Below are 57671 nucleotides of genomic sequence, written 5' to 3'. Positions count from 1 at the left end.
ATGCAACTTGAGATATTACATATCCATCCCGATAAAACTTAAGTGTAGTGCCATCATACACCATTGCCACGTGATAAGTCTTGTCGAATTCCGGCGGACATACAAACGGTGTCGCAACATACCCGGTCACATTTGTTGTAATTTCACATTGCGCCGGCATTAGCGAGTAATTAACATTCGATGCATCCGTATGCTTTGAAACCAGCTTGCCAAAGGTTATAGTGTTGTCGAATGCGGATACCCTGTTAAAAATGGCTTCAACAGTAAGTTTATTTCCAGTAATATCCAAATCTCCAATGGTAACAAATGAACCCGCGTTAGGGGTTTTTAGCCAATCATTACAGGATTGTGAATAAACCTTTGGGCTTAAAAAAAACAAAGTCAAAAAACAGAAAGAAAAAAATAGTGCTTTCAGCAGTACGTTTTGGTTCATATAACGGATGGCTAAGAATAAGGTGGAAATAGTGGAAAGCGCTAAAATAACCTAAATCTTTATAATCTAATAGCCCGACAGCAACTAAAACTTGGTTTAAACATCCTCTAAAAAAACAACTCCCGAATAAGGCGGGAGTTGAATGACAGACATGTAATTAAAATATTATATCAGTGTTTATTTTCCTTCAAAAAATGCTGGTACGCTTTTGCCAAGCCATCTTTGAGTGAAACTTTGTGCGACCACCCCATTGCATGCAGCCGGGTATTATCCATCAACTTGCGGGGCGTTCCATCCGGCTTTGATGTATCAAATTTGATTTCCCCCTCGTATCCTGTTACCTCTTTTACTATTGATGCCAACTCTTTAATGGAGACTTCCTCCCCGGTACCTGCATTGATGAACAATTTGCCATCATACTTCTCCATCAGGAAAAAACAGGCATCTGCCAGGTCATCCACATACATAAATTCACGCAATGGCGTACCCGTCCCCCATATTTCCACATGATCGGCCTTGTTAATTTTTGCTTCGTGAAACTTACGAAGCATGGCTGGTATAACATGGGAGTTTTGTGGGTGATAATTATCGCCCTGTCCATACAAGTTAGTGGGCATGGCAGAAATAAAATTACAACCGTACTGATCCCTGTAGGCTTCGCAAAGCTTGATACCAGCGATTTTTGCAATCGCATAAGGCTCATTGGTTGGTTCGAGCAAACCTGTCAACAAATACTCTTCATCTAATGGTTGCGGAGCCAGTTTTGGATAAATACAAGAGCTCCCCAGGAACAGTAATTTTTTTACACCATTTGCATAAGAAGCATGGATAATGTTCGATTCTATCATCAGGTTATTATAGAGGAACTCTGCTCTATAAATATTGTTGGCCATGATGCCACCTACTTTCGCCGCGGCGAGAAAAACATAGTCAGGTTTTTCCGATACAAAAAAATCATTTACTGCCTGCTGATTGCAGAGATCCACTTCTGAAGAAGTACGGGTAACGACATTGAAAAAGCCGTCTTGCTGCAATTTTCTTACTATGGCAGAACCCACCATCCCGCGATGACCCGCTACAAAAATTTTACTATTTTTTTCCATTACTCAAATTGCCTTAAAGTGTTATACCCCGAATCTTTTAGAATTACATCCTTACGGAAATTTTCGATATCTGATTCCACCATTTCTTTTGCCAGTTCGCTTAATGTATATTTTGCTGTCCAACCCAGCTTTTGCTTTGCCTTTGTTGGATCGCCTAACAACAGGTCAACTTCGGTCGGCCTGAAATAACGTTTATCAACTTCCACCACTACATCTCCTTTTCGCAAAGGAATATCCGGAAGTGAAACTTCTTTCACGATGCCTTTTTCATTTTCTCCCTCACCTTCAAAATCAACCGCAACTCCTGCATGCGCAAACGCTAATTTTACAAAATCCCTTACAGCTGTTGTCACTCCAGTTGCAATTACAAAATCTTCCGGCTCGTCCTGCTGGAGAATAAGCCACATAGCTTCCACATAATCTTTGGCATGCCCCCAGTCACGCTTTGCATCCAGGTTTCCCAGCCAAAGTTTTTTCTTTAGTCCCAAAACTATTTCAGCCACGCCCCGGGTGATCTTACGTGTTACAAAAGTTTCACCTCTTAATGGACTTTCATGGTTAAACAAAATTCCATTGCAGGCATACATGCCATAGGCCTCCCGATAGTTTACAGTTATCCAATAACCGTACAATTTAGCTACGCCGTATGGAGATCTTGGATAAAAAGGTGTTGTTTCATTTTGAGGAACCGCCTGCACTTTACCATACAATTCAGAAGTTGAAGCCTGGTAGATCCTTGTTTTTTTCGCCAATCCCAAAATTCTCACCGCTTCCAGAATGCGTAAGGTTCCGGCAGCGTCAGTATTTGCAACATATTCCGGTTCATCGAAGCTTACCTGTACGTGGCTCATGGCTCCCAGGTTATAGATTTCATCGGGCTGCACCTGTTGAATGATCCGGATAATATTGGTAGAATCTGTCAGGTCACCGTAATGAAGAACCATTTTCAGGTTGGACTCATGTGGGTCCTGGTAAAGATGATCGACACGCTGGGTATTGATAAGGGATGTACGACGCTTGATCCCGTGAACTTCATAGCCTTTGCTTAAAAGTAGTTCAGCAAGGTAGGCACCATCCTGGCCGGTGATGCCGGTGATAAGGGCTTTTTTCATTCCGCTTTTAATTTCCGCAAATATAAAGTCCGGTTATCACAATTCATAACCCACAACTAACTGGTCGTGTGGCGTAATGGCGGCTAAAAATCGCTGTAGTCCCTGTTTTTTTCTTTCGTCAAGCTCATAGCTTAAATGAATGGTGTAATATTTCCGCAAATCATACAAGTCAAAAGACGTTTCCCTGACGATTTCGTCAATATAGTTTAACCCCATTGCATTCGCTTCATCAAATATCCGGAGGAACGCCTCCGGCAAAGGAGTTTTGCTTACCCAGGCTGCAAATACGAAGGGAAGCCCGGTAATGGCCCGCCACTCGCTGCCAAGATCATAGATAAATGTGGATATTTTACGCTGTTCCAAAGCCCGGTCACCAATAACCAGGCCGGCGGTTGTACCCCTTATCTGCTGCCGATAGCTTTCGTCAATAGCCGGGATTATCTCAGGATGGATGCCCCAGGATTCTTTCATTAACCATTTTAATAATGCTACAGAGGACCGGCTTTGGTAATCCAAATAAACCCTTTCTATTTGCTTCATCGGAACTTCGCTGAAAAGACACACTGAAGCAACTTCGCCTTCAGTGCCTATACAAAATTTACCATTGATATGATAAGAAGGCAATTGAGGAATTGCAGCCACTGGTATCAGGCCCACATCAATTTGATCATCGGAAAGCATTTGAGCCAGCTTCGCCGGATAAGCACCGATCAGGTCAATCATTTTATTGATCGGCGCCTTTTGCAATCCATAGATCAGTGGTTTTGTATTCAGGTAATTTACGATGCCCACCCGAACTTTTCTTTCATCACTTCCATCCAACGGCGTCATGCTAATCTCTTTCATCCGCTATATTCTTTTTTGAGACCGGAGCGAAAGCCGTCCTTATCGGCAGAATCTTGTAAAACGTCATTCTTCATAGTGAAGGAAATAAAGATGCCCGGTTTCACCTGTTTATTTTTTTATTTTTTTTGGCCAGCACTTGTCCCGAACTGGCATCGGGATGGAATCTTGCCTGTCGGCAGACAGGCGCCCTGCAATCATTACATGCTGTTTCAAAAACTTTATAGGGGCGTTTCATTACTCCAATTTGTGTTCTTTATCTTTGCCGCAAAGATATACTAAGTTGTTTCTCGTTTATGGTTTATAATATGGTGCTAAAACCTGCAGGTGTTGTTAACTATAGACCAAAACAAAAAACAAAAAACTTTCTCATGGAACTATCAGCACTAACCGCTATTTCTGCCGTTGACGGCCGCTACAGAAGACAAGTTCAACACCTCGACGAATATTTTTCGGAATATGCATTAATCAAATACCGGATACTGGTTGAAGTAGAATACCTGCTGTTTTTGGAGAGAAAAAAATTTTTCAAATTATCCGGCAAAACCATTAAAAGTCTTACTAAGCTCGCCGAAAGCTTTGGACCCGAAGATGCCCAGGAAATAAAACAAATTGAATACATCACCAATCATGATGTAAAAGCCGTAGAATATTACCTGAAAAATGAATTAGAAAAAACGGACGGCAAATCAGCCAAAGAGTGGATCCATTTTGGATTGACTTCGCAGGATATCAACAACACAGCTATCCCTTTACTGTGGAAACATGCAATAGAATATGAATATCTTCCTGGCTTACTTAACCTGAATACACAACTGAAATTATTGGCAGAACAGTGGAAGGACATCCCGATGCTTGCCCACACACATGGACAACCAGCCAGCCCAACAAAGCTAGGTAAAGAAATAATGGTTTTTGCGGAAAGAATACAGGCACAGATAGAACAATTCATCGCTGTACCTTTTAGTGCGAAATTTGGCGGCGCCACCGGAAATTTTAATGCCCATCATGTCGCTTTCCCAAAAATTGATTGGATAAAACTGGGTAACGAGTTTACCGATCACCTGGGATTAAGCCGCCAGCAATTCACTACACAGATTGAACATTATGATAATCTCGCGGCTCATTTTGATTGTATGAAAAGAGTCAATAATATCCTGATCGATTTTTGCCGGGATATATGGACTTATGTATCGATGGAATACTTCAAACAGAAAACGAAAAAGGGTGAAGTGGGTTCATCCGCCATGCCACATAAAGTAAACCCGATTGACTTTGAAAATGCGGAAGGAAACCTGGGAATGGGAAATGCAATCTTTGAACATCTTTCATCAAAGCTACCTGTATCCAGGTTGCAGAGAGACTTAACCGATTCTACCGTGCTTCGCAATATTGGTGTTCCTTTTGCCCATACCATTATTGCTTTTAAATCCATCGAAAAAGGATTGGAAAAACTGGTCATCAACGATGCTAAGATTCACGAAGATCTTGAAAATAATTGGGCCGTAGTTGCTGAGGCTATACAAACTATCCTGCGAAGAGAAAACTATCCTCAGCCCTATGAGGCTTTGAAGGATTTGACTAGAGGTGCTTCAAAAATTGACCAAAAGACCATTCATCAATTTGTCGATGGGTTAAAGGTCAAAACCGAAGTAAAAAAAGAATTGAAAAAAATTACGCCACATAATTATACGGGTGTTGCTGCAAAATTTTAAGGCCGGAAGTCTTTTTTCAAATAAATAAAGCGGGACAATTTCTTCCCTCCCTCCTCTGTTTCATCAAATGGGGCAAATCCTGCCTTTACCAATACTTTTTGCGAAGCCGTATTGGCGACTTCAGTGACGGCATAAATCTCCTCCAACCCGGTTTTGGAAAATACATAAGCCAGGCCTGCGTGTGTAAGTTCGGTCGCATAGCCTTTTCCCCAATTTGATTTTAACAAAGCATAGCCCAGTTGCATTTTGTCCGTTTTCTCAATAGGGATAAGCGCAAAAGAACCTACAAAATTGCCGGTTTCTTTTTCATTAACGGCCCAACGGCCATATAACGGAAAATCTTCTGCATACTGAAGAACCTCTATTAAAAACTGATCGGCTTCCTCCCTTGTTTTAGCAGGTCTTATATACCGCACGACCTCCTCATCTCCATTTAACAAAAAGAAATCATCAGCATCCGCTTTTGTGTAATGCCGGACAATCAATCTTTCTGTTTCAAATAAGATCATGCGGTTTCTTTATGGATTTCCGAAGTAAAATGAAAAGTAATATCGGGATTGTTATTTATTTCTGTATTCAGGAACCATTCGCTTTGGGCTAAGTAGACCATGTGACCATCCTTATCCTCGGCAATATTAGCCTGCTTGAACCGGGAGAATTCCAATAGCTTTTTCTCGTCAGTTGCAGTGAGCCAGCAAGCTTTATAAAAAGGCAAAGCGTTAAAGACAACCGAAGCGCCATATTCATGCAGCAGGCGGTATTGAATCACCTCGAACTGGAGCTCACCAACACAACCGATGATTTTTTTATTACCACCAAACTGGGTGAACAATTGCGCCACCCCTTCATCGGTAAGCTGCAAAAGTCCTTTTTCCAATTGCTTGGTTTTCATCGGATCTTTATTCACTACCTCTTTAAATATCTCAGGTGAAAAAGAAGGAATTCCTGTAAAATAAAAATCTTCTCCTTCTGTCAGTGTATCACCAATTTTAAAGTTGCCGGTATCAAAAAGCCCAACGACATCACCTGGAAAAGCCTCTTCGATTACATCTTTGCTACGGGCCAAAAACGAATAAGGATTACTAAAACGAACATCTTTATCCAGCCTTACATGATGATAATACTTATTGCGTTCGAAACGACCCGAACAAACCCGCATAAAAGCTATCCTGTCGCGATGTTTGGGGTCGAGGTTGGCATGTATCTTAAAAATAAAACCGCTTAGTTTATCCTCTTCCACACTTAGAAAACGCTTGGTCGTTTCCCGGCTTCTTGGTGTGGGAGCAATCCGGATAAATGTGTTCAGCATTTCGCGGACTCCAAAATTATTGACCGCACTTCCAAAGAAAACCGGCGCCACTTTTCCCGCCAGGTAATCTTCCACCTTTAATTCTCCATGAACTGTGTCTACCAATTCCACATCTTCTCTCAATGTATTTGCATCATTATCGCCAACTGTCTGCTCAAGAATCGGCAAACTCAGGTCCTGGATCTTTAATACATCTTCCTCTGAAGCCTTAGTGTTAGCTGTAAATAAAACCAGGCTTTTATCGTCCAGGTTGTACACTCCTTTAAACTCTTTACCACTGTTAATGGGCCAGGTCATAGGGTGGAGCGATATCTTCAGTTCCTTTTCGATCTCCTCCAACAGGTCAAACCGGTTTTTACCATCCCGGTCCATTTTATTGATAAACACAATTACCGGTGTATCCCTCATGCGGCAAACTTCCATCAACCTCCTGGTTTGTTCTTCTACCCCATTTACGCTATCCACCACCAGGATAACGCTGTCCACAGCGGTCAGTGTACGGTATGTATCTTCCGCAAAGTCTTTGTGACCGGGTGTATCCAGCAGGTTAATCAGGATGCCGTCATACTCAAAGCTCATGACAGAAGTGGCGACGGAGATACCTCTCTGCCGCTCGATCTCCATAAAATCGCTGGTAGCGTGTTTCTTGATCTTATTGCTTTTAACAGCACCCGCCACCTGGATGGCGCCCCCGAATAACAGCAGTTTCTCTGTCAATGTTGTTTTCCCAGCATCCGGGTGACTGATAATCGCAAATGTTCTACGGCGACTTATTTCTGAATGATATTTCATGATTCGGTCCACAGTCCATGGACGACGGTCCACAGCACTCTTTTTAAGGCGGCAAAGTTAAGGTTTGAAAGCCTGACATCCAGAACCGGACAGAGATAGTTTTGCGGGGTAATTCGGGAAAATTATTGTCAAAATATCGCGATGGCTTTTGCTTTATCCAGCAATTTTTCTTTCTGGCCCAGGATATTGCTTTCAAGATCTTTAAGCGTTTGGTATTCATCCCGTGCATCAGGTACAAAATCTTTTCTGAAATGCTTAATTTTTTGATGAAGCATTTCATGATCCTGCCAGTCGCCCAGGTTATTTAAAATCTTTTTTATTTTCTTCACCTGGCCGGCCTCCATCAACATATTTACCGGTGCGATTTCAACCCAATAAAAAATGTCTTTAAAAATTTTACGTATTTGGTGTGTATCCCGGTTGAAGTGATTTACATGCCGCAAAGCCTTTTTAAACTCCTTTTCAATAACGACCTTGAATTGATGCATCAATTCCTCCCTGTCCGCATCTTTAAGATCCTGTTCCAACTGGTAAGTAAGTCCGGTCAATTCATTTTCATCATATTCCAAAACAGCAAGCTGCAACCATTTGCTTTGTTGTAAAAGGGCAATAGCGAGATAGTCGTTAAAAACTTTGTAACAAGTATTGTTTTCTTTTTCAAAATGCCCAAGCAGGTAAAGTCCCATTTCGATATCCCGGTATTTTCCCATTACACTAAATAATTTTTCCGTTCCGTCAAACGCAAGACTGTAGTTATCCTGCCGGGCTATGTTCAACAACTTAAGATAGGATCGCATTTTTTTTACCGCCACCCGCAGGTCATGCACCGCCTCGGTTTGTTTTTGCTTTTTTACCAGTGCAAGATTCTGCTGAAAGACTTGTACTTGTTTTTTCCAGTGACGTAATATAAAAAGACCGGCAGGCATCGCAACCCAAATTTAAGACATGGCACCATGCAATAAATTATCAAATCTTTTCTCTATCGCAAAGCAGCAACAAAATCTTTTAAGAGCTGTATTCTATAAACCAGTTAAACAATAACATGGGAATAAAAAAATATATCACGTTAAAAACCCAGCGTTTTAAAAGTATTCTTACGCATTTTTATTAAAATGATACCGCATCATTCGTTTTGCAAAAATCGGCAGTATACATTTAATCCCATATTTTTTAACCACTTTAAAACAAGCCATGAAAAACAAATTGTTGATTCTTGCAGTAGGAACTATTTTATCTTTTTCCGCCAGTGCACAATCCGAATCAGAACTAAAACCCTTTAAAGTAGACGTCAGCCTGGGTTATGCGATACCCGGAGGTACCGGAGCTAAGGGAGGCGTTTTATTTGCAGTTGAACCAAAGTATGCTGTAATCAGTAATCTCGCTGTTGGTCTTCGAATGGAAGCAGCCGTTATTGCCCGCTTCAGCGGTTACGATGCGGAAGGCAACGTGAACGAAGCAAGTGTAAAAGCAGCAGGCTCTTATTTGCTTACCGGTGATTACTACTTTAGCGACAATTATTCCTTTCGCCCATTTGGCGGAGTAGGTGCCGGTATCTTCTCGTTAGCAAGTGCTGAGATTAACTCAACACAAGAAGGTGTTTCCGCCGGTAGTAAATTTGGAGGAATGATAAGAGGTGGTTTCGAAATGAAACACTTCCGCCTGGGTATTGAGTATAACCTTGTTCCAAAAACTGATGTTATTGGTTACGACAATAACGGTGAACCAGCTACCATGAAGGCTAAAAATGGCTACCTGGGTATTAAAGTCGGCTTTTGTATCGGTGGCGGTCCCCGCTAAAATCAAGAAAGAAAAAAACATAAAAGTTGCCTCCAATAAAGGCAACTTTTTTTATTGCTGTCATCTCTGTTGGAAAGAGTATGAGTGACTATGACCTTAACCATTTAAATAAATTCTGTCATCACTCAAACACTATCCAGTAAATTTGAAGTATGGTCCGCCGCACGATAGAAATTATTGTCAGCAGTTTTAAAATGGCTTTGCTGGAGTTATGGAAAAACAAACTCCGCACCTTTCTTTCCTTGTTTGGCATCACTATCGGAATTTTCTGTATTATCGGCGTATTGGCTACCGTAAACAGCCTGGAACAAAACATCAAAAACGAAGTCAATTCTCTTGGCACCAACACTATCTATATTGATAAGTGGGATTGGACAGCAGGCGACGGACCTAATTTTCCCTGGTGGAGATATGTAAACAGGCCTTCGCCAAAATATGAGGAATTAAACCAGGTAAAAGAAAGAACGGCCAGTGCGAAATATGCCGCTTTTAATATCAGCGCCACCGACAATGTGGAGTATGGGGGCAGTGTACTCTCCAACGTAAACTTGTACGGCGTTACCGAAGAATTTCATGAAATACAACCACTCGATATTAGCTATGGCCGCTATATCACAGAATCTGAATTTGACAGGGGCAATAATATTGTTGTAGCCGGAAATGAAATTGCAGAAAAACTGTTTGGCTCGGCGGAATTGGCCGTGGATAAAACAGTAACGGTGCGTGGCAAAAGGGCCCTGATAGTTGGTGTGATCAAAAAGCAGGGGAAACAAATGATTGGTGGGTGGAATTTTGACCAGAGCGTGGTTATCCCCTACAAGTTTGCCCGCACATTGATGAATGAAGTAAGATCGCAACCAATCATCATGGTGCAGGGGCAGGATAATCTCACCAGTAAGGCGTTAAAAGATGACCTGACAGGCACGATGAGAGCAATCCATAAGCTAAGCCCAACTAAAGAAGATGATTTTGCACTCAATGATATTAATGACATTAGTGAGTCGGTGAGTTCAGCCTTTGTGAGCCTTAATATTGGTGGCTGGGCCATTGCTGCCCTGTCATTGATCGTAGGAATGTTTGGGGTGGCCAATATTATGTTTGTGTCAGTACGTGAAAGAACCAGCCAGATCGGTTTAAAAAAGGCGATCGGCGCTAAAAACCGGGTGATACTAACGGAGTTTTTATTGGAGTCCGCTTTTCTCTGCATCATCGGTGGATTGATTGGGCTTACCCTTGTATTTGTTCTCACCCAGATATTAACCAATGTTCTCGATTTCCCTGTATTTATTTCTACCAACAATATGATACTGGCCATTCTTATTTGTATTGGTGTAGGTATACTGGCAGGATTTATTCCGGCCAGGCAGGCAGCAAGAATGGACCCGGTTGTTGCGATCAGGAGTAAATAAAAACCCTCCAAACCTCTCCGCCAAATGGCGGAAGGCTTTAGCTTACTACGGCAAGTATTGTATTAAATTATCTTTTGCGTAATATCCGGGTATCGCAGCATTCTTTCCTTACCTGATTCCTAAATATTTATTTTTGCCAAATGCTATCTGAAGGAAATTATCAATTTACAGACTCCTACAGCTCGTCCTTTAGGGAGCGGGGTGGGTTAATTCTCGCTATAGAGTCATCCTGTGATGAAACATCAGCAGCCGTTTGCAGGGATGGAAAAATTTTATCCAACATTATTGCTACGCAAAAAATACATGAGCAGTATGGCGGCGTTGTACCTGAACTGGCTAGCCGGGCACATATGCAAAATATAGTTCCTGTAGTAGAAGCAGCGCTAAAAGTTGCTAATCCTTCGGCTACCGTTCAGGATCAACTGCAGGCCGTGGATGCGATTGCATTCACCCAGTCGCCGGGCCTGATAGGTTCATTATTGGTAGGCTCCCAGTTTGCAAAATCGCTTGCGCTGTCGCTGGACAAACCGGTAATAGCCGTGCATCACATGCAGGCACATGTATTAGCTAACCTTATCACCGATCCAAAACCCCGTTTTCCTTTTTTGTGCCTTACGGTCAGCGGAGGTCATACGCAAATCGTTTTGTGTGATTCGCCAACTACAATGAAAGTGATTGGTGAAACCATTGATGACGCCGCGGGAGAAGCCTTTGACAAATCGGCGAAACTGCTGGGGCTCCCCTATCCCGGAGGACCATTGATCGATAAATATGCCAAACAAGGCGACGCCAACCGTTTTAAATTTCCCGAACCCCAAATACCGGGATTAAATTTTAGTTTCAGCGGTCTGAAGACCTCTATTCTATATTTCTTGCAAAATGCAGGAACCAGCCTCGTGTACAAAGAAGAGTTTAAAGCAACGGAACAAGAAAAGCAATTATTTATCGATAATAACCTGGCAGATATCTGCGCCTCCATTCAGCACCGCATTGTTTCTATTCTCCTGAACAAATTAAAGAAGGCTGTCATCACAACCGGCGTCACTGATGTGTGTTTGGCAGGTGGTGTTTCAGCCAATAGCGGTTTAAGGCAGGCATTTGAAGAAATGGGTAAAAAAAATAAGTGGGACACTTTTATTCCTGCTTTTGAATATTGCACCGACAATGCGGCCATGATTGCTATTACCGGCTATTACAAATACCTGGACGGCCAGTTTGCCGATCTTAGTGTCAGTGCAACGGCAAGAGCTGAATGGTAAACCTTTTATATGGAAAAGATACAAACCATTACCCCGGTTCTGCGAATACTTGATGTAGCAAAAGCGAAAGAGTTTTATGTGGATTGGCTTGGCTTTACCATTGATTGGGAACATCGCTTTGGTGAAAATTTTCCATTGTATTTCCAGGTATCAAAACATGGTATTATTATTCATCTGACTGAGCACTATGGCGATTGCATCCCCGGGGCAAGAATAAGAATTCAAATGGACAGTGTCGCTGATTTTCATAAACAGCTAAAAGAATACCGCTACCTCAAACCCGGCATCAATACAACCGAATGGGGAACACGGGAAGTATGCCTGATTGATCCATTTGGCAACCATCTTGTATTCACTGAAACTATAAAAGAATAATTGCCGGATGGCCAATTCTTATTTCCAGTTCAAGCAGTTTTTGGTTCACCAGGACCGTTGCGCTATGAAGGTAACGACAGATGGTTGTTTATTTGGCGCCTGGGTGGCGGAGCAATTGAAGAGTGGAAATAAAGAAGTGAAAAAGCTGCTTGACATTGGCGCGGGCACGGGGTTATTATCATTGATGGTGGCACAGGCAAACTCAGCAATAAAGCTTGACGCCATTGAGATTGATAAAGATGCTTTTGAACAAGCCAAAGAAAATATCGCTAATTCGTCATGGAACAGCCGGATAAGCATCTTTTATGGCGATGCAAAAGAATTTTCATCCCCTTACTTATATGATGTCATTATCAGCAATCCCCCTTTTTATGAGAAGGAACTAAAATCCGAAAACAGCAAGAAGAACAAAGCACATCACGACGAAGGTCTATTGCTGGATGATCTTTTATCGATCATTAAAAAAAATCTAGCACCCGGAGGTGAGTTTTATTTACTGCAGCCCTTTAAAAGAAAGGAAGCTGTTGACATCGCCTTTGCAAAAAATGAATTGGCTATTTCTCACATCACTTTTGTAAGACAATCTACACAACATCATTATTTCCGGATAATGATTTCAGGTAAACATTCAGCAAATAAAGAAGGGCCATCTACCACAACGGAATTAACCATCCGGGATGAAAAGCAGGAATACATGCCTGGGTTTATCCGGCTTCTAAAGGATTATTATCTTCATCTTTAGCAAGCGTAAACACCTAACCGCTTACAATCAACTTTCCTTCGGCATAGTCTTTCAAATACATATATGGCTCTGTCAGTTGTCCGTCTTCCGTCATTGTTGCTCTTTGAATAATGAGAGAACCACCCTTGACGAGATCATCCAGAACATATTTTATTAATTGCTCACCAAAGTAGCGGGAAGCATCCCGCGGCAATTCATTTGGCAAATTGCCTACGGCCATAATATCAATTGAATTGGGTAAATAAGGAGCTGTTTTTTGTAACGTAGTTCTATCGATTCCATAAATAGGATCTTCAATAGTTTGATCGCCTGCATTGATGGGCACAGAGCCATCAGCATCATCGGTAATATCTGCGATTGTCTGAATGATGAAATCGTCCGCTTTCACATCATTTTTTTCAAACAGTCTCGGAACAGTTTTATCCCAATACACACCGTTCATTAAAATATCCGTTTGCGCCGCATAGGGCAAAAATTTACAACGATATTCTTCCGGGTGATCATGAAAATCCTGCCGGTTATATTTTCCTGTTTTCTTATGCTCATACAGGTCAGCTCCTTTTAATTGTGTGTAAACCGGGTAGGCAAACCGCCGGATAAGATAATCTTCAGGCTCAACTTCATGGATACCCATCAGGTTCATAATCTCAAGCAGGCCATGTGCTACCCGGCCTGATCCTGCCACTACGATTTTTACATTTGGCAACTTAAGGCCAAAATAAGTGTGTATTAACTCGCGGAAGCTTCTTTGCTTATACACTCTTTCCAATTTGTACAAACCGGTCCGGTTGCCATAGGCCATAATGCCATTATGAGCTCCTACTACGCCGGCAAAAAAACCAAAGCCGATGATCCGCTGCCCATCATCATGTTCCAGGCACTCGTAATCTACCAGGCGAATGCCTTTGTCTAATATGGCCCGCAACAATTGCTGGTTATATGGCTGTTTCTTTTTGGTATGCGAAAAAAACAAATACGTCTTACCGGGAATGAGCTGGTTGATTGGCACTTCTTTTATGCCTAGCAAAATATCACAATCAGAAAGATCCTCTCTTATTTCGACACCGGCGGAAATATATTCCTTATCAGTAAAACATCTTACGGGAGATGACTGCGCCACAATCTTAACATGTGAAGCATTTTTGTGTATCCATTTGCATTGGGCGGGGGTAAGAGCAACGCGGTTGTCAGCCGGAACTTTTCCTTCCTTAATAAGTCCTATCCTTGTCATAGTCGTACATTTGCAATCGATTTAAGAAGGGCAAATGTAATTTTAAAATTCGGGACAGGCAGAAGTATCATTGCCAGCTTTAAATTCGGGTTTACCGGGATAATTTATTAACTCTCAACCTTCATCCTGTATATGAATTTATTTAGAAAATTGTGGAGCCTGGTTAGAAAGGTACTATTGCCGAAAAAGAGCTGTTGCAGATAAACGTTATTTAAAAAAATATTTGAAATTCACCGCCGGCAATTACCGGGAAAGCCGTAATATTGCAACCCGTTTTGAGCGGAGCTGAAAAAGCCCGGGTGGCGGAATTGGTAGACGCAGCAGACTCAAAATCTGCCGTTCGCAAGGATGTGCTGGTTCGATTCCAGTCCCGGGCACGAAAACCCTGCAAGTTGTTTGCAGGGTTTTTTATTTAAATCTATTCATCCGTAAGCTCAGTACCCTACTATTTCTACTTCCTCCGGAATTATCAGCACTAACTCGCATCCCAGGTCCGATTTAACGGCATGCTTAAAGCCGGGAGGAGTATAGAGATAATCTCCTGCATTTAATTCGGTTTCATTTACCCGGCAAGTTCCGCTTAAGACAAACAATTCTTCGCCACCGGGGTGATTGTGATAAGGATATTTTGCGCCCGGTTCGAATTTCAGCAGAATGCTGGGTGGCCTCTTCTGCTGTTCATCAAAGCGAAGAATCTTCACGTAAATTCCGGTTGTATCTACTCCTTCCTCCACCAGCGGTTGCCATTCGGCAACACTTGTTTTGGTGATATAATCAATAATGGAAGTTTTCATACGTTTATTTGTTATTGTTTTTAGTCATATAGAATCTTGCCTGTCGGCAGACAGGTTCGCTAAATAGTCCCGGTATTTGGTGATCAGCCGCGGCGGATCATGGCTCATTTCATGTTATACCGATTTAGCTGTTGAGAGATTTCTTTTCGCAGGCCTTAGCTGAGTAGATACTCCAATACGATTCCATGCATTGATGGTGATAATTGCCATAATGATCTGTGCAGTCTTTTCTTCACCAAAAAGCGAAATAGCGCTTTCATACACCAGCTCACTGAGTCCCTGTTGATGAATGAGGGTGATTTCTTCAGTCATTTGAAATACCAGTCGCTCTTCTGCCGAAAAAATATCACCCGCCTCCCGCCACGCACCCGCCAGAAAGATCTTTTGGTTCGGCACCCCTGCATTCCTCGCATCCCATGAGTGGGCATCAACACAATAAGAGCAGCCATTAATTTGCGAGGCCCTGATCCTGATAAGTTCCCTGAGTTCGGCATCGATGGAAGAAGCATTTACAAACTGGTCTAAAGCATCCAGCGCATCATAAGCTGCTGGTTGCACGCTGTTAAAATCAATTCTTTTTTTCATCGTTTTTAATTTTCGTTTGATGAATCAAAAGTAGCTTGCAGCCCCAGCCTAAAGAATAGAGAATCGTGGGAAAAGCATGTAAAATCCGGGAAATCGAAATACAATAATGGTGTTAATACAAAATCCTATAACGCAAATTTTTCCTGGTAGGCTTTAGGAGAAATATTCACATGCTTTTTAAAAAAGTTGGAGAAATAAAAAGGGTCATTAAAGCCGAGCTTATAGGCTACCTCCTTAACCGATAAATTTTCATAGGTCAACAGACGTTTGGCTTCGGCTGCAACCAATCCATAGATAACACTTTGAGCCGTTCGGCCGGTGTGCAATTTTGCATGTTCGTTTAGTTTGAGCTCGGTTGTTCCCAGCAGTTTCGCAAACTGTGATACCGGATAGTTATGTTCAAAGTTATCACGAATAGCTTCCAGGAATTTCAGGAATAACGCATCGGGCTTATATATTTCACCACCATGCCTGATCTTAACACGATTTATTTCAACTAATATTAATTTCAGCCGGCTATGCACAGAAACGAGGTATTGGTAAGGTTGCTCAGCTAATTCCTGGTCTATTTGTTTAAGTTCCATTTCAACCACCTCACTGTCTCCCAAAGCTATTACCTCATTCATGGCAAAATGACAAAACAAACTGTTATGAAAAATCAATTCAATATCGTTATCGTCTTTACAGAAAAAATCATATGTAAATTCGAGAACAAATCCCTCTGCTTCAGGCCGGTCTTTGAAATAATGTACCTGACCCGAAGTTATTGTAATTACACTGTTGGCCTCCAGATTAAACTCCTTTTCATCCACCACAATTGCCGCCTTGCCGGAAGCGCACCATATAAGTACATATTTTCGGATTCGCCGCGGCCGGTTTAAATCAACCGCTTTATCAAAGTTTATTATTTCAATCATTATATACCGGAACGTGAATTGAATCTTAAAATTACAGCAGGCAAATGCTGTGCGAAAAAAAATTTTGGTAAGTAAATACTTACCTATACTTTTATGTAAGTATTTACTTACGTATCATAAACTGAAATTATGCCAAGAGATGTTTTCCAGGCCATAGCCGACCCGACGCGAAGAGAGATCATTAGTCTTGTAGCGAAGCAATCGCTCAATCTAAACAGCATAGCTGAAAATTTTGATATGAGCAGACCCGCTATTTCTCAGCATATCAAACTACTGGCGGAATCGGGTCTTATCGTCATCAGGCAGGAAGGAAGGGAACGTTATTGTGATATTCAGCCGGAAAAGCTCGATGAAATCACTACCTGGGCCGAGCAATCTAAAAAACTATGGATTCAACGATTCACTAAACTGGACAGGTTGGTAAAAGATATGCAGAAAAAAAAATCATCTACTACTAAAAAAATTAAACATGGAAAAGGAAAATAAAAATGCTGTCGGTAAAAATGATGTATTAATCCGGTATAGCATAGCTGCACCAAGAGAACTGGTCTTTAAGGCATGGACAGATCCTTCGCTTCTGCCACTTTGGTATGCACCGGATGGCTGCATCGTCGAATTCAAAACACTTGATATCCGCACCGGCGGTGGTTATCATGCCTGCATTTATAATCCCGAATTTGGTGAATGCTGGAGCAAAGGAGTATATAAAGAAATCATCGCACCCGAACGGATCGTTTATTCATCCATCATCGCTGATGAGGAAGGCAACAGCATCTCAGCTATTGCAGCTGAAATGGATCCTGACTGGCCCCAGGAAACATTAGTAACGGTTAGTTTCGCCGAAGAAGATGGCAAGACAATAGTAACATTGCATCAAACTGTCGACACATCACTGGCGAAGAAAACCGGGGCACATCCTAGTTGGTTAAAGATGTTGGGACGTCTCGATCGGCTGGTAGTTTTGCGGGAAAATACTTTTTAGCCAGCTTTTTATTTTACCAACCTGGGCTTTACCTTACCCGGAAATGCGGCATTCCCCTGCAAAGCAGTTACATTTAGTGATGCCACCCGGTAGCTTTCCATTGCGTGAGCAAAATAACCAGGCTTGTTATTTCCCCAATTCACCGAACAGTTGCGCACTATTATAGCATTTGCCTTATCAAAATAAAACCCGGATGTTTTTCCTTTTACAAATCCTTCGACATGAGCAGGCCGGCGGTCATATACGCCTCCGGTTATGGAAGTTGTTTTATCAATAAAAATATCGACGTTGTCAAAAACAATAGTTGAAATCTTATCAGCTGATTCGGCGCTGACATATACCCCGTTTTCGCTGGTGCATTTGATATTGGTAAAATAAATATTCTTTACCTCACCCACCCTGCCTTCCGTTGCACCTTTCGGAAAACGCCAGTTGGCATCTTTATGATTGATCTTTGCCCGGCGATAAGCTGTCACATAGATCGGCTCCGCTTTTCCCCACCATACATCACTGAACAAATGGCCTTCAATGATCATATTGGAAAATATTACATCACTCACCACGCCTTCATCCCTGTTTTGAATACCCACACCCCGGTTGCTTTTTTTGATAATACAATTATTGAATAAGACCTGCCTGATGGTATCCATATTTTCTGAACCAATTTTAATAGCACAGCTTCTTGACGTCATCGTGCAGTTGGTAACTGTTATGTTTTCACAACGCCCAAACTCTTCATATTCCCTGCGGTTCTTCAAACAGATGCAATCATCCCCGCTTTCAATATAGCAATCGCTGACGCGGACGTTTTTGCTATGATCAAGGTCAATGCCATCGCTATTGCGAACCTTTAAGCTATTGAGCAAAGTGATTCCTGAAATCACCACATCGTCACAACCGACCAGGTGAATAGTCCAATAAGCGGAGTTGCCGATCTTCAGATCCCTGATGCGAATATTCTTCCCTCCGATAATCGTTAATACATGCGGACGGGGATCAAGCTCACTAAACGGCTTCAGTTCATAAGAGTCTTCCAACTCAGCGCCCATGAACGAAATACCATTGCCATCGATTTCACCATTACCACTGATAGTGAAATTCTCAACGTTCTCTCCCCCAATCCAAATGGTTCCTTCGCCGGGGTTTTGACGAAATGCACTTTTAGTATAAACCTTCTCATCAGGGTTAGCAAGGATCTTTGCTCCACCTTGTATATGCATTTCAATATTCGACTTGACACTGAACGGACTCGCCATATATACAAATGGAGCAGTAAATAACACCGTTCCACCACCTGCTGCATTGCAGGCATCAATGGTTTTTTGAATAGCCGCTGCATCATCGGTCTGACCATCACCAATAGCACCGTAGTCTTTTACAACAAAAACTTTTTGCCTGTTCTGTTGTGCAATTGCATATACACTGATAAACGAAAGAAAAAAAACGAAATATGTTTTCAATTTAGTCATTAGAATAGTCATTTAGTTAGTTAAACCTGATGCTCTGCTTGCAGATGATGAGCCCCACCGTGTTGGCTGATCTGTTAACCACAACTCCAGTTTACCTCCCTGCATGATCATCGAAAAAGTGATATAATTTCCATTGTACGGTTTTCCATTCCACTTCACCTGCTTAATGTAATAAGCAGTTGATGATGTTTTGTGTGTCCGCAACTCAAAGGTTTTGCGTCCCTGCAATTGTAACCGAACTTTATCAAAAATGGGTGAACACAAGAGATAATTGTTCGATACAGGATCAACAGGATAAAACCCCATGGCAGCAAATACATACCAGGCACTCATCTGTCCGGCATCATCATTACCGCTCAATCCACCCGGTCCATCGCTGTATTCTTCCCGCAAGATTTTTCTTACTTCTTTCTGTGTTTTCCAGGGCGATGCGGTATAGTTATACATGAACGGAACCTGGTGCCCCGGTTCATTGCCATGCCAGTATTCATTTTTTGCAAACAAACTATCCAATGCATTTTCCAACTGCTTTGTGCCTCCCATCAGCCTGGCAAGACCCGGCCCATCATGCGGCACATAAAATGTATATTGCCTTGGCGTGCCTTCAGTGATATACACTTCTCTTTTATCTGCATTAAATGATTCAAACCATTTTCCATTGCTGTACCTGCCACGCATCATATCAACTGAAGGATCAAAAACCTTTTTATAATTAAAGGAACGTTGCTGCAACTTTTTGTAATCATCCGTTTTATTCAATCCTTTGGCAACAATACTTAACGCATAATCATCAAAAGCATATTCCAGCGTGCGGCTTACCTGCTCCTTTTTATGAAAAGCTTCCGGCACACTGTCTTCCATCGGGATAAATCCATATTTTAAATAGGAAGTCAATGCCCTTCGGCCCATTCCGTTTTTATATTCTTCATAAGTTTTTGCTGTTTCAAAAGCATTCTTTCGCATTAATACATAAGCGGCATTCACATCAAAGTTCCGGATGCCTTTGTTGTAAGCAGAAGCGATAAATGCAGTAACATGATCACCAATCATGGCAGCCGTATAACTATTCCAGCAAGGAAAAATTGGCAGCCATCCTCCCTGCTCGCCTTTCAATATCAATGAACGGACAAATTGATTGGTTAAACCGGGATTGACTATTTGGAAAAGCGGCAACTGCGCCCTGTAAATATCCCACATGGAAAAATCATCATAGTAATGACCATCACTCATTTTCTTTAACTCATAGTTACCGGCAAACTTTGGATAAATGCCATCAACATCACTCATTAGCCTCGGATGCTGCATCGCATGATACATAGCTGTGTAAAATATCCGCTTATCCTTTTCAATAGTGGTTTGTACTTGCACCTGGGATAAAGCCGCTTCCCATTCCTGTTTTGATTCAGCCAATACTTTCTCAAAATTTTTTGTTCCTACTTCGGCTTCAAGATTTTTCTTTGCGCCTTCCAAACTGCTGAATGAAGTACCAATGCGGACCCGCAATACTTCACCTTTATTCATTTTAAAACCAGCATACACACCAATATCTTTCTTATTATAAATACTATCGACAGAAAAAATTTCATGGCCACTAAATGCGCCACTACTTACAATGGCTTTCTCCATCTTGATATAAAACCAACCATTAAAGCCAGCCGGTTCTCCCCAACCCTGGTAAATCCGGTGAGCCGGATTGTAACCCCACACTTCTCCCCTCGCTGCATTTACTTTTACAAACCCTTTTGCTTTATCGCTATTGGGCATAATCAGTACGTACAAACTATCATCTTGCTGCATGGTGAACTGCATCATACCACATCGCAATGTTGATGTTATTTCGGTAATAATATTCCCGGCTGTTAATTTGTAATAAGCAGGTGTTGTTATTTCACTATTGGGAGAACAAGGAACGGCATACTCTTTTGCTGTCGTCTTTAATTTACCAACAACAGGCATAATGGTAAAACTGCCATAGTCCTGCGTACAAGAACCGCTGAGCCAATGCGTTCCCCGAAACCCACTCAGCAATGAATCTTTATAGAAATAAGGCGGCTGACACTTTATTTCCGTTTGTCTTGTTTGAGGTGTCCATTGCGTCATTGCGAATGGAAGTGTAACAGCAGGAATGGTGTTGGCATTTTTTTCAGAACCGGCCTCACTGTGTTTTAATGCGGCGGTCGTAGTGGAAGGCGCCGTACCTGATAATGGCTGAACATATTCTAGCAAATTCTGCGCAGAAAGATACTGCCCCAACAAAACAGTCATGATACAGGCTGTTATTTTTTTTATATACCCGGCTGCAGTACTACTATTGATCGGCTGTTGCGTCGCACTCTTCATCGTTCTGTTCACTATTGAGCTTTTTTTAATGCATTTTCAACTTTGTTAATCGCAAGTCGGGGACTTGTAGCATACTACTGCGAAATCGGAGACTTCGCGGAGCGGTTGTTGTTTCAACTAAATACCAGTTTATGATTGAATGGTGTGATACCTGTAAGATACACATGCATGCCTTCAGTTCTTAAACTGCCAAAATGAGTGCTGTACCTTTCTCCTTCGGGATTATTAACCGACCGGTGAACAAGAGAGCCAGGACCAAACCGGATACTATCTTCTCCAAAGCTGTATTCGGCAACATCCTTTTCTTGAAAAAAATTGTTATTATCAGAAGCTACTACACCGGATAAATTTCCACCTTCCTTAAAACAAAGTTCAATGGCTACCGGTACACCTTTCAAACCATCAATGTGAAAATTCAATTCAACAACTCCATCCGTTTCAGTAAATGTGATGGTTGTTTCCAGCGTTTTTACATTGCTGACCGGCCTGTTTTTAAAATCCATTTTGTTCCAGAAACGATCGTCAATACTGGGAGACAGTTTGTAATCACCCTTACTGTTTCTCTTGTCCTTTGGCAGTGGCTGGTAGTAGGGAACTTCCAGTTTTTTATGGAGAATATATTTACTCCCTTCTTTTCTTAATCCATCACTGTAAAAATATCCCATGCTAAAAAAACCGGACGACAATCTCATGTATTTCAAAACAGCATTTCCCTTCCTGTAAGAAAAGAAGTTGGGGCTGTTGGAACGCCCGGATGCTATTATCAAGGGCCAGTCCACTCCGCCAAAAAGCGTAGCGGTTGTATTATCTCTTCGTATCCGCAACAAATGCGAAGTAGTAAACAGCTTTTCATAGTTAACCGGAAGACGATCCGCTGCCGGAAGTTCTTTTTGCAATGAAGAATTTTCCATGAAATAAAATAACGACCTGTCCAGCACCGCCTCGCGGAAATCTTTCATGCCCGCTATCTGTTTGGCTATCGCAGCAAAATGGTTGTTATTATCTCGTATGGCCATATACCTGTACTGCAGGTAAAACAATGAAATATTCCTTGCTGCATACTGATCCTGTCTGCGGGAATCTACACTCACCAGTTCACCATCCGGCTCCATGTAATAATACATCATCTCCAGGTTCTTTCTTACAGGCTCCAGTAACGATGGCTTGTTTAATAAGCGGGCCATGGTAATGAATGCAGTATTCTCTACAGCAGAATAAGTGCCGCTTCTTTCCGGATAGTGCCCATCTTTATCTGTAAAAATTCCTTCACCAAGCCAGTCGTCTATCCTGTCTTTATATTTTTTATCGGGATATAAACTATTTATTTGAGACAACGCGGCACAGATCACCCAGCGGTGATTGGGAGTATGTACACCTCCTTTGCTTAGTGCATCGCCGGCTTTGACAATAATCTTTTTCAGATCGCTGTTGATGGCTGACAATTCCTTTGAATTATCTTTTAGCAAAATATGAGCGGATGCGCAAAGAATTTCCATCAGAAAGGCGGTATCCGGTGGTGATTCAAGGTTGCCTATATTTACGGTGCCATCTTCTGATTGCGACTCCGCTAAAAATCGTATCAGCCAATCAAGCCTGGAAACAATTAGCGGGTCATGATAGTATTTTGAACCCTCAGAGCAGTAAGATGCCGATAACATAGCTATATCATACCCGGTTCTCCGGCTGAATTTCAGATTGCCCGGCTCCAATGATGTCAACAATAGCGCAACTTTTGCATCATTAGCTGTAATAAGATCTTTCATTATATCATCCGCCAACAAACATTCCTTTTCTGCATTTAATAGCGCCTGAACAAAAAGGCTATCTGCTAACGGAGCTAATATCGCCAGTGCTCCTCCCATTTTTAAAAAAGAAATACGTTTCATCCGTATATTTTTTATTGTTTTAGTTTGGTCGGAACTTGTCCCGAACTTGCTTCGGGATGGAACGCCTAATAAACACTCCGTGTGTTTCAAAAATTTTATATGGGCGTTTCATTTTGGTCATTTGCAGGAAAATTAATACTCATCCGGGAACGGCAACTACTCCCGTTACTATTTTTTAAATAAAAATATTGGCCAGATAACGAAAGATATATCAATAGAGAATGATCAGCATGCTGTACCCTGAATATTTTCAATACTAAAAAAATCCCGGGGCTGGAAAACCCCGGGGACTGCTTAATATAAAAACTGCTAAACTAATAGCCTGGATTTTGAACAAGTTTGTTGTTGGTAGCGATGGCTGAAGTGGGTATGGGGAAAAGGCGGCGATAAGTATCGTTATTGGTTTTGAAGCCATAGCTTTCTTCAAATTTTCCAAAGCGGATCATATCATTGCGCCGCCAGCACTCCCAGGTAAATTCACGGGCTCTTTCAGCATACAGATCATCTAAAGTTACGCTTGCCCACTCTGTAGAAGTAGAGCGGTTGCTGCGTACCATATTTACCAGTGAAAGAGCAGTATGGCCATTGGTAGCCGTGCCACCTCTTAAAATGGCTTCTGCCTTCATCAACAGAATATCTGAATAACGGAATACAGGTGCATCATTATTTTGGTTACGGGAAGAAGAATTAGCATCCGGATAAAATTTGATATTACGGATGCCCATATTCCATGCTATTTCATCATTGCCCAGATCTATTGAGACAGGATTCAGTCGTGCCGTAATAACAGAATCAATGTACAGGTGATAGATATAATTATCGTCGGAGCCGGTATAAAACTGGTCATACCCTTTTTTAGTTGTTTTCACCATAAGAGGACTACCATCGGGCCAGTATTGATAGCCTACCAGCCATTGGTTATTCCTGATGTCGTTGGCGTCGGTTGTAAAATAACTATTGTAAAAGCTGGACAATGTAGCACGGGGCCCACTAGGCTTAGCGTTTACCAAACCATTTCCGGAGGTTTCATTCATGGTGATTTGATTGAAAGAATATCCTCCTGGTGTGCTGCCGGAATAGCGATATTTAATTCCCAGGTTGCGGTTCAGGTCGTAACGACCATAAAATAAATAGCCATTGCTGGTGGCAGGATCATAAGGAACGGCAAAAATAAATTCTTTGAATGTTGGCCCATTGGTGGGAGCAAACTGGCTGAGATAGGTGCCCCTTGCTTCCACTGCAAAATTTCCCGAATTAATGACTTCATCACAAGCAGCAATACATTCGTTGTATTTGCTGCTGCCTGCATACACCTCTGCATTCAAATAAAGTTTTGCCAGCAGCGCATTAGCCATCCATTTTGTTACTTTTCCGTAAGTACTACTCCCGGTAGCTGTTTTTAAGTATGGGAGAGCAGCTTTTAATTCAGATTCTACAAAGCTGAAAACCTGCGCCCGGGTGGCATTGGCCTGCACGCCGGGACTCGGATAAACCGTATCCAGGGGCACATTGCCAAACATATCCAAAAGCTCCCAATAAGCATAAGCTCTTAATGTTCTTAATTCAGCGAGGGCTGTGTTTTTGGAATCGCCTTCAGGGGCATTTCTAAAAATATACATGGTTTGGTTGCAAAGGCCTACTAACTTGTAAGCATCGTTCCACACGGTTCCAATCCAACCATGATCCCTCGTCCAGTCGTGCCGGTGCAGTTGAATATATCCCTGACCATCGTACCAGTTGCCGCCGTATACAGGCAAGATGGCTTCATCGGAGCTGATCTCTTGTGCAAACCAGTAGCCGAGTGAATAATGTCCTCTCAAATTGGTATAAATAGTACCAATAACCGACTGGAATTCTGCATCCGTTTTAGGGAATACATCTTCGGTATAAAGAGAATTGGGCGTCACTTCAATTTTGTGGCAGGAGCTCATAAAAATACCGGCTGCTACCACTATTAGAAAATGTTTCAAATACTTATTCATAAAATATTTTTTAATCATTAAAAACCAACTGATACACCAAAAAGGATAGTGCGTGTTTTGGGATAGAAACTGTTATAGTCCACACCCAATGATGAACCGCCCTGGTTTATTTCGGGATCTATGCCCTTATACTTTGTAATTACAAAGAGGTTGTTTACTGTAGTGTAAAACCTCAACTGGCTGATGTATTGGTTTTTTATATTAAAACGATAACCCAAAGTGGCATTGTCAAACCGCAGGTAGGAGCCGTTTTCTACATAGCGGGATGAAAAGTTGTTGTTTTTCGCATCCGTTCTTAAATCATCGGCGGCGTATGGGCTGATGTTGGTCTGACCGGCTGTTACCACATAAGATAGATCGGCGCGGGTGGCATTAAATATCTTATTGCCAAGTACGCCTCTTACAAAGAAATTGAGGTCAAAATTTTGATAACGGAAATTATTGCTCCATCCAAACATCAGTTTGGGATGTGGGCTGCCCAAATAATGATAATCTGTTCTTGTTGCCGGATTTGTGGTCTCTGTTTTATCACCTTTTAAGAACAAAGAGTTGCCCGAAGCATCTTTACCCGTGTACTGAAAAGAATAAAACTGACCCAATGCTCCCCCTACGGCATGCAGTTGCAGGCTGCTGCCGGTAGTTCCGGGGCCATCCAATCGGGTGTAATAGGTTGAATCGGCATTTACCCCATATTTTTCAGGACCTTTTAAATCCAAAATCACATTTTTGTTGCTGGCCAGATTAAAGCCGGTGCTCCAGGTGAAATCTTTCTTGTTAACTGCATTGATGTTTACACTAAACTCTATACCTCGGTTTCTCATTTTACCCACATTCAACCATAAAAATCCGCTGGGGTCAACGGTGTTTGGTACCGAAAACGGATAAATCATGTCAGTGGTGGTTTTTTCGTATAAATCTATAGAACCTGTTATTTTACTTTTTAACAATGCATAGTCCAAACCAAGGTTTTTTGTGGAAGTGACTTCCCATTGCAAGTCAGGGTTGGCGCCTTGGGTGGAACTAAAAGCAGATACAAAAGAGCCATTACTGTAATAAGTACCGGTTTTTCCGTACAGACGCTGCGCATTATATGCACCCAGTCCAAAAGCATTTCCGGTTTCACCGTAGCTCGCCCTTAGTTTTAAATCATTGATAAAATCCAGAGAATTCATAAAATCTTCCTGGGAGATGCGCCAGGCTATGCTCGCTGACGGGAAATAACCCCATTCTTTGTTTTTGCCAAATACCGAACTACCATCCCTTCTCACAGAAGCCTGTATCAGGAATTTTTCTTTGAAATCATAATTTAATCTAAAGAAATCGGAGATAAAATTTGTTTCTTCATATACGGAACCACCAAAGTCCACTGCAAATCCGTTCACGGTTTGATAGTTACCCAAGCCCAAATTGTAATAGGTAGTGTAGTCGTTTATGAAATTAGTCTGACTGGCTTGCAGTCCGTCGTTGGCAGTATTTTTTTGCCAGCTATAGCCCAATACTGCTTTAACATTATGTAATCCAAATTTTTTGTTCCAGGTCAGGAAGGATTCCAATGTTTTAGAGTTGCCTTGAAAATATCCTCTATATGCAAGCCCATTGGAATAAAAATTGCGCAGGTAGCGGCCGCCACCGGGGTCATCGTTGGTATAAAAACTACCGGTACTATAGTTTTGCGCATAATAGCTGTTGTAATATTCGCCATGCAGCCAGGTGCCGCGTTGATAGGCCAGGTTTAAATTATATGTTAACCCAAAAGGCAGTTTAGCCTCTACAGTAAAATTGCCCTGCAGTGAACCATATTTGGTTTCATTAATGGCATTTTTAATAATGGACACAGGGTTGAAATAGCCCGGGTTGTTTGGGTTTTCAAAAAAAGTACCATCGTCGTTATATACCGGCGACATGGGATTGTATTTTACTGCCTGCTGGAATACCATGTTTTGCAACGGTACGTTGGATGACTTGCTATTGCTGCTCATCAGGTTCAGGCCCAGGGTCAGCTTATCGTTCAGGGCATGATGCTCAACACTAAGGCGGCCTATTACCCTTTCCAGATCGCTTTGTAACATGATACCTTCTTTTTTCAGGTAGTTCAGGCTGGCGCTATAAAGACTTTTATCCGTACCACCACCAAAAGAAAGATTGTGATTGTGCGATATCGCCGAGTTTTTCTGTATGGCCTTCATCCAATCGGTATTGGCGCCTTTGTCGTCATTGGCGTTGGGAGTGTAATTATTTTTTTCGGAATAGGCCCTCAGTTGATCCGCATCCATCAAATCCAGGTTGCTGCTAACGTTTTCAAACCCCACATATCCGTTATAAGTAGCCTGTCCATTCCCTTTTTTGCCTTTTTTGGTAGTAACCATTATTACGCCATTGGAGGCTTTGTTTCCATAGATAGCTGTGGCAGATGCATCTTTTAAAATGTCCATTGAGGCGATGTCATCCGGAGCCAGGGCATTGATATCAGCACCTGGTATGCCGTCTATTACATAAAAAGGCCCGGCTGGACTATTAATGGTGGAATGACCACGCAAGATGATAGCGGCGCCTCTATTGGGGTCGCCACTGGCAGTAATGTTCAGGCCGGCTACCTTTCCCTGCAGCAATTGGTTTACATCTCCAATAGCTCCTTTATTCAGATCTTCGGGCTTGATGGTAGTGATGGCACTGCTCAAGGTTCTTTTACTGCTTTTGCCATAGCCTACCACCACTACTTCATCCAATTTTCTTGTATTGGGTTTTAAAACAATCCGGAAAGAACTTTTGCCGCTCAGGTCTAACTGCTGTGCCTCATATCCCACTGAGCTAATTACTAATATACCTGAAAGATTATCTGTTGTCAGCCGAAACTGTCCATTGGCATTGGTTATAGTACCTCCCCTTTGACCCTTTATCACAACAGATACATTCTCCACCGGCAGATCGGTTTCTTCATTGATCACCACCCCGGAAATGGTTGTATCGGCAACAGCCGCGGACTTTTCCACTTCATTATTAAAGGAGGCAATCGCTTTCCCATTTTTCTGATAAATAATAATGCTGTTACCCACCTGCCTGAAGGAAAGATCCGTGTTTTTCAGCAGCAGTTCCAGCGTAGAGCTCACCGATCTTTTGGCTTTTTCAATACTTACTTTGTAACCATCTACCTGTTGCCGTTGGTAAGCAAAAAGATAGTCTGTTAATTTTTCAATTTTCTTAAATGCGGTTGTGAGGCTTTCATTTTTCAGTTCAAGCGTAATAAATGTCTCCTCTATTGACTGGCCCGATGTGTTCTTAGCCAGCAATATCTGTGCGCTGAAAGCAAGAATAGAGATCATTAAAAAGCTGACCCGCATGATCAATACGAAATTTGATTTACTAATAAGAGCACGGCCCGGCACAGTGCCTGAACCGCCAACCCTTGCAATGAATAATTGCATAAATTGCAGTAGTTTAAAATGTATGAATGAAGTTTTAAACGGAGCCCCTCGATTGCTTTCCACGGCTGAGGGGTTTTTTATCACCAATTTTAGAGGTGAAGCTTTGTCAAGTGGAGTTTAAGTTTAGCATATTGGCAATCGTTTTGGTTAGTCAGTTAAGTTTTTAGTAATCGCAATTGTTATTCGCAGCCTTCGCCGCTTATAATCACTTCGTCATTAGGTTGCAGCGTATAATCAGCATCTACTACACCTGTCACTACCGTTAAAACCTGCTCCAGGTTTTCATTATTCAAAAAAGTGGCGCTTATCCGGCAATTTTCCAGTTCTTCTCTGGAAAAGGAAATATTTACATGATACCTGTTGCCTATAAGGACCGCCGCTTCTTCAAGACTTATATCATCCAGCACCAGGTATTGTTTTTTCCAACTCAATGCCTCATCAGCATTTACTCTTTCCAGTCTGAACGAGTTAATCTCTGTATTGACCGCAATACTTTCATTGGGAACAATGACGCCAAATATTTTTTTATTATCCCCAACTTTTACTTTTCCACGGGTCACCGTTACGGTGATCTGCTTTTGCTCCGGGTAGGCTTTTATATTAAATGCCGTTCCCAGCACCGTAGTATTTACTTTTCCCGTATGAACAATAAACGGTCTCTTTGCATCAGGCCTTATATCAAAATAAGCTTCACCGCTCAATGTCACTTCCCTTTTATCTTTGGGAAAATCGGCAGGATAATCAAGTTGACTTCCTTCATTCAACAAGACAGTGCTGCCATCCTGCAGGCGTATATATCTTTTACCGTTTGTTTCGGGAGCAGGTTCCAGGATTTTCTTCTCCGTTTTGGCAATGGGAGATTCCGGGTTATTCCTCGTGGCTACCAGGTTCCATATTGCCAACGTTACTATCACCAGGGCTGCGGCGGCTGCATACCAATGACGATAGCGCCGTACCGGTTTGCTAACGGGAATAAGTTTGGCCGTTTGCTTTTCTGAATTCAGAATACGATATAACAGATCCTGTGCACGGTTTACATCCAAATTAATGGTTGGGTTGTCATGCAACAGGGAATCATCAATACGCTGTTTCAGCAAGTCATCATATTTACCACTCTTGATCATTCGCATCAACTCGTTATATGCTGCTGATGAAGCTTTTCCTGACAAGTATGCCTGCAAAAGCTCAATAAATTTTTCCTTACCATTCATACTGTTCCGGCATTAAGGTTGGGAATGGCTAGCTTAATACCTTTAATAAAGACGATTGAAAAATGAACAGGGAGTAGTGAAGAGCATTTTTTTTTCAGGCAGTACTAATTATCCACTGCATTGCACCGATGATCAATGGCAATAATGGCAAATAATGAAGATGGCTTTCAAGATGCTTCCTGATAGACTGCAACGCCATGGCCATGTGTTTCTTTACCGTATGTTTGGAAAGTTGCATTTTTTCTGCAATCATTTCGTGAGTCAATCCATCCTGTTTAGCAAATTGATAAACCTGCCGCTGTTGAGCAGATAACATACCTATTGCCTGTTGCAGCAATTGCTGGCATTGATGCTGGCGTACCAGGTATTCTGTATCGTCGGCTGAAGATTGTTCCATTACAATGGAAATTTCATCCGCAGCTTCATAAGACATTTTCTTTATGCGGTCGAAGATGAAATTTCTTGCCATAATAAAAAGATAGGCATCCAAATTCTTTACCTCTGCCATCTCTTCTCTTTTATGCCATACCTTTAAAAATACATCCTGCACTATCTCTTCAGCCAATACCGGCGACTTAAGAAATTTAAGAGCTACACCATAAATTGTTCCGCGGTAATGATCAAACAGGCGGGTGAAGGCATATTCGCTGCCAGCGCCTAACTGGCGCAGTAATTCATATTCGTTATATGAGTCAGAATAGTTCAAAATGGCAAAAGCAATAAGTGTCAAGATAACGCTAATCTAAATTGCTAATTTTTTGATCACTTTCCCTCAGAACGCATAAGAATATTTACGAAACCGTTTTCGCTGCCTGTTCGCTAAACAATTTCATCATGAAACAGGCATGATATTTTTTTTCTCACAGGGGAATGATTATTTGCGGGGTTTCATCTTGAAAAAAGAAAGCCAGTTGCCTTTTTTGACAACTGGCATGATTGAAAAATTTCTGGATGAAACTGTTCGATAAGTTTCACTTACCTGTTTACCACTATCAATCAACTATTATCTCCAACCTCCTCCCAGTGATCTGTACAGTTCAACCATCGCAGACAATTGCTGCCTGCGAATAGATGCCAGGTTTAATTCTGCTTGTAATGCGTTGCCCTGAGCCGTGATCACTTCCAGATAATTTGCCATGTCACTTTTAAATAATAGCTGTGCATTGCCAACGGCAAGTCGTAAGGTGTCTACCTGGCCCGAAGCGATCTGTTGTTGCTCTTTTAATTTTTCTACCGATACCAGGGCATCAGCCACCTCACCTGTTGCTGTCAAAACGGATTGCCTGAATTTAATAACGGCCCGTTCTCTTTCCAGTTTGGCAATTTCGTAGTCTGTTTTCAGTTGACGTCTCTTGAAAATCGGCTGAGCTATTGAACCTGCTGCCAAACCAAATAATGAATTAGGAATATTAAACCAGTTGCTTGCCTTAAATGACTCCAGTCCTCCACCGGCAGTAATATTAAGCGCAGGATACATGTTTGCCTTGGCAATGCCAATCCGCGTAGTTGCTATTTGTAACGCTAATTCATCGGATCGCACATCGGGTCGCCGGCTTAACATGGCTATGGGCAGACCTGCAGATAAATTATCGTTCAGGGCAATTTCGTCCAGCAAAGTTTTTCTTGACAGCTTGCCGGGCAATTGTCCTGTTAAGACCTGCAATGCATTTTCCTGTATAGCAATTTGCTCTTCTAATTGTGGAATAAGCAAGGCTGTTGATTGCTTTTGCGACTCAGCTTGCTGCACAGCCAGTGCGTTCACCACGCCAGCATCTTTCAATAACCGGGTTGCAGTTAAAAAAGAATCATTAAGCATTAAATTTTTCCGGCTTATCTCTACCTGCTTATCCAGCATCAACAGATTGAAAAAACCCTGCGCAATGTCGGAGACCAATTGTGTTTGCACCGCTTTGGTTCCTTCATAGCTTTGCAGATATTCTGTTAGTGCTATTTCTTTTTGTCCCCTGATCTTTCCCCAGATATCTGCTTCCCAGGAGAAGTTAACTGCCGCCGAATAATTCTCGACATAACTTTTTCCCAAAAAGCTTTTGAGGCTAATACCATTCAAACTATTGTCTGACGGGCGGCTGATGCTACCGGCAATCCGGAGATCCACTTCGGGCAATTGAAGCGCTTTGGCTTGTTTTACCTGCTGTTGCGCTATGTCGATTCGTTTAATTGCTATCAGCAGATCATGATTGTATTGTATACCTTTTTCAATCAGGGACTGCAGGGTAGTATCGCTGAAAAATTTTTTCCATTCAATATCGGCAACGCTGCTGGTATCAGCATAACTCACCGTGCCAAATTGCTGTGGCAACTCCACTTCAGGCCGCTGGTATTCTTTTCCCAGCCGGCATGCAGATAGTAGGACTACCAGCAGTAAGAGTGTCGAATAGTGCTTAAAATTTATCTTGTGTATCATCTCTAATTTTTTATTTTTTCATGTGTTAACTTTTATTGCTTTTTGGGTCACATGGAATTCACCATAAAAATTTTCATCGCGGTTGAAATAAATTGCTCGAAAATTTTTATGGCTTATTTCATTGCATATTATTCTGCCAGGGCAGGTGGTTCAGGTTGCACGGGTTTGCGACTTACTTTTTCGTGCAGGTATTGAAAGATCACAAACAATACGGGGATAATAAATATTCCGAGTATTACACCGGTAAGCATGCCCCCAACAGCCCCTGTTCCGATAGAACGATTGCCCAATGCTGAACCTCCTTTCGCCCACGTTAACGGCAGCAGTCCCACGATGAAAGCAAATGAAGTCATCAGGATGGGGCGAAGACGTAATTGGGAAGCTTCCAGCGCTGAAGCAATCAACGACATCCCGGCTCTTCGCCTTTGTACTGCATATTCAACGATCAGGATGGCGTTTTTGGCTAACAAGCCCACCAGCATGATCAATCCTATCTGTACGTAGATATTATTTTCAATGCCGGCAAACCCAATAAACGAAAACACTCCCAGCACACCGGTTGGTATCGTTAATATCACAGCCAATGGGAGGATATAACTTTCATATTGTGCAGCCAAGAGGAAGAAAACGAAGATTATACTCAGCATAAAGATAAATGCCGTTTGATTCCCTGTTTTGATCTCTTCTCTTGTTACGCCAGTCCACTCATAAGCATATCCTCTTGGCAATACCTGTTTCGCCGTTTCCTCAATTGCTTTAATGGCGTCACCCGTGCTAAATCCGGGCTTGGGCTGTCCATTAATGGTGACGGCATTAAACAGGTTATTACGGGTTACTGTTTCCGGCCCATATACCCGTTTTAGTGAAACCAGGGTATTGACAGGTACCATTTCTCCGTCATTATTTTTTACATAAATTCCATTTAATGAGGCTGCATCGGCACGATAAGGAATGTCGGCCTGCGCCATTACCCGGTAGTATTTTCCAAAGCGGTTAAAATCGGAAACGAAGCTACTTCCATAATAGATCTGCATCGTCTGCATCAGTTCACCTATTGAAACACCTAACTGCTTTGCTTTTAAATTATCCACTTCGATCATGTATTGCGGGTTACCGGCCGCAAAAGTGGTAAAGGCAAAAGCTATCTCCTTTCGCTGCATCAGCGCACCGATAAAAGCATAGGCTGTATTACCCAATTTGTCCAGGGGCCCATTTGTCCTGTCCTGTAACATAAATTCAAAACCGCTCACATTACCAAAGCCCTGTACCGTAGGAAAATTAAAGAAGAAGGTGTTTGCACCTTTTACCGCACTTACCTTTTGTGTCAGCATACCGGCTATCTGGTCGGGGTTGGTCACAGGCCCTCTTTCATCAATATCTTTTAGCCTGATAAAACCAGCAGCATAAGGTGACGCATTCGAAAAACTGATAAAATTCAACCCGTCTACCACATACAGGTGGTTAGTGGCAGCTTCTTTTTGAATGATGGTGTCTATTGCTTCCGTGGCCTGCCGGGTCCTGTCCAGCGAGCTACCAGGAGGAGTATTCACAGCATATAGCACAAAGCCCTGATCTTCGGTAGGTATAAAACCCGTCGGTGTTTTTTTAACCAGCCAGAAACTGATGCCGGCAATGACGGCTAATCCCGCTAAAGCAATCCACCTATGCCGGATAAGAAATTTCAGACTTTGAATATACTTATTGGTCATCGATTTAAAACCCGTATTAAAGGCATGGAAGAAACGGCCGGCAAATCCTTTTTTACGTGTATGTCCTCCTTCTTCTCCATTGTGTGGATTCTTTAAAAACAGGGCACATAAAGCGGGGCTTAGTGTCAGCGCATTTACAGCCGAAATTAAAATGGCGATCGCCAGTGTAAAGGCGAACTGCCTGTAAAATACCCCTGCTGGGCCCTGCATAAATCCTACCGGTATGAATACCGCCGCCATTACCAACGTGATAGATATGATGGCACCAGATATTTCATTCATCGATTGAATGGTAGCAACTCTTGCAGGAAGTTTTGTTCGTTCCATTTTGGAGTGTACCGCCTCCACCACTACGATCGCATCATCCACCACAATACCGATAGCCAGTACCAAAGCGAATAATGTTAGCAGGTTCAGTGTAAAACCAAATAATTGAAGGAAGAAAAATGTTCCGATAATAGCCACGGGCACAGCGATAGCCGGTATCAGCGTTGAACGAAAATCCTGCAGGAATAAGAACACCATCATAAACACCAGTATAAATGCAATGACCAGTGTTTCTCTTACCTGGTCAATCGACGTATCCAGGAATTCTTTGGAATTGTACATGACGGTCGTCTTAACACCTTTTGGCAGGCTGGCGGAAAATTCATCCAGCAGCCTTTCTACTTCTGTCAATATATCATTGGCATTAGATCCTGCTGTTTGAAGAACACCAAATCCGGATACCGGCTTTCCGTCCATCCTGCTATTGGATGAATAGGTATAAGATCCAAACTCAACTCTTGCCACATCTTTTAACCGGAGTGATGAACCATCAGGATTTGCCTTTATGACAAAATTTTCATAGTCCTCTCCCTGGTTTAATTTTCCTTTATATTTCAAAACATACTCAAATGTTTCAGTGCTGTTTTGCCCCAGCCGTCCCGGAGCTGCTTCCAGGTTTTGATCCCTGATGGCATTAAGTACATCCTGGGGTGAAAGATTGTTGGCAATTAACCTGTCAGGTTTCAGCCAGATACGCATGGAGTAATCCTTCGTACCAAATACCTGCGCCTGTGCTACGCCAGGTACCCGTTGCACCTGGGGAATAAGGCTGATCTTGATATAGTTTTCCAGGAAAAGTTCATCGTACTGGCTACTATCTTCACTTGATACGGCCACAAACATGATGAAACTGTTTTGGACCTTTTGCGTGGAAATGCCCGCCTGTACTACTTCCTGCGGTAACTGGTTTATGGCCTTTGATACACGATTCTGCACATTCACGGATGCAATATCCGGGTCGGTACCCTGGTTGAAAAAAACCGTGATAGCCATGCTTCCGTCATTGTTGGAATTGGAAGTCATATAGGTCATGTTCTCTACGCCATTGATCGCTTCTTCAATAGGTGTTGCAACAGAACGTGCTACTACTTCGGCATTGGCCCCGGGATAAAAGGCCGTTACCTGCACACTCGGTGGTGCAATATCCGGGAACAGCGTAACCGGTAAGGTATATAACGACAACCCGCCTAACAAAAGCAAAATGATTGATACAACTGTTGATAAAACAGGTCTCTCGATAAATCTTTTTAACATGAGATTATTTTTTCCTGCTGATAAGAAATAAAAATTATTCTATTGGTGACAGGAAGAGCTCTCACCCAACTGATAATCGAAAAAATCAGCGGATAAAAAGTTCACTTAGCTGAACCTACCCTCCTGGCTTCGTATGTGTTTTTTGTTTACAATGGTTTTGCCTTAAGCAAGCTATCGGTAGAAAGAAGTTGCGGTGCAATGGCCATTCCATCTTTGAGGTTACCTGTGCCTGAAAAGACAATTTTCTCCCCGGCACTCAAACCACTTTCAACAAAATAGTAATTGGCTGTTTTACCGGAAACAACAATTGGCTTGCTGACTACTTTATTACTATCCCCTACTGCAAATACAAATACCTTGTCCTGTATTTCGAATGTAGATTCCTGTGGTACTACTAAGGCTTCTTTCTGAATTTTCGAAATGCGCACCCTACCAGTGTTACCGGAACGTAACAAATTATCCGTGTTGGGGAATGTTGCCCGGAAACTGATTGCCCCGGTAGTATTGTTGAACTGTCCAAGAACAGTTTCAACCTTTCCTTTTTTCGGGTAAACACTGTTATCAGATAATACCAATTCAACCGCTGGCATTTGTTTCACTTTTTCTTCAATGGTGTTGCCCGGGAACTGCTGTTTAAACCGCAAAAAATCATTTTCGCTTAACGAAAAATAAGCATACACATCTTTTATTTCGGAAATCACTGTCAGGGCCGTTGGAGTTGTCATACCCACCAGGCTTCCCGTTTTATAAGGTATTCTTCCGATATAGCCATCAACCGGTGCCTTGATTGTGGTATAGCCCAGGTTGATTTGTGCAGCGCCTACCATTGCCTGGGCTTGTGCCACATTTGCTGTCGCCGCATCATATGCCGTCTTTGCAGTCTTCAACTGCACTTCAGAAATCACATTGTTCTGAACGAGGGGTGTTAATTTTGAAACATTAATTTCAGCATTAGCCTGGCTAGCTTTAGCCGCAGCGAGAGTGGCCCTGGCATTATTTAATTGCTCCAGGTAGGGCCTGCTGTTGATTTTAAATAAAACCTGGCCTTTTCTTACGTGGGCGCCTTCATCCACATATATTTTTTCCAGATAACCATCTACCTGCGGACGTATCTCAATGTCCTTGCTTCCTTCCAGTGACGCAGAAAATTCCTGGTAAGTAGTTGCAGGCATGTTATTGACGATTAGCACCGGCAAAAATTGGGGAGGCTGTTCCATCATCGTCGGATTCCCGGATGATGAATTGCACGCATATAAAAAAGCGGCCGCAACAGCTACAAATAATAAGCTTAAATAGTTAGTTAACAGAAAGGGCAACCTTTTGCTCCTTTGATTTTTTTTATACATAACAGAATGGTTTGAGAAATACTCCTATTTCCCGGTTAATGAATAAGGGTCGTGAATTGATTCCGGCACTTTACATGGTACTCTAAAAGAACCGAAACGGTGTGTTTTCTACATGTGGCTTCTTGTCATTGCAGCTACGACAGGTGACAATCGGTACATAACAACATTAAAAAAGCTAACATTGTTAATTAAAAAGGGAAAAAAATTTTATTGCTCCAGGTTTTTTATAAATCCTTCGATGGCATCGTCCAACACCATTTTATTCAGTTCATCAGCTATTTCAGAATAACTCATCATTTTAATTGAGATTAACCCATGCATAACTGACCAGAACGTATGATACTTTAAACAGGCGTTAATACCTTTTTTTTTATTCTCAGCCAAAATCGCATTGATTGGCTCCATTACCAGGTTCCTGAATGCGGATTCCTCAGGAATACACTTATCAGTTTCACAACAAGCGATCCCCAATCCAAACATCAATTGATAATATTCCTTGTTCTTAAAAGCAAAGTTCCAATAGGCATCGGCAATTAACCTTAGTTGCTCAGCAGGATCACCCGATTTTTTCTTTGCCTGCTGAAGCTTTTTGATTAATAAACCGAACCCGTCTTTGCCAAACTGCAGCAATATATCTTCCTTGTTCTCGAAATGATCATAAATAACAGGTACGCTATATTCAATGGCGTCGGCGATCTTTCGTATTGACAAAGATTGCCACCCTTCCTCCTTCACCAATCCCCATGCGGTGGAAAGGATGTTTGCTCTCACTTCTTCTTTTTGCCTTAACCGGCGTTCTGCTATACCCATATCACCATTATTTTACCTAACACTGTTAGCAAATTTAGGAAGCCACCCGCATTTCCAAAAAACTTTTTTCTTAACCAGATCACAAAACAACAAACAGCCACTGACAACCCTATGGCAGCCCGATTTTAATCTTTCAAATTTTATTTAAGCCGAACGTTTGTATTTATGCTGATGCATAAAAAGCCCCGCTCAGCAGGGCCTTTTCAGTAACTTAAAATTCTATTTTATAATTCAGTATAGGTATCAACCCTGCCTGGTAATTTGTAATAATATTTCCCTTTTCTTCATCGAAGGTTTGATTATAAATGTTCAGGCGATTAGTTAGATTCTGTATATCCAGGGACAACGTAGAAGTTATTTTCCGGCGGTTCCATTTTATACTCAGCCGGAGGTCTGTTCGGAAATAAGCGGGATTTTGCAAGCTGTAAGCCTCTTCTTCCCTGAAGATTGTATAGCCTTCCTGCACCGATTGCTCTTTATCTATAGGCGTTGTGCGATAACCGCCTGCATAGATTGTTTTAATATTCACGCCAATTGTTCTTAATCTATTGGCAGACAAAAACTCTTTGCCGGCTAAGAAACTCACGATGTAATTGCCATTAAAACGGGTATTTCGCTCTTTTCCGTCAGCCGCCATGTATTTCGATTGATATAAAGAATTGCTCAGCGTGTAATAAAAATTATTGGCAAGGTATTTTTCCAACGAAATCTCTACCCCATAGTTTTTACCTTTTCCTTTATTGACTAACGGATCGGTAACATAATCGCCTTCGACATTTAGTAGAGAAAAAGAACTTGTATCGAATATACTAATGGGCACTTTGAACAGATGTTGATAATAAACTTCCGTTTTTAGCCGGAGATTTTTCGCCAGCCTGTATTGATGCGATACGACGAAATGATGTGCCCGGGTGAGCCTGAGATTTTTATTTGGATGACTAATATTTCCAAGCCCATCCTCAACCTGTGCAAAATACACACCAAGAGGTTGCACCTGGCTGTGAAGGCCATAGCCGAAGGAAAGGTTACTTTTCTTACTCATATCCCATTTAACCGAAACTCTTGGCTCAAAGGAGGACGAATTATTATACAGCAGGTGAATATAATGCAACCCTGCATTTAATGTAATGTCATTCGAAGGTTTATATTGCCATTGAGCAAATGACTGCAGAAGTTTGGTGTTTCCCCGGGTATTGATCATTTCTTCCAATGGTGCATTGGGATTTTCTTTTGAATGCTGATTGTAACCAAACCGTATAAAGTTCACCATCACTCCTCCCCTCAATATGTGCCGGGTATTAAACCGGTGGTTTAATGTGGAAGACAGCGTCCATTTCCTTGTATCATATTTACCCCGGTATTCTTCTGACTCGGAGTAATCGTCTTCAATATATTTTTCGTTATAACTGATCGTATTATACGAAAGCCCGATAGCCGATCGCAGGTTCGTCTTGCTTCCAAGCAGCTTTATATGTGTAAGACCACTCATGGCTGTATTAGAAACAAATTTTGAAATATCCCGGTCACCCGGCTCCTTCCATGTGGAAGAGTCTTTTTTTGCATCGAACTTATCATTGCTCAATCCGCCGAATCCAAAAACTGTGAAGTCGCCCAATTTACCGGCAGGCAAGTAAATATTATATGACAGGTCCTGGAAATTAGTGATGCTGCCATCATTTAACACGCCAAGTTTATTTAGCAATGATAAGGTCGAGTAACGATAGTTAACAAGATAAGATCCTTTATAAAAAGTAGAGATCGGTCCTTCTGCCGCCGCATTTAATCCCAATACTCCAGCCTGGAAAGAATATTCTTTTTTTTCATTATTGCCTTTTCTCAATTTCAAATCAAACACACCACTCAATGCATTGCCATACTCTGCGGCAAATGCTCCGGTCATGAAATCTGAATTAGTCAGCAGTTGTGAACTTAAGATGGAAATTCCACCGCCACTGGTGGCGGCGCTACTGAAATGATTGGGATTAGGAATATCGACACCTTCCATTCGCCACAACAAACCAGCGGGAGAATTCCCTCTTATAACGATGCTATTGTTGCCGTCGTCGGCAGCCATTACACCCGGAAAGGCAACAGCCATCCGAAGCGGATCATTTACTGCTGCGGCATATTTCTGTGTTTCTTCTACAGTGAATGCCCTTGCACTGACCGCACTCATTTCATTCAGGGGCTGGTTCTTCTTTGTTGTTGCTTTCACCGTTACTTCTTTTTCATCCCGCACATTCGTTTCTAATAAAATGGTGAGCACAGTTTCTTTTCCTGCATTTACGACAATGTTTTCAACAGCGGCCTCTTTATAACCTGTATGTGAAATATGTAGTTGCTGGGATGTTAGCGACACACCGCTAAACCTGAAATTACCATTTTGATCAGTTATCACAGACCCTGCTCCCTGTAAAATAACAGTTGCTCCAGCTACAGGAGTTTGCAGGATGTTGTCTAAAACTGTTCCCCGGATGCTTTGTGTAAATACCGTTGATTGCTGAGCGGTTAAAAAAAAGGGAAAGAATAATAAAAGAAGTGTGACGAGGGTCGCGAATCTCATAAATAGATAATGTTTCTTCTAAGAACAACTGGAGAAACATGTACCCCTATTCGCAGAAATAAAGTTTATTGATTGTGATGACAGATTACAGTAGGCAGTTAGCAGTTTGCAATTGACGGTTTGCAGTTCCCTGACTTTTCACTTTTCGTTCTTAACTTCTGCCACCCTTCCCCCAGCCCCACTTCAAAAACTCAGGCATAGCTCTGCCCCAGGTGGCGATATCATGCTTGCCATCGGACATTTCCAGGTATTCAATATCTCTTTCCCGGTCATAGCCTTTTGCTTCTAATTCTTTAATTATATCCAGTGTATCGTCAATTGAATCGATGACACCATTATTATTGCGGTCCATCGTTTCATCCATATTACCACATTGAAAAAAGAATTTTAAACCACGATGGTATTTACCGTTCCTGATCACCTGGTGCATGATGCGGTGTTTATCGTCATCATATTCCTTTTCGGTTTGATCAATGCTGCGCCACCAAAAAGAAGCGGAGAATAAACCGGCCTTTGAAAATTTTTCAGGATGGTTCCATACAATATCCATGGCCATCAATGCGCCTAGCGAAAAACCGGCAAAAGCCCTTTCTTTAAAGGATGTGATTTGATAACTATCCCTGATAAAGGGTAACAGTTCACGCAATATAAAATAAGTATAAGCCCCTGCCCTTGCCCCCCGGCCGAGATAGTCGGCCTGTGAAGCTATGCCATACTCCATTTTGCGTTGCGAACCGGTATGTATCGCAGCAATAAGAACAGGATTTATTAATTTGTCGGCGTATAGTCTTTCCAGAATAGCCTGCAATCCCAATTCGTCCATGTTTTGACCATCATTGATCAGTAACAAACTCATGGCCGATGGGTCAGCGACATTTTTGGGCAGGAAAAAATCAATCTTTACTTCACGTTCGAGGAATACAGATAAAAGGGTTCTGTTTTCTACAAGGATATTAGCAGTATGTACCAGTTGCATAATTTTCAAAAATAAGAATTCAGGATAAAATATCGGGAAACATTTCTTTATACTGCCCAACAAAACAATTTCATTAATTTGTTTATATGGTGTCGAAAAAATAAATTTGGTAAGAGCTGATTACCAGTTCACAATAGCCCAATTAAAAACTGTCATCTTCGAATTTTGCGCAAAAAATAACTATCGCATTGTACAACTGGTCCCTTTGACCAAAACCTTAAATAATTACAACATGAAAAAAATCGGAATCCTGCATGGCAAAGAACGTTCCTTTCCTGAGGCATTCGTTGCAAGGGTTAACAGTAAAAATGTGCCGGGCATTGTAGCAGAGTCTGTGCGCATCGATAAAGCCATGCAGGGCGATCCCAGTGGCTATGCGGTAATCATCGACCGGATCTCGCAGGATGTCCCTTTTTACAGAACCTGGTTAAAAAACGCCGCCGTTACCGGCACCGCGGTCATCAACAACCCTTTTTGGTGGAGCGCCGATGATAAATATTTCAACAACTGCCTGATGACAAAAGTGGGAGTGCCTGTTCCCAAAACGGCCATTATTCCATCCAGGCAATTACCGGATGACACCACCGATGAATCATTCAGCAACCTGGCTTACCCGCTGGATTGGGACAGCATTTTTAATTATGTCGGTTTCCCGGCCTATATGAAGCCCTTTGCCGGAGGCGGATGGAAACATGTATACAAACTGGATAGTGCGGAAGATTTTTTTAAAAAACACAGTGAGACGGGTCAATTAGTCATGTTGCTGCAGGAAGAAATTATTTTCAGCGAATATTATCGTTGCTATTGTATCGGTGGGAAATATGTACGCATCATGCCATACGAGCCCCGCAATCCACACCATCTTCGGTATGTGGCGGAGTTTGCTCCATCCGCGGAAAGGCTGCAACAGATGACTGACATTGTCTTGCGAATTAATAAATACTTAGGCTACGATTTTAACACCGTTGAACTGGCGGTGAGAGATGGCGTGCCCTATGCTATTGATTTTTGCAACCCGGCTCCCGATGCCGAAAGAACCAGTGTAGGTGAAGAGAATTTTGAATGGGTGGTAGAAACGGCCACTAACTACGCCATCGAAAAAACGATGACCCATGATGAGAATGGCGATAATCTTACCTGGGGTGAGTATGTAAAAAGAAGCAGCACTAAAACACCATTGACATAGTGTTTACCGTTTACGATACAGATAATGAACAATACATGCAGGTGGAAGAGCCCGATTCTTCCGTTAGCTATACCTATGCGGATTACCTGCAATGGAAATTTGAAGAACGACTGGAACTTTTTCGTGGCAAGATCTTTAAATTATCTGTCCCTAATATCCGGCATCAGGCGATTTCAAGAAATCTTTTTGTCCCAATCGCAACTTACCTGAAAGATAAAAAATGCCAGACTTTTAGTGCGCCTTTTGATGTTAGGCTTCCGGTAAAAAATCGAAAAAAAGATACTGAAGTAACTACGGTAGTGCAGCCAGATATTTGTATTGTTTGTGATGAAACAAAAATTGATACAAGAGGGTGTTGCGGCGCTCCTGACCTGGTTGTCGAAATTTTGTCTCCCGGTAATTCTCATAAAGAAGTAAATCTTAAATATGAGTTGTATGAAGAAGCCGGTGTAAAAGAATATTGGATCATTTACCCGGAGGAAGAAAGTCTCACTGTTTTTGTACTGAACGAAAACAACCGCTACGATGGAGCCAAGTTATATGCGGGCAAGGAGCTGATATACAGCAAAGCTATACCCGGTCTTATCATTGAAACAAAAGAAATTTTCACTCAATAACCATTATGATATTAAACTATAAAACCTTTACGCTCGGCGTTGAAGAAGAGTACATGGTGCTTGATCCGGTCACCAAAGAATTAAAAAGCCATGAGCAGAAAATTGTGCAGGAAGGACAGAAAGTGATCAAAGATAAAGTAAAGGCTGAAATGCACCAGGCGGTAGTAGAAGTAGGTACGGACATTTGCGCTGATGCGGATGAAGCTTTTAACGATGTATCGCTGTTGAGAAAGACAATTTCCGACATAGCCGGCGGCCTCAATCTCGCCATGGGCGCATCCGGCACTCATCCTTTCAGCCATTGGGAAAGCCAGTTGATAACGGATCAAGCCCGCTACAACGAAATTGTAAATGAATTACAGGAAGCGGCCCGCAGCAACCTGATCTTCGGCCTGCATGTACACGTAGGCATGCAAAGCCGGGAGATGGCCAATCATATCGCCAATTCAACCCGGTATTTTCTGCCGCATATTTTTGCGTTAAGCACTAACTCACCTTTTTGGGAGGGAAGAATGACGGGCTATAAATCTTTCCGGACAAAAGTGTTTGATAAATTTCCCCGGACGGGTATACCCGATGCGTTTGACAGCATCGAAGCGTATGATAATTATGTAAAGCTGTTGATCAAAACCAATTGCATTGATAATGCTAAAAAAATCTGGTGGGATCTGCGTGTGCATCCATTTTTCAATACAGTTGAATTTCGCATTTGCGATATCCCAATGACAGTAGATGAAACAATTACCATAGCTGCGCTGTTCCAGGCCATCTGCGCCCGCATCTATATGCTTCGGTCTAAAAACCTCAACTTCATTCAATACTCCCGTGCATTGCTCAATGAAAATAAATGGCGGGCCAGCCGTTATGGAGTGGACGGCTACCTGATTGATTTTGGAAAGGAAGAGGAAGTGAACACCCGGGCATTGATTTATGAGCTGCTTGATTTCATCGATCCGGTTCTCGATCACCTGGGCAGCCGTCATCGCATAGCCTTTGTTCATCAAATGCTGGAAAAAGGCACGGGCGCCGACCGCCAGTTGGCCGTATTTGAGCAAACCAAATCCCTGGCCAGTGTAGCGGAGTATATACAAGGACAATTTTTAGCAGGCATCTAATATTTTATATCGAACGCAGATTTTAAACTGGTGATGATTGTCATGATGAAATCTTAATCATTCATAATAACCTGCGTTATCTGCGTTCCTTCTTTCTAAAAAGGTTTTAAATAATCCTGATGAAATATTTACTATTCCCTTTACTAACATTGTTCAGCCTTATTGTATCCTGTTCGCAAAAGCAAGATGCCGATCTTTTAGTTTACAACGGTTCCATCTACACCGTTGACTCTTCTTTTTCCATTGTTGAAGCATTGGTAGTAAAAAATGGAAAAATTGTCGCCGTTGGCAAGCTAACCGACCTGGAAAAAAAATACAATGCAAAAGAAAAACTGGATGCACAGGGAAAATTTATCTATCCGGGTTTTATTGATGCCCATGCACATTTTGTAGGCTACGGTATGTCGTTGCAAACAGTCAATCTTGTCGGAACCAACAGTTGGGAGGAAATTTTGAAAAAACTACAATCATTTGCCGTAGAAAACCTGCCTGCCGGACAGGCAGGTAAAGAAGGGTGGCTGACCGGACGTGGCTGGGATCAGAATGACTGGGTCATAAAAGAATTTCCCACTAATGAAAAGCTCAACGAACTATTTCCCGACCAGCCGGTGTTGTTAACAAGAGTAGATGGGCATGCCGCCATCGCCAATCAAAAAGCATTGGAAGAAGCGGGTGTAAAAGCCGGCATGCAGTTAACAGGCGGCGATGTGGAAACAAAAAATGGAAAGCTAACCGGCATATTGATTGACAACGCCATTGATCTTGTGTCTTCAAAAATTCCTTCTAAAACGGATGAACAGTTTGCCAAAGCGTTAAAAGACGCTGAGAAAAATTGTTTTGCGGTTGGCCTTACCAGCATTGATGATTGCGGCCTAAGTTTCCAGGCAGTGGAAGGAATAAAAGCCATGCAGGCAAGTGGTGATCTGAAAATGAGATTGTATGTCATGCTCAGTGATGAAAAAGCCAATTTTGACTGGCTGGAGAAAACAGGCATCATCAAAACGGACCGTTTGAATGTAAGAAGTTTTAAAGTATATGGCGATGGTGCACTGGGATCAAGAGGAGCCTGCTTGTTACAACCTTACAGCGACAAACCCGGTCATTATGGGTTTTTATTGAGTAAACCGGACCATTTTGACTCCGTAGCAAATTGGATAGCACAAAAAGGTTTTCAACTATGTACCCATGCCATTGGAGATAGTGGCAGCCGGACCATGCTCAATATTTATGCAAAATATTTAACTGGTAAAAATGACCGTCGCTGGCGAATCGAACATGCACAGGTAGTCAATCAAAATGATTTCAATTTATTTGGCAGCTATTCGATCATTCCCTCTGTTCAGCCAACACATGCTACCAGCGATATGTACTGGGCCGGTGATCGGTTAGGTAGTGAAAGAGTAAAAGCTGCTTATGCTTACAAACAATTATTGCAGCAAAATGGCTGGTTGCCATTAGGCACCGACTTTCCTGTTGAAGACATCTCTCCTTTTAAAACATTTTATGCTGCTGTCATTCGCAAACCTGCCTCGCCGGCAGGCAGGGATGCCAAAGGGTGGCCGGCTACTGGCTACCAAACAGAAAACGCATTGACCAGGGAAGAAGCATTGCGGGGCATGACCATCTGGGCCGCCAAATCCAATTTTGAAGAAAAAGAAAAAGGGAGTTTGGAGCCCGGCAAGTTTGCTGATTTTATTATCCTCGATAAAGATTTGATGAAAGCAAGTGAAAGTGAATTATTGCAGGTAAATGTGCTGAAGACTTTTTTGGGTGGGGAGATGGTGTACGAAGTGAAAAGTCACAAGTGAGAAGAAAAATTCATTTGATCTGAAAATTGTTATACGATTTTATGGGGAAATACCTTCAGCCCAATAATATCAAGAATGCTGACATGGTTTGGCCAAACCATGGTCAGACAATTTCCTTTATTTGAGGAACCGGAGAAACTGAAAGAACAAAAAACACCAGCGAGTTTAATCTTTATATTTGAAAATAAACTTTCCTGTTATTAAACCTACTTTTTTGCTTTGGTGCCTGATCGTGAACATGTATATGGTGAGGGCCACCACTTTTCATGTAGGAGTTGGGCATAGTTATTTAACAATAACCCAAGCAGCCACAGTTGTGCAGGCTGGCGATACCATTTTGTGTCATGAAGCAACGATAGCCGGTGGTATATCTATTTCTAATCTTAATGGGAAGGAGGGGAACTATATTTATTTATTAGCAGACAAAAATAAACCCGTCACCATACAAGGAGGATCGAATAGTATTCAATTTTCTGATTGCAGCTATCTTCATATTGAGGGTTTTATCATACAAGGGCAGACAGCCAATGGCATGAATATCGATGATGCAGGCACACTTGACTCACCCACTCATCATATACGCATTACCAATTGCATTTTCAGAAATATACAGGCCAGTGGCAACAATGACCTGTTGAAACTATCCGGTTTGAATTATTTTGAAATAACTAAATGTTCCTTTTTAAACGGAGCTGCCCGTGGCAGCGGCATTGATATGGTGGGTTGCCATTACGGCCTGATTGCTGATAATGAATTCGAAAATCCAGGTTCTAATTCTATACAGGCAAAAGGAGGCAGCTTCGAAATTGAAATATTACGCAACCATTTTAAAAATGGAGGAGCAAGGGCTATGAACCTGGGAGGCAGTACCGGGCTACAATTTTTCAGACCCCAAAATGCGACTACTGAGGCAGAACGAATAACGGTGATAGCGAATGTGATTGAAGGATCAGAAACAGCCATTGCCTATGTAGGCTGTACACAAGTAAAGGTCTATAATAACACTATTCTCTTTCCCAAAAAATGGGTGGTGCGTATTTTACAGGAAACGGTCAATCCTGCCCGGTTTCTCCCGAGTGGAAACAATGCATTTTTCAATAATATTGTGGTCATTGATAACAATGTGTCAACTGAAGTAAACACAGGACCGAACACCGCTTCTAATACTTTTTCTTTTGAAAATAACTTGTGGTATAAGACTACAAATGTCAATTGGCAAGGGCCGAATCTGCCAGGCAATGTGGTAAAACAGCTAATAAAGAATCCACAAATAATCGGTGGCAGTTCGTATAAAATTGATATAAATAGTCCTGCAGTGGGTTATGGGAAATTGCATGATGGTGTAGTTTTAGATAAGGAAGGAAATGAATATAGCGTCCCTCCCTCTGTGGGTGCATATGAAGGTAATCGTAAAAACAAGTGATATAAGGAAGAGGGTCGACGAAAGAGCTATTTTAGAATCTCATTTTAAAGGTTAATCTGCAACTGGGGCATGAGCCATTGATTATAGATTGTTGTAAAGGCTTACACACCAGTGTTGGCGCGCCCCCCGGCGAAGCAATTTCCTCGTTGAAAAAAAAATGAAGACGCCAGAAGAAAAATGAGATTTCGATTCGTAAAAATGTTTCAGTTACCCAATACTCCTTCAATTAGCCTGATATAATCCTTTTCCATTTCGCCGGGAATATCATGCTTTATGTCTTTATAACTATGAAGGTTTACCTTGTAGTTGTTCTGTTTCAAGGCCTGAACATGTTGCCGTGACGTATCTATTTTCACAATAGGATCGGCGTCACCATGAAAAACATCAATTGGGTTGAAGTTTTGAGTTTGCCCGTTGCCTGAAGGGATTATCCGGTTGTCCATTGTAGCCAATAAAGGACAAGCCTGGCTTATCAAATGATTGTACCGGGCTCCTATTACATAACTTAGATCGCCCCCCTGCGAAGCGCCAATAATAATAGGTTTCCGGGAAGGTTTATATAAAGAGGTGATAGCCTCAATAAACTTACTTAATTTTTCCCCTTCGCTCAATAGAACAACCATTTTTTCATCGGCAGGTAGTGTGTAATAGTCTTTGGGTTGCCTGCTGAAAAAAGAAAAACCCTTCTTATGTGGATAAGGAGCCTGCACCAATATCAGTCGGGCAGGAATCTTAAAATCATCCAGGTAGGCAGCGAACTCATCCGGCGTAGAGCCGCTCCAATGTAAACCTATAATTATCGGGAGGCCACTACCTGATGAATCTGCATTCATCGCTACATGTTTGTATTTATATCCGGCAAGTTCATTTAATGGTTGTTTTTCTAATACCTGTTGAGCTGACAACTTATGTTGAACTACAAAAAAGAATAAGATGAAAAAGTAAGATAATCTCATGATGATTGGACAATTGTGTTTTACATTTTCACCCCTTGCGACAATAATTCATCAAGAAGAGGTATATATTTTTAACGTATACTCTAAATTTTCCGTGTTTGATTTAATTTCTTTTATAGCGTTAATCAAATCATCAGCTTTTCTTCCGGTTGACGGCACATCTAGTAACACACTTGCCAACATATCGTATAGAAAGTTTTCTTTCATTGCCTCATGTAAAACTGAATTATTGTGCTCGTAAGTTTCTACCAAAGTTTTGATCATTGGATTTTCGTCCGTCTCAAATTTTTTACGAAAGGAAGCAGTTCCTTGTAAAATTTTTGATAGTCTATAATGTTGAATGCACTTACAAAGCTGCTTAATCGCCACTCACCCCTTTTCGATTCACCTAATATTTTATCTGACCAATTTTTGAGACCTCCTATTGAAGTCAAGAGCTTTTCATGCATAATCGAATAAAGATAATAAAACAGTGCGTCATAGCTTTACAGCTAATACGGATTTTGAAAAAGCGTCGACCTGGCTCAACTATGATTTCAATGTAGTTATACTTATGAACTTAATATTGCGAACAACTAATATGTCGAACAGCATTACCGAACCCCGAATGGAGCGTCCCCGAGTTCCGTCACTTCGCTCCTCGTCGGGGCAGGCGCAACAGGCGATGCCGATAGCACTGCAGCCGATTACATAATTCTTCTTAAATTCTTAATTCAGATCAAACTCATGCCGCATTTTAAGTAAATCTGAACAGTAGCTGACAGTCAATCTTTTAAAAAATTGCTATGTTTGCAGGATGATTTGGAACGACAACCGATCAATCCGTATAGCCATTCTCGATCTGAATGATGGCCGGCCAAACCAAGGCATGCGCTGTATCCGCCAGATTGTAAAAGAATGGTCAGCAACGGTGGACCTGGACATAGAAACTACGGAATTTGAGGTAAGACAAAAGAACGAACTCCCCGATACTTCTTTCGATATTTATATTTCGAGTGGCGGCCCCGGCGACCCTCTTTCGAGCCGTTTTGACGACTGGGATATTGCCTGGTGTAAATGGGTGGATGAGATGGTACGCTGGAACAGCAACCCATCCAATGCACAGAAGAAACAGGTGTTTTTCATCTGTCATTCTTTTCAACTGGCCTGCCGCTATTTTAACGCCGGGCTGGTGTATAAAAGAAAATCAACGTCGTTTGGCGTATTTCCCGTGCACATGCTGGAAGAAGGAAAAACAGAACCGGTATTCGATGGCCTGAGTGATCCCTTCTATGCCGTGGACAGCCGCGACTATCAGGTGATACAACCCAACCATTCGTTGCTGAAAGAAATGGGCGGTTCGCTTTTGTGTATCGAAAAGAACCGGCCGCATGTTCCATACGAAAGAGCTATTATGGGCATACGCTTTAATGAATACATGATCGGCACGCAGTTTCACCCCGAAGCGGATGCAGAAGGCATGACCCGCCATTTTGAAACGGAAGAAAAAAGAAATGCAGTGATCGAAAATCATGGATTGGAAAAACTCAACAGCATGCTGGAGCATTTGAATGACCCTGATAAGATCCGCTGGACCTATTCACATATATTGCCCAACTTTTTGAACCAGGCCATTGGTCATTTTGAAACAGTAGCAGTAGCGTAAGATTGAAGTTTCAGATTTGGCTTTGAGGTTAAGTTAAGGTTGAGGCAAAGGTTGAGATTGAGGTGAAGTTGAAAGTTGCACTACGCTTTTTATTTGCATCGTTTTCAGCATCCGTTACCAAAACTTAAAAACTCCAAAACTGACTCTCTAAGTTTTTTGCAGTAAATTGATTGGGTATAAAATTTTAAACGCATGGTTCCCGCTGTTCGCAAAGCATTCAACGCCCAATTTACCCATGAAAAATATGAGTCCTTCTTAAAAGAGTTACATGCCGTGCATCCCGGCGCTATCGAATTCAGGGTGGCGGAAACAGCGGTGTTTGTACCGAAATATTTTACGGATAAAATACTGGATGCCTGCGAAAGCATCGTTGATATTATTACCGATCCAAAGTTTAAAGAACTAACCAACCAGGCGATCCCGAAGAATTTACAGGTTCCCGGTGAAAACAGTCATGCACATTTTATCGCTTTTGATTTTGGCATTTGCATCAACGATAGCGGAGAATATGAACCACAACTGATCGAGATGCAGGGCTTCCCTACCTTGTTTGCTTATGAAGTAGTGATCGATGATGTGTTCCGCAATCACTTTGATGTTCCGGCCAACTATTCAGCTTACCTCGGCGGTTATGATAAAGAGTCTTATATCAAATATTTCAAAGAAATCGTGTTGGGTGATCATGCCCCGGAGAATGTGATCCTGCTGGAAATTTTTCCTCACCAGCAAAAAACAAGAATTGATTTTTATTGCACCGAAGATTATACGGGCATCAAACCGGTTTGCCTGACCGAGCTGATCAAGGAAGGAAAGAAATTATATTATTTGAATGGCGGCAAAAAAACGGAAATCAAACGCATTTACAACCGGTTGATCTTTGATGATCTTTTTCAGCAATCAACCGAAGTCCAGGAAATAGGAAAAATCCTGTTTGAAGATCTGGATGTGGAATGGGTGCCGCATCCCGCCTGGTTTTACCGCATCAGTAAATACACCCTGCCTTTGATCAAACATCCCTATGTACCGGCCACCTATTTCCTGGACCAGGTAACACAATTACCGGCTGATCTTGAAAACTATGTATTGAAACCATTGTTCTCTTTTGCGGGACAGGGTGTAGTAATTGATGTGACAAAAGAAGATATTGAAAATGTAAAAGACCCCGAAAACTGGATACTTCAACGGAAAGTAAAATATGCCGATGTGATTGAAACACCGGACGTGCCTGCAAAAGCGGAGATCAGGATATTTTACTTCTGGAAAGATGGTGAAGCAAGACCGGTGCCTGCAAATAACCTTGCCAGGCTAAGCAAGGGAAAAATGATTGGGGTGCGGTACAATAAGGATAAGAAATGGGTGGGTGGAAGTTTGTGTTATTTTGAGTCTGAACCGTGATTTATGGAATTAATGGGATTGGAGGGAAGAAATCAACATGATGAAAAATTATGATTAGAAAGATTTCAATGCTCATATTAGTCATCCTTGTTTGTATACTATTTGTAAAAAATTTATGGAATCTTGATATAGCTGCGACAAAAAATAATGCATTGATGAGGCAACGGCAGATCAAGATTGAAGAAATGCAATCTATTGACTCGGTAAAACTGGAAGCGAAAACAGCTGTTCAACAATTAAGGAAGACTCATATCAAGCAGTCAAAGATTTCTTCAACATCTCTTTTGCTATTAACCGGAATCCTGGTAACAGGCATTATAATTTATTCAACTCCTGTGACCAGAAAATATTAGTATGCAACAAATAAAAAATATAACTCCTAAAGAATTAGCACCCGGCCTTAAGGGCTATTATGCTCATGGCACGAATATGACATTGGGCCTGGTGGAAATAAAAAAAGGAAGTCAGCTTGCTCAGCATCACCATCCGCATGAGCAGATCACTTACATCATAGAAGGACAACTGGATATGATAATAGGCAATGAATCCTATTCACTCACTGCAGGAATGTATTATGTTATTCCTTCAAACGTGCCGCACGGCGCTACGGCTATTACCGATTGTAAGGTGATTGATGTGTTTAACCCGGTAAGGGAAGATTACAAAACCCCCAACTCCTAAAGGGGAGTAAACGCAACTGCCGGTAACATTTAGTTGTCCACTGGAAATCCGTCAGGTGTTAACCAAACTCACACCTTCATATATTTCAGCTAATGAAACGGACAACTCAAGTATTCTGATACTTAGTGTATCCTCCATTTTTTTATACTCCTCCAGTTCCCAGTGACCGCCTTCATTAATGCGAAAGGCATAGACATTCAGTGATTCCGAATCAACAAGAATGTATTCTTTCAATGTGACAATGTCACGGTATAGGGCGAACTTGCCGCCCATATCATAATCCCTTGTGGATTTTGAAAGAACTTCGATAATAACCGTGGGGTTTAAAAGATTCCAGTCATCGTTGTCCTTGGTTTCAGTTTTACCACATACAACGGAAATATCCGGGTAAGTAAAGAGTGAATTTTGGGGGATATAGATTCGCTGATCACTATTGAAAGGTTTGCAGGATTTGTCTTTGAGTTTTTGCACTAATATTCCACTCAGGTTCATTGCAATGGTATTATGAGGAACTTTGGAGCCTGACATGGCAAAGATTTCCCCTTTATAATATTCATGCTTTTCTTCCGAAGTTTTTTCAAACTCCAGATACTCCTCGATGGTTAGGTTGCGTTTGCCGTAAGCAACGGCAGGTTCTCTTACTTGCATAGTTAAATTTACAACAATGCCAATAAGCCACCAATCCCTAAAGATGAGTAAAACATTTGCCAGTTACCTGCAACCTGAAACCGGTAACCGGAAACTATAAACATTAGTCCTTAAAATTCTTCTTCAACTCCATCAGCTTCGCCTGGAAAGGATTCAACGCTTCCGGTTTTTTATTTATAGGTTTCGCACCTTTTCCTTCTGACCGCTGACCTCTGACTTCTGAACTCCGCTCTCCTCCTCCTTCCTTCATCGACAAGGCAATTCTTTTTCTTGCCGCATCTACTTCCAGCACTGTTACCATTACTTTCTGGTTCAGTTTCACCGCTTCGTTCGGATCACTGATATATCGGTTACTCAAGTGAGAAATATGCACCAATCCATCCTGCTTTACACCTACATCCACGAAAGCGCCAAAGTTGGTGATGTTGGTAACGATGCCCGGCACTTTCATACCCGGTTTCAAGTCGTCCATGGTGCTGACGCCATCTGCAAAACGAAACTCTTCGATCGGTGAACGTGGATCACGACCCGGTTTTTCCAGCTCCTTCAAAATATCTTCGATGGTGTACTGTCCGATTGTTTCCGTAACAAAATCTTTTACTTTAATATCTTTTCTTATTTCGGGTTTTTGAATCAGATCGTTTACCGAGCATTTGAGTTTGGCCGCCATGGCTTCCACTACTTTGTAACTTTCCGGGTGTACGGCAGAATTATCCAAAGGATTAGCCGCATTCGGTATTCTTAAAAAGCCTGCGCATTGCTCAAATGCCTTTGGCCCGAGCATGGACACTTTCTTCAGTTCTTCCCGGTTTTTAAATCCGCCATTCTTTGTCCTGTACTCTACGATATTTTTTGCCACACTTGCACTAAGACCCGAAACATACGTCAATAAATGTTTGCTGGCCGTATTGACATCCACGCCCACATAGTTTACGCAGCTCTCTACTACCTGGTCCAGTGATTCTTTCAATCTTGTTTGATTGACATCATGTTGGTATTGTCCCACTCCAATACTTTTCGCATCGATCTTTACCAATTCACTTAATGGATCTAACAAACGACGACCAATACTGATAGAGCCACGAACGGTTACATCTTCATCAGGAAATTCTTCTCTTGCTACTTCACTTGCCGAATAGATAGAAGCACCGCTTTCATTCACCATAAAGATGGAAACCGGTTTGCCAAAATCAATACTGCGAACTAATTGATCAGTTTCTTTACTCGCCGTACCGTTGCCATAACCGATGGCTTCAATATTATATTTCGCCACCAGGTCTTTCAGGGTATGAATCGCCTTGTCCCATTCATTTTGCGGAGCATGTGGGTAGATTGTTGCGTAATGAACAAATGTTCCCTGCTCATCCAGGCACACGACCTTGCAACCGGTACGAAAACCCGGGTCGATAGCTAATACTCTTTTCTGTCCTAATGGCGAAGCCAATAATAACTGGCGAAGATTTTCTGCAAATACACGAATGGCTTCCTCGTCTGCTTTTGTTTTGCTCAGCATCCTGAACTCTGTTTCAATAGAAAATTTCAGTAATCTGCCGAAACTATCTTCTACAGCAATCTTCACCTGTTCAGCCGCCGCATTGGATGATTTAACAAATAAATCCTGTAAAATTCCCACCGCAGTTTCTTTCTCCACCGTGATCTCCATGATAAGGAATCCTTCTTTCTCACCCCGCCGGATAGCAAGGATACGATGCGATGGGCTGTCTGCTAATGGTTCACTGAATTCAAAATAGTCACGGTATTTCTGTGCATCAGCTTCATCTTTCTTAGAAGACAAAACTCTCGATGAGAACTTTGCCGTTTCCTGGAACAGTTTACGAATGGCATTACGGGCCTGTTCATTTTCTGCCACCCATTCGGCAATGATATCTCTTGCTCCCTGCAAAGCGTCAGGAGCATCTTTTACCTGTTCCGAAATATACTTCGCAGCTTCTGCATCTACGTTTACGTTTTCCTGGTCAAAAAGAATTTTAGCCAATGGCTCCAACCCTTTTTCTATCGCGACAGAGGCCTTGGTTTTTCGTTTAGGCTTATAGGGCAGGTAAATATCTTCGAGTTCTGTAGCATCCACACAATTTTCAATACGCAACTTTAATTCAGGCGTTAATTTTCCCAACCCTTCTATTGTTTTGATAACGGTCTCTTTCCTTTTTTCCAACTCAGCAAAATATTTGATCTTATCGATCACATCGGCTATTTGTACTTCATCCAGGTTGCCGGTTGCTTCTTTACGATAACGGGCTATAAACGGAATCGTTGATCCCTCGCTATGCAACTGTGCAATGCTGTCAATTTGTTTTAAGGAAAAGTTTAATGTTTTTGCAATCTCCTGCAGGTACTTTAATTCCATCGGTTTCACTTTTGGGGTAGCAAATGTAAAGGTAGCCCGAAAAGAAAAAAATTTGTTTTACTCACTTTATATGCCCATGTTGCCGGCTGTTTTGACAGCTTGTTTTATCTTCGAAAAAGACACTCTGCTAAATAATGCGACTAAAATACTTTTGCTTCTTCTTTTGTGTGCTGTTGTCTAACATAGCGATGTATGCGCAGGCCGACAACGAGATACAGGTGTATGCTTCCCCGACCATTCAGCATAAATGGACCATCTTTGAACTGCACAACAATTACACGTTCAAAGGCAGCAAGCTGCTGACCGATCCCAAATCGGCACATTGGTTTAATAAAACACTGGAAATAACCCATGGCTTTGGAAAAAATTTTGAAATTGGGTTTTATACTTTCACGGGTATTGCTCCCGGCGGCGGCTATCAATATTTAGGTAATCAGATCCGGCCAAGAATTACCGCACCGCAAAAATGGGAATGGCCCGTTGGCATCAGTCTCTCTGCCGAGTTTGGTTTCTTCAGGCCTGACGATACCACAAAATTTGTGTGGCAGGGTGAAGTAAGACCTATCATTGACAAAACTATAGCCAACTGGTATTTTGCTTTTAATCCCAATGTTGATTTTGTACTGACAGGTGAGAATAAAGGAGCAGGCATTGCGCCACAATTCAAAACAGTGTACACTATCGAAAAAAAGTTTGGCGTCGGCTTTGAATACTACGGTGGTCTTGGATCTTTCAAAAAAATACTGCCCATAGACCTGCAGGAACATTTATTAGGTCCGATGATCGACTTATATGTTCACCCGATGTGGGAACTAAATGGCGGCTTCCTGTTTGGCATCACCAAAAACTCCAATCAACGAATCATCAAATTATTATTGGGAAGAAGGATTGGAAAATAAGAAAGCTTATTTTTTTAATGTAAATCTTGCACCGGCAAACAAACGGATTCCCTGATTGGGCGCATACACATAAGCCGGATCAAAGGTTAAACCATACGGGTTTTCAGCGGTAACAAGAACTTTTCCGTTGGCATCTGTATCAACTTTTCCATCGCCGTTATAATCTATTTTTTTATCAAACGGATCATGTGACCGTGCAATAAGAAAAGGTGATTTTTTTGCAGGTGTCCAGTTCAGTAAATTTTTTACACCGGCAAATATTTCAAACCCATGATTCAACAATTTCGTGAATTGAAGATTTTGAATACTCCATACCGGAGAAGAAGCGGGCCGCGGATCTTTATCAGATATTAAGGGCAACCGCATTGGACCATAGATATTGCCGGTATAATCCATCGTCAGGCCGATAGCGGGAATCATATAAGTAATGGCCCAGGTTCCACTCCATTTTTCCGTTAACACTGGTTGCAATCTTGTTTTTTTCCCCGATCCATCTTCTTCCACTTTTTCGACATCCTGTAAGGTAACACCCAGCATACTTTTGAAACGATGTCCGACATTGAACTCTGTATTGAGTGTCGCACCCCTTGATGATGAATAACCTCTTAGATTTTGATAAATGATTTTATTAGGATCTGTATCATAATCGGGAATAATTTGATTGGTGAAATGGGAATACCAAACTGATGCATCCATGTTCAACGACACATTTTGCCAATTGAACTGCCGGGTATAATTCATGTTCACGTTGTAACTTCTTTCGGGCTTGAGTGTTTCTTTAATTTCGACAGCTCTTGCACCTGTCAGCGCAGCATGTTCCTCGGTAAATAAGCTCACCACCCTGAAACCGGTGCCTGCATTTATGCGTAACACTTGTTTATCCTTCATTGACCATTTCCAGGCAATACGGGGTGTAAAGATGCCCTTATGTACCGGGTGATGATCGTAACGCATTCCTAACAGCAGCAGGTGTTTTGTATTCAACTTCCATTCATCCTGTACAAAAACACCGGGTATGACATAGCTATCCGGCCGGTTATTTTTTGTGAGTGTATCCTGCGTAGCGGTTGAATTGTCATCATAATAATTATAACGAAGAGCAGAACCCAATAACAAACTATGGTTGCTGCCCACTTGCTTATCCCATACCGCCTGCCCGAAAGCAATTCGCTGCTTACCCATATATGGGGTAGTTCCATAATAAGAATTTTGATCGTGACTGGTAGCAGAAAAAGAAAAGAAGATTTTTTCATCAACCGGCAACTGGTAATTGCCTATCAACTCCCAGCGGTTGGTATAAATGCTTTCACCATATAAACTATCGCCGCCGCGGAAACTTTTGTTCCAGCGCATATCACCGCCCCAACGATCTTCATAGAAATACCTCGCTGCGAGGGTTGCGACACGGTTTTGTTTTCTTTCGAAACTCAGCTTATTAAAAACTGATACCCGGTGCTGTAGTGTAACATCCGTGAACTGATCGTTATTTTTATCAACCGGGTTTTGATAGTTAAAATAATTTACGCCCAGCAATGAAGTAGCTTTTTTTCCCAATTTGATTTTTGTACCGATGTCTACTGTATGTTCCCGCCAGTGTGTTGACATCAGGTTTACATTTAGCAAAGGTGCTTTGTCCGGCGATTTGGTAATAATATTAATGAGACCGCCAATAGCCTCTGAGCCATATAAACCGGAGGCAGGACCTTTTACAATTTCTATCCGGTCGATCAGTTGGGTAGGTATCCCAAATAATCCATACACCGATGCCAGGCTGCTGACAATCGGCATGCCATCGATAGTGATCATGGTATA

Annotated in this window: 47 protein-coding genes and 1 tRNA gene (2 of these 48 running past the window's edge); 19 read left to right on the top strand and 29 right to left on the bottom strand. The window is 41.9% G+C overall.

Features of this window, described 5'->3' with window-relative positions:
• The 4 genes from ACFEL9_RS08295 to ACFEL9_RS08280 form a co-directional block, all read right to left on the bottom strand.
• Window positions 1–433 carry the 5' portion of a T9SS type B sorting domain-containing protein gene (locus tag ACFEL9_RS08295; protein ID WP_385888263.1) on the bottom strand. It extends 4394 nt beyond the left edge of the window, so the window shows 433 of its 4827 coding nt (coding positions 1–433); its start codon is at window positions 431–433; the stop codon falls past the left edge of the window.
• Window positions 434–603: 170 nt separating this feature from the next.
• Entirely contained in the window at window positions 604–1536 is a 933-nt protein-coding gene (gene fcl, locus ACFEL9_RS08290; protein WP_385888260.1) for a GDP-L-fucose synthase, read from the bottom strand.
• A complete protein-coding gene (gene gmd, locus ACFEL9_RS08285; RefSeq protein ID WP_385888258.1) occupies window positions 1536–2648 on the bottom strand; it encodes a GDP-mannose 4,6-dehydratase in 1113 nt (370 codons plus the stop codon). Before gmd ends, fcl begins: the two co-directional genes overlap by 1 nt.
• Window positions 2649–2684: 36 nt before the next feature.
• A complete protein-coding gene (locus ACFEL9_RS08280; protein WP_385888255.1) occupies window positions 2685–3494 on the bottom strand; it encodes a menaquinone biosynthetic enzyme MqnA/MqnD family protein in 810 nt (269 codons plus the stop codon).
• A gap of 368 nt (window positions 3495–3862) precedes the next feature.
• Between ACFEL9_RS08280 and purB the strand changes: the two genes are divergently transcribed.
• Complete coding sequence (gene purB / locus ACFEL9_RS08275) at window positions 3863–5206, top strand: adenylosuccinate lyase (protein ID WP_385888252.1); 1344 nt, start codon at window positions 3863–3865, stop codon at window positions 5204–5206.
• Here the strand turns inward: purB and ACFEL9_RS08270 are convergent.
• The 3 genes from ACFEL9_RS08270 to ACFEL9_RS08260 form a co-directional block, all read right to left on the bottom strand.
• Window positions 5203–5715 carry a GNAT family N-acetyltransferase gene (locus ACFEL9_RS08270; RefSeq protein ID WP_385888250.1) on the bottom strand — a complete coding sequence of 171 codons (513 nt, stop codon included), beginning with the start codon at window positions 5713–5715 and terminating at the stop codon, window positions 5203–5205. The two genes, purB and ACFEL9_RS08270, sit on opposite strands and share 4 nt — an antisense overlap.
• On the bottom strand, window positions 5712–7307 hold the full coding sequence (locus tag ACFEL9_RS08265) for a peptide chain release factor 3 (protein ID WP_385888248.1): 1596 nt from the start codon (window positions 7305–7307) through the stop codon (window positions 5712–5714). The genes ACFEL9_RS08270 and ACFEL9_RS08265 overlap by 4 nt, the downstream gene beginning before the upstream one ends.
• Window positions 7308–7435: 128 nt before the next feature.
• The gene (locus tag ACFEL9_RS08260; protein ID WP_385888245.1) at window positions 7436–8233 is read right to left on the bottom strand and encodes a CHAD domain-containing protein; all 798 of its coding nucleotides are present in this window, start codon (window positions 8231–8233) and stop codon (window positions 7436–7438) included.
• A gap of 265 nt (window positions 8234–8498) precedes the next feature.
• On the opposite strand from ACFEL9_RS08260, the gene ACFEL9_RS08255 reads away from it, so the two are divergent.
• From ACFEL9_RS08255 to ACFEL9_RS08235, 5 genes are all read left to right on the top strand, one after another.
• Window positions 8499–9104, top strand: a complete 606-nt coding sequence (locus ACFEL9_RS08255; protein WP_385888242.1) for an outer membrane beta-barrel protein — start codon at window positions 8499–8501, stop codon at window positions 9102–9104.
• 152 nt (window positions 9105–9256) lie between these two features.
• The gene (locus ACFEL9_RS08250) at window positions 9257–10513 is read left to right on the top strand and encodes an ABC transporter permease (protein ID WP_385888239.1); all 1257 of its coding nucleotides are present in this window, start codon (window positions 9257–9259) and stop codon (window positions 10511–10513) included.
• A 140-nt stretch (window positions 10514–10653) separates the two neighbouring features.
• The gene (tsaD, locus tag ACFEL9_RS08245) at window positions 10654–11772 is read left to right on the top strand and encodes a tRNA (adenosine(37)-N6)-threonylcarbamoyltransferase complex transferase subunit TsaD (protein ID WP_385888236.1); all 1119 of its coding nucleotides are present in this window, start codon (window positions 10654–10656) and stop codon (window positions 11770–11772) included.
• Between the two features lie 9 nt (window positions 11773–11781).
• Window positions 11782–12147, top strand: a complete 366-nt coding sequence (locus ACFEL9_RS08240; RefSeq protein ID WP_385888234.1) for a glyoxalase superfamily protein — start codon at window positions 11782–11784, stop codon at window positions 12145–12147.
• A 7-nt stretch (window positions 12148–12154) separates the two neighbouring features.
• Window positions 12155–12889: a tRNA1(Val) (adenine(37)-N6)-methyltransferase gene (locus ACFEL9_RS08235; RefSeq protein ID WP_385888231.1), complete on the top strand. Its 735-nt coding sequence runs from the start codon at window positions 12155–12157 to the stop codon at window positions 12887–12889.
• Between the two features lie 13 nt (window positions 12890–12902).
• On the opposite strand, the gene ACFEL9_RS08230 is transcribed toward ACFEL9_RS08235, so the two are convergent.
• On the bottom strand, window positions 12903–14120 hold the full coding sequence (locus ACFEL9_RS08230) for an NAD(P)-dependent oxidoreductase (protein ID WP_385888229.1): 1218 nt from the start codon (window positions 14118–14120) through the stop codon (window positions 12903–12905).
• A gap of 293 nt (window positions 14121–14413) precedes the next feature.
• Between ACFEL9_RS08230 and ACFEL9_RS08225 the strand changes: the two genes are divergently transcribed.
• Window positions 14414–14497 (top strand) — tRNA-Leu (locus tag ACFEL9_RS08225).
• 57 nt (window positions 14498–14554) lie between these two features.
• Here ACFEL9_RS08225 and ACFEL9_RS08220 read toward each other — a convergent pair.
• The 3 genes from ACFEL9_RS08220 to ACFEL9_RS08210 form a co-directional block, all read right to left on the bottom strand.
• Window positions 14555–14914 (bottom strand): dimethylsulfonioproprionate lyase family protein, encoded by a 360-nt coding sequence (locus ACFEL9_RS08220; protein WP_385888227.1) that lies wholly within the window; start codon window positions 14912–14914, stop codon window positions 14555–14557.
• Window positions 14915–15028: 114 nt separating this feature from the next.
• Window positions 15029–15499 (bottom strand): carboxymuconolactone decarboxylase family protein, encoded by a 471-nt coding sequence (locus tag ACFEL9_RS08215; RefSeq protein ID WP_385888225.1) that lies wholly within the window; start codon window positions 15497–15499, stop codon window positions 15029–15031.
• A gap of 125 nt (window positions 15500–15624) precedes the next feature.
• Window positions 15625–16416: a helix-turn-helix domain-containing protein gene (locus ACFEL9_RS08210; protein WP_385888223.1), complete on the bottom strand. Its 792-nt coding sequence runs from the start codon at window positions 16414–16416 to the stop codon at window positions 15625–15627.
• A 129-nt stretch (window positions 16417–16545) separates the two neighbouring features.
• Here ACFEL9_RS08210 and ACFEL9_RS08205 point away from each other — a divergent pair, with 129 nt between their 5' ends.
• Window positions 16546–16902 (top strand): ArsR/SmtB family transcription factor, encoded by a 357-nt coding sequence (locus tag ACFEL9_RS08205; protein ID WP_385888221.1) that lies wholly within the window; start codon window positions 16546–16548, stop codon window positions 16900–16902.
• Window positions 16886–17398: an SRPBCC family protein gene (locus ACFEL9_RS08200; protein ID WP_385888218.1), complete on the top strand. Its 513-nt coding sequence runs from the start codon at window positions 16886–16888 to the stop codon at window positions 17396–17398. The genes ACFEL9_RS08205 and ACFEL9_RS08200 overlap by 17 nt, the downstream gene beginning before the upstream one ends.
• A gap of 8 nt (window positions 17399–17406) precedes the next feature.
• Here ACFEL9_RS08200 and ACFEL9_RS08195 read toward each other — a convergent pair whose 3' ends face one another.
• The 13 genes from ACFEL9_RS08195 to ACFEL9_RS08135 form a co-directional block, all read right to left on the bottom strand.
• Window positions 17407–18867, bottom strand: coding sequence for a glycoside hydrolase family 28 protein (locus ACFEL9_RS08195; protein WP_385888215.1), 1461 nt, complete (start codon window positions 18865–18867; stop codon window positions 17407–17409).
• Between the two features lie 12 nt (window positions 18868–18879).
• Window positions 18880–21219, bottom strand: a complete 2340-nt coding sequence (locus ACFEL9_RS08190) for a GH92 family glycosyl hydrolase (protein ID WP_385888213.1) — start codon at window positions 21217–21219, stop codon at window positions 18880–18882.
• Window positions 21220–21320: 101 nt separating this feature from the next.
• Window positions 21321–23093 carry a hypothetical protein gene (locus ACFEL9_RS08185; RefSeq protein ID WP_385888210.1) on the bottom strand — a complete coding sequence of 591 codons (1773 nt, stop codon included), beginning with the start codon at window positions 23091–23093 and terminating at the stop codon, window positions 21321–21323.
• Between the two features lie 314 nt (window positions 23094–23407).
• Window positions 23408–25075, bottom strand: a complete 1668-nt coding sequence (locus ACFEL9_RS08180) for a RagB/SusD family nutrient uptake outer membrane protein (RefSeq protein ID WP_385888208.1) — start codon at window positions 25073–25075, stop codon at window positions 23408–23410.
• A 17-nt stretch (window positions 25076–25092) separates the two neighbouring features.
• The gene (locus ACFEL9_RS08175; protein ID WP_385888205.1) at window positions 25093–28497 is read right to left on the bottom strand and encodes a SusC/RagA family TonB-linked outer membrane protein; all 3405 of its coding nucleotides are present in this window, start codon (window positions 28495–28497) and stop codon (window positions 25093–25095) included.
• A gap of 179 nt (window positions 28498–28676) precedes the next feature.
• The gene (locus ACFEL9_RS08170; RefSeq protein ID WP_385888202.1) at window positions 28677–29708 is read right to left on the bottom strand and encodes a FecR family protein; all 1032 of its coding nucleotides are present in this window, start codon (window positions 29706–29708) and stop codon (window positions 28677–28679) included.
• Window positions 29709–29802: 94 nt separating this feature from the next.
• Window positions 29803–30438 carry an RNA polymerase sigma factor gene (locus tag ACFEL9_RS08165; RefSeq protein ID WP_385888199.1) on the bottom strand — a complete coding sequence of 212 codons (636 nt, stop codon included), beginning with the start codon at window positions 30436–30438 and terminating at the stop codon, window positions 29803–29805.
• 273 nt (window positions 30439–30711) lie between these two features.
• The gene (locus ACFEL9_RS08160; protein WP_385888196.1) at window positions 30712–32133 is read right to left on the bottom strand and encodes an efflux transporter outer membrane subunit; all 1422 of its coding nucleotides are present in this window, start codon (window positions 32131–32133) and stop codon (window positions 30712–30714) included.
• 128 nt (window positions 32134–32261) lie between these two features.
• Entirely contained in the window at window positions 32262–35423 is a 3162-nt protein-coding gene (locus tag ACFEL9_RS08155) for an efflux RND transporter permease subunit (RefSeq protein ID WP_385888193.1), read from the bottom strand.
• A 146-nt stretch (window positions 35424–35569) separates the two neighbouring features.
• A complete protein-coding gene (locus tag ACFEL9_RS08150; RefSeq protein ID WP_385888190.1) occupies window positions 35570–36769 on the bottom strand; it encodes an efflux RND transporter periplasmic adaptor subunit in 1200 nt (399 codons plus the stop codon).
• Between the two features lie 207 nt (window positions 36770–36976).
• Window positions 36977–37579, bottom strand: a complete 603-nt coding sequence (locus tag ACFEL9_RS08145) for a TetR/AcrR family transcriptional regulator (RefSeq protein ID WP_385888187.1) — start codon at window positions 37577–37579, stop codon at window positions 36977–36979.
• A gap of 211 nt (window positions 37580–37790) precedes the next feature.
• Entirely contained in the window at window positions 37791–40142 is a 2352-nt protein-coding gene (locus ACFEL9_RS08140) for a TonB-dependent receptor (protein WP_385888184.1), read from the bottom strand.
• Window positions 40143–40293: 151 nt separating this feature from the next.
• A complete protein-coding gene (locus ACFEL9_RS08135) occupies window positions 40294–41118 on the bottom strand; it encodes an alpha/beta hydrolase (protein ID WP_385888182.1) in 825 nt (274 codons plus the stop codon).
• Between the two features lie 232 nt (window positions 41119–41350).
• On the opposite strand from ACFEL9_RS08135, the gene ACFEL9_RS08130 reads away from it, so the two are divergent.
• From ACFEL9_RS08130 to ACFEL9_RS08110, 5 genes are all read left to right on the top strand, one after another.
• A complete protein-coding gene (locus ACFEL9_RS08130) occupies window positions 41351–42304 on the top strand; it encodes an ATP-grasp domain-containing protein (RefSeq protein ID WP_385888179.1) in 954 nt (317 codons plus the stop codon).
• Complete coding sequence (locus tag ACFEL9_RS08125) at window positions 42304–42921, top strand: Uma2 family endonuclease (RefSeq protein WP_385888176.1); 618 nt, start codon at window positions 42304–42306, stop codon at window positions 42919–42921. The genes ACFEL9_RS08130 and ACFEL9_RS08125 overlap by 1 nt, the downstream gene beginning before the upstream one ends.
• A gap of 5 nt (window positions 42922–42926) precedes the next feature.
• On the top strand, window positions 42927–44036 hold the full coding sequence (locus ACFEL9_RS08120) for a carboxylate-amine ligase (RefSeq protein WP_385888174.1): 1110 nt from the start codon (window positions 42927–42929) through the stop codon (window positions 44034–44036).
• Window positions 44037–44155: 119 nt separating this feature from the next.
• Window positions 44156–45844, top strand: coding sequence for an amidohydrolase (locus ACFEL9_RS08115; protein ID WP_385888171.1), 1689 nt, complete (start codon window positions 44156–44158; stop codon window positions 45842–45844).
• A 178-nt stretch (window positions 45845–46022) separates the two neighbouring features.
• Window positions 46023–47267, top strand: a complete 1245-nt coding sequence (locus ACFEL9_RS08110) for a right-handed parallel beta-helix repeat-containing protein (RefSeq protein ID WP_385888169.1) — start codon at window positions 46023–46025, stop codon at window positions 47265–47267.
• 203 nt (window positions 47268–47470) lie between these two features.
• Here the strand turns inward: ACFEL9_RS08110 and ACFEL9_RS08105 are convergent, their stop codons facing one another.
• On the bottom strand, window positions 47471–48223 hold the full coding sequence (locus ACFEL9_RS08105) for an alpha/beta hydrolase (RefSeq protein WP_385888166.1): 753 nt from the start codon (window positions 48221–48223) through the stop codon (window positions 47471–47473).
• Window positions 48224–48274: 51 nt separating this feature from the next.
• The gene (locus ACFEL9_RS08100; RefSeq protein ID WP_385888165.1) at window positions 48275–48592 is read right to left on the bottom strand and encodes a hypothetical protein; all 318 of its coding nucleotides are present in this window, start codon (window positions 48590–48592) and stop codon (window positions 48275–48277) included.
• Between the two features lie 427 nt (window positions 48593–49019).
• On the opposite strand from ACFEL9_RS08100, the gene ACFEL9_RS08095 reads away from it, so the two are divergent.
• The 4 genes from ACFEL9_RS08095 (at window position 49020) to ACFEL9_RS08080 (ending at window position 51944) form a co-directional block, all read left to right on the top strand.
• Complete coding sequence (locus ACFEL9_RS08095) at window positions 49020–49868, top strand: type 1 glutamine amidotransferase (protein WP_385888162.1); 849 nt, start codon at window positions 49020–49022, stop codon at window positions 49866–49868.
• Between the two features lie 192 nt (window positions 49869–50060).
• Window positions 50061–51263, top strand: a complete 1203-nt coding sequence (locus ACFEL9_RS08090; RefSeq protein ID WP_385888160.1) for a hypothetical protein — start codon at window positions 50061–50063, stop codon at window positions 51261–51263.
• 50 nt (window positions 51264–51313) lie between these two features.
• Entirely contained in the window at window positions 51314–51616 is a 303-nt protein-coding gene (locus ACFEL9_RS08085; RefSeq protein WP_385888157.1) for a hypothetical protein, read from the top strand.
• A 1-nt stretch (window position 51617) separates the two neighbouring features.
• A complete protein-coding gene (locus ACFEL9_RS08080; protein WP_385888154.1) occupies window positions 51618–51944 on the top strand; it encodes a cupin domain-containing protein in 327 nt (108 codons plus the stop codon).
• A gap of 51 nt (window positions 51945–51995) precedes the next feature.
• On the opposite strand, the gene ACFEL9_RS08075 is transcribed toward ACFEL9_RS08080, so the two are convergent.
• Complete coding sequence (locus ACFEL9_RS08075) at window positions 51996–52592, bottom strand: Uma2 family endonuclease (RefSeq protein WP_385888153.1); 597 nt, start codon at window positions 52590–52592, stop codon at window positions 51996–51998.
• 103 nt (window positions 52593–52695) lie between these two features.
• Window positions 52696–54960, bottom strand: coding sequence for a Tex family protein (locus ACFEL9_RS08070; RefSeq protein ID WP_385888150.1), 2265 nt, complete (start codon window positions 54958–54960; stop codon window positions 52696–52698).
• Window positions 54961–55094: 134 nt separating this feature from the next.
• Between ACFEL9_RS08070 and ACFEL9_RS08065 the strand changes: the two genes are divergently transcribed.
• The gene (locus ACFEL9_RS08065) at window positions 55095–55859 is read left to right on the top strand and encodes a hypothetical protein (RefSeq protein ID WP_385888147.1); all 765 of its coding nucleotides are present in this window, start codon (window positions 55095–55097) and stop codon (window positions 55857–55859) included.
• Window positions 55860–55865: 6 nt separating this feature from the next.
• Here ACFEL9_RS08065 and ACFEL9_RS08060 read toward each other — a convergent pair whose 3' ends face one another.
• On the bottom strand, window positions 55866–57671 hold the 3' portion of the coding sequence (locus ACFEL9_RS08060) for a TonB-dependent receptor (protein WP_385888145.1). Its footprint extends 504 nt past the window's final position; 1806 of the gene's 2310 nt are visible here — the last part of the coding sequence; the start codon falls outside the window, past its right edge — the gene reads right to left on this strand; it ends in the stop codon at window positions 55866–55868.

Source organism: Terrimonas alba (assembly GCF_042434975.1).
Taxonomy (GTDB): Bacteria; Bacteroidota; Bacteroidia; order Chitinophagales; family Chitinophagaceae; genus Terrimonas_B; species Terrimonas_B alba.
This window is presented reverse-complemented; position numbering and strand designations above follow the sequence as displayed.

What these genes read in the sequence shown, in the direction of transcription:
- fcl (WP_385888260.1), bottom strand. Translation starts at nt 1,536, where the DNA reads ATGGAAAAAAATAGTAAAATTTTTGTAGCGGGTCATCGCGGGATGGTG.
- gmd (WP_385888258.1), bottom strand. Translation starts at nt 2,648, where the DNA reads ATGAAAAAAGCCCTTATCACCGGCATCACCGGCCAGGATGGTGCCTAC.
- ACFEL9_RS08280 (WP_385888255.1), bottom strand. Translation starts at nt 3,494, where the DNA reads ATGAAAGAGATTAGCATGACGCCGTTGGATGGAAGTGATGAAAGAAAA.
- purB (WP_385888252.1), top strand. Translation starts at nt 3,863, where the DNA reads ATGGAACTATCAGCACTAACCGCTATTTCTGCCGTTGACGGCCGCTAC.
- ACFEL9_RS08270 (WP_385888250.1), bottom strand. Translation starts at nt 5,715, where the DNA reads ATGATCTTATTTGAAACAGAAAGATTGATTGTCCGGCATTACACAAAA.
- ACFEL9_RS08265 (WP_385888248.1), bottom strand. Translation starts at nt 7,307, where the DNA reads ATGAAATATCATTCAGAAATAAGTCGCCGTAGAACATTTGCGATTATC.
- ACFEL9_RS08260 (WP_385888245.1), bottom strand. Translation starts at nt 8,233, where the DNA reads ATGCCTGCCGGTCTTTTTATATTACGTCACTGGAAAAAACAAGTACAA.
- ACFEL9_RS08255 (WP_385888242.1), top strand. Translation starts at nt 8,499, where the DNA reads ATGAAAAACAAATTGTTGATTCTTGCAGTAGGAACTATTTTATCTTTT.
- ACFEL9_RS08250 (WP_385888239.1), top strand. Translation starts at nt 9,257, where the DNA reads ATGGTCCGCCGCACGATAGAAATTATTGTCAGCAGTTTTAAAATGGCT.
- tsaD (WP_385888236.1), top strand. Translation starts at nt 10,654, where the DNA reads ATGCTATCTGAAGGAAATTATCAATTTACAGACTCCTACAGCTCGTCC.
- ACFEL9_RS08240 (WP_385888234.1), top strand. Translation starts at nt 11,782, where the DNA reads ATGGAAAAGATACAAACCATTACCCCGGTTCTGCGAATACTTGATGTA.
- ACFEL9_RS08235 (WP_385888231.1), top strand. Translation starts at nt 12,155, where the DNA reads ATGGCCAATTCTTATTTCCAGTTCAAGCAGTTTTTGGTTCACCAGGAC.
- ACFEL9_RS08230 (WP_385888229.1), bottom strand. Translation starts at nt 14,120, where the DNA reads ATGACAAGGATAGGACTTATTAAGGAAGGAAAAGTTCCGGCTGACAAC.
- ACFEL9_RS08220 (WP_385888227.1), bottom strand. Translation starts at nt 14,914, where the DNA reads ATGAAAACTTCCATTATTGATTATATCACCAAAACAAGTGTTGCCGAA.
- ACFEL9_RS08215 (WP_385888225.1), bottom strand. Translation starts at nt 15,499, where the DNA reads ATGAAAAAAAGAATTGATTTTAACAGCGTGCAACCAGCAGCTTATGAT.
- ACFEL9_RS08210 (WP_385888223.1), bottom strand. Translation starts at nt 16,416, where the DNA reads ATGATTGAAATAATAAACTTTGATAAAGCGGTTGATTTAAACCGGCCG.
- ACFEL9_RS08205 (WP_385888221.1), top strand. Translation starts at nt 16,546, where the DNA reads ATGCCAAGAGATGTTTTCCAGGCCATAGCCGACCCGACGCGAAGAGAG.
- ACFEL9_RS08200 (WP_385888218.1), top strand. Translation starts at nt 16,886, where the DNA reads ATGGAAAAGGAAAATAAAAATGCTGTCGGTAAAAATGATGTATTAATC.
- ACFEL9_RS08195 (WP_385888215.1), bottom strand. Translation starts at nt 18,867, where the DNA reads ATGACTAAATTGAAAACATATTTCGTTTTTTTTCTTTCGTTTATCAGT.
- ACFEL9_RS08185 (WP_385888210.1), bottom strand. Translation starts at nt 23,093, where the DNA reads ATGAAACGTATTTCTTTTTTAAAAATGGGAGGAGCACTGGCGATATTA.
- ACFEL9_RS08180 (WP_385888208.1), bottom strand. Translation starts at nt 25,075, where the DNA reads ATGAATAAGTATTTGAAACATTTTCTAATAGTGGTAGCAGCCGGTATT.
- ACFEL9_RS08175 (WP_385888205.1), bottom strand. Translation starts at nt 28,497, where the DNA reads ATGCAATTATTCATTGCAAGGGTTGGCGGTTCAGGCACTGTGCCGGGC.
- ACFEL9_RS08170 (WP_385888202.1), bottom strand. Translation starts at nt 29,708, where the DNA reads ATGAATGGTAAGGAAAAATTTATTGAGCTTTTGCAGGCATACTTGTCA.
- ACFEL9_RS08160 (WP_385888196.1), bottom strand. Translation starts at nt 32,133, where the DNA reads ATGATACACAAGATAAATTTTAAGCACTATTCGACACTCTTACTGCTG.
- ACFEL9_RS08155 (WP_385888193.1), bottom strand. Translation starts at nt 35,423, where the DNA reads ATGTTAAAAAGATTTATCGAGAGACCTGTTTTATCAACAGTTGTATCA.
- ACFEL9_RS08150 (WP_385888190.1), bottom strand. Translation starts at nt 36,769, where the DNA reads ATGTATAAAAAAAATCAAAGGAGCAAAAGGTTGCCCTTTCTGTTAACT.
- ACFEL9_RS08145 (WP_385888187.1), bottom strand. Translation starts at nt 37,579, where the DNA reads ATGGGTATAGCAGAACGCCGGTTAAGGCAAAAAGAAGAAGTGAGAGCA.
- ACFEL9_RS08140 (WP_385888184.1), bottom strand. Translation starts at nt 40,142, where the DNA reads ATGAGATTCGCGACCCTCGTCACACTTCTTTTATTATTCTTTCCCTTT.
- ACFEL9_RS08135 (WP_385888182.1), bottom strand. Translation starts at nt 41,118, where the DNA reads ATGCAACTGGTACATACTGCTAATATCCTTGTAGAAAACAGAACCCTT.
- ACFEL9_RS08130 (WP_385888179.1), top strand. Translation starts at nt 41,351, where the DNA reads ATGAAAAAAATCGGAATCCTGCATGGCAAAGAACGTTCCTTTCCTGAG.
- ACFEL9_RS08120 (WP_385888174.1), top strand. Translation starts at nt 42,927, where the DNA reads ATGATATTAAACTATAAAACCTTTACGCTCGGCGTTGAAGAAGAGTAC.
- ACFEL9_RS08115 (WP_385888171.1), top strand. Translation starts at nt 44,156, where the DNA reads ATGAAATATTTACTATTCCCTTTACTAACATTGTTCAGCCTTATTGTA.
- ACFEL9_RS08105 (WP_385888166.1), bottom strand. Translation starts at nt 48,223, where the DNA reads ATGAGATTATCTTACTTTTTCATCTTATTCTTTTTTGTAGTTCAACAT.
- ACFEL9_RS08095 (WP_385888162.1), top strand. Translation starts at nt 49,020, where the DNA reads ATGATTTGGAACGACAACCGATCAATCCGTATAGCCATTCTCGATCTG.
- ACFEL9_RS08090 (WP_385888160.1), top strand. Translation starts at nt 50,061, where the DNA reads ATGGTTCCCGCTGTTCGCAAAGCATTCAACGCCCAATTTACCCATGAA.
- ACFEL9_RS08085 (WP_385888157.1), top strand. Translation starts at nt 51,314, where the DNA reads ATGATTAGAAAGATTTCAATGCTCATATTAGTCATCCTTGTTTGTATA.
- ACFEL9_RS08080 (WP_385888154.1), top strand. Translation starts at nt 51,618, where the DNA reads ATGCAACAAATAAAAAATATAACTCCTAAAGAATTAGCACCCGGCCTT.
- ACFEL9_RS08075 (WP_385888153.1), bottom strand. Translation starts at nt 52,592, where the DNA reads ATGCAAGTAAGAGAACCTGCCGTTGCTTACGGCAAACGCAACCTAACC.
- ACFEL9_RS08070 (WP_385888150.1), bottom strand. Translation starts at nt 54,960, where the DNA reads ATGGAATTAAAGTACCTGCAGGAGATTGCAAAAACATTAAACTTTTCC.
- ACFEL9_RS08065 (WP_385888147.1), top strand. Translation starts at nt 55,095, where the DNA reads ATGCGACTAAAATACTTTTGCTTCTTCTTTTGTGTGCTGTTGTCTAAC.